The 57,671-nt window shown below is 48.1% G+C and carries 54 protein-coding genes, 3 tRNA genes, 1 other RNA gene, 1 pseudogene and 1 riboswitch (2 of these 60 running past the window's edge); of the genes and pseudogenes, 10 read left to right on the top strand and 49 right to left on the bottom strand.

Annotated features, from left to right (window positions below):
• From ACTOY7_RS02160 to rpiB, 7 genes are all read right to left on the bottom strand, one after another.
• Positions 1 to 86 carry the beginning of a sensor histidine kinase gene (locus ACTOY7_RS02160; RefSeq protein WP_004083254.1) on the bottom strand. 970 nt of this gene lie to the left of the window's left edge, so the window shows 86 of its 1,056 coding nt (coding positions 1-86); the start codon lies at positions 84 to 86; the stop codon falls past the left edge of the window.
• A 133-nt stretch (positions 87 to 219) separates the two neighbouring features.
• Positions 220 to 1,407: a methionine adenosyltransferase gene (gene metK, locus ACTOY7_RS02155; protein WP_482671215.1), complete on the bottom strand. Its 1,188-nt coding sequence runs from the start codon at positions 1,405 to 1,407 to the stop codon at positions 220 to 222.
• Positions 1,408 to 1,514: 107 nt separating this feature from the next.
• Positions 1,515 to 1,614: riboswitch (SAM riboswitch) on the bottom strand.
• Positions 1,615 to 1,836: 222 nt separating this feature from the next.
• Positions 1,837 to 3,129, bottom strand: a complete 1,293-nt coding sequence (gene murA, locus ACTOY7_RS02150) for a UDP-N-acetylglucosamine 1-carboxyvinyltransferase (protein ID WP_125130261.1) — start codon at positions 3,127 to 3,129, stop codon at positions 1,837 to 1,839.
• Between the two features lie 123 nt (positions 3,130 to 3,252).
• Positions 3,253 to 3,756 (bottom strand): shikimate kinase, encoded by a 504-nt coding sequence (locus ACTOY7_RS02145; protein ID WP_160284202.1) that lies wholly within the window; start codon positions 3,754 to 3,756, stop codon positions 3,253 to 3,255.
• A gap of 13 nt (positions 3,757 to 3,769) precedes the next feature.
• On the bottom strand, positions 3,770 to 4,192 hold the full coding sequence (locus ACTOY7_RS02140) for a hypothetical protein (RefSeq protein WP_160284203.1): 423 nt from the start codon (positions 4,190 to 4,192) through the stop codon (positions 3,770 to 3,772).
• Between the two features lie 119 nt (positions 4,193 to 4,311).
• On the bottom strand, positions 4,312 to 5,391 hold the full coding sequence (mtnA, locus tag ACTOY7_RS02135) for an S-methyl-5-thioribose-1-phosphate isomerase (protein WP_004083263.1): 1,080 nt from the start codon (positions 5,389 to 5,391) through the stop codon (positions 4,312 to 4,314).
• An 85-nt stretch (positions 5,392 to 5,476) separates the two neighbouring features.
• Positions 5,477 to 5,926, bottom strand: coding sequence for a ribose 5-phosphate isomerase B (gene rpiB / locus ACTOY7_RS02130; RefSeq protein ID WP_160284204.1), 450 nt, complete (start codon positions 5,924 to 5,926; stop codon positions 5,477 to 5,479).
• A 317-nt stretch (positions 5,927 to 6,243) separates the two neighbouring features.
• On the opposite strand from rpiB, the gene ACTOY7_RS02125 reads away from it, so the two are divergent.
• Positions 6,244 to 7,542 carry a M18 family aminopeptidase gene (locus ACTOY7_RS02125; RefSeq protein WP_394683758.1) on the top strand — a complete coding sequence of 433 codons (1,299 nt, stop codon included), beginning with the start codon at positions 6,244 to 6,246 and terminating at the stop codon, positions 7,540 to 7,542.
• 159 nt (positions 7,543 to 7,701) lie between these two features.
• On the opposite strand, the gene ACTOY7_RS02120 is transcribed toward ACTOY7_RS02125, so the two are convergent.
• From ACTOY7_RS02120 to ACTOY7_RS02085, 8 genes are all read right to left on the bottom strand, one after another.
• On the bottom strand, positions 7,702 to 8,115 hold the full coding sequence (locus tag ACTOY7_RS02120; RefSeq protein ID WP_160282185.1) for a hypothetical protein: 414 nt from the start codon (positions 8,113 to 8,115) through the stop codon (positions 7,702 to 7,704).
• Positions 8,108 to 8,668 (bottom strand): hypothetical protein, encoded by a 561-nt coding sequence (locus ACTOY7_RS02115; protein ID WP_160282184.1) that lies wholly within the window; start codon positions 8,666 to 8,668, stop codon positions 8,108 to 8,110. Before ACTOY7_RS02115 ends, ACTOY7_RS02120 begins: the two co-directional genes overlap by 8 nt.
• Positions 8,658 to 9,290 carry a hypothetical protein gene (locus tag ACTOY7_RS02110; RefSeq protein ID WP_160282183.1) on the bottom strand — a complete coding sequence of 211 codons (633 nt, stop codon included), beginning with the start codon at positions 9,288 to 9,290 and terminating at the stop codon, positions 8,658 to 8,660. The genes ACTOY7_RS02115 and ACTOY7_RS02110 overlap by 11 nt, the downstream gene beginning before the upstream one ends.
• 202 nt (positions 9,291 to 9,492) lie before the next feature.
• Positions 9,493 to 10,686 (bottom strand): elongation factor Tu, encoded by a 1,194-nt coding sequence (gene tuf / locus ACTOY7_RS02105; protein ID WP_004083276.1) that lies wholly within the window; start codon positions 10,684 to 10,686, stop codon positions 9,493 to 9,495.
• A 126-nt stretch (positions 10,687 to 10,812) separates the two neighbouring features.
• Complete coding sequence (fusA, locus tag ACTOY7_RS02100; RefSeq protein ID WP_004083277.1) at positions 10,813 to 12,930, bottom strand: elongation factor G; 2,118 nt, start codon at positions 12,928 to 12,930, stop codon at positions 10,813 to 10,815.
• A 28-nt stretch (positions 12,931 to 12,958) separates the two neighbouring features.
• A complete protein-coding gene (gene rpsG, locus ACTOY7_RS02095) occupies positions 12,959 to 13,429 on the bottom strand; it encodes a 30S ribosomal protein S7 (RefSeq protein WP_004083279.1) in 471 nt (156 codons plus the stop codon).
• 285 nt (positions 13,430 to 13,714) lie between these two features.
• Positions 13,715 to 14,137, bottom strand: a complete 423-nt coding sequence (gene rpsL, locus ACTOY7_RS02090) for a 30S ribosomal protein S12 (RefSeq protein WP_004083280.1) — start codon at positions 14,135 to 14,137, stop codon at positions 13,715 to 13,717.
• Between the two features lie 234 nt (positions 14,138 to 14,371).
• Positions 14,372 to 15,400, bottom strand: a complete 1,029-nt coding sequence (locus ACTOY7_RS02085) for an acyltransferase family protein (protein WP_482671999.1) — start codon at positions 15,398 to 15,400, stop codon at positions 14,372 to 14,374.
• A 475-nt stretch (positions 15,401 to 15,875) separates the two neighbouring features.
• Between ACTOY7_RS02085 and ACTOY7_RS02080 the strand changes: the two genes are divergently transcribed.
• From ACTOY7_RS02080 to ACTOY7_RS02065, 4 genes are all read left to right on the top strand, one after another.
• Positions 15,876 to 16,460 carry a xanthine phosphoribosyltransferase gene (locus ACTOY7_RS02080; protein WP_305136993.1) on the top strand — a complete coding sequence of 195 codons (585 nt, stop codon included), beginning with the start codon at positions 15,876 to 15,878 and terminating at the stop codon, positions 16,458 to 16,460.
• 139 nt (positions 16,461 to 16,599) lie between these two features.
• On the top strand, positions 16,600 to 16,767 hold the full coding sequence (locus tag ACTOY7_RS02075) for a hypothetical protein (RefSeq protein ID WP_004083285.1): 168 nt from the start codon (positions 16,600 to 16,602) through the stop codon (positions 16,765 to 16,767).
• Positions 16,768 to 16,867: 100 nt separating this feature from the next.
• The gene (locus ACTOY7_RS02070; RefSeq protein WP_482671940.1) at positions 16,868 to 17,176 is read left to right on the top strand and encodes a BlaI/MecI/CopY family transcriptional regulator; all 309 of its coding nucleotides are present in this window, start codon (positions 16,868 to 16,870) and stop codon (positions 17,174 to 17,176) included.
• On the top strand, positions 17,088 to 17,834 hold the full coding sequence (locus ACTOY7_RS02065) for a M56 family metallopeptidase (protein ID WP_482671941.1): 747 nt from the start codon (positions 17,088 to 17,090) through the stop codon (positions 17,832 to 17,834). Before ACTOY7_RS02070 ends, ACTOY7_RS02065 begins: the two co-directional genes overlap by 89 nt.
• A gap of 433 nt (positions 17,835 to 18,267) precedes the next feature.
• Here ACTOY7_RS02065 and ACTOY7_RS02060 read toward each other — a convergent pair whose 3' ends face one another.
• Together ACTOY7_RS02060 and ACTOY7_RS02055 are read right to left on the bottom strand one after the other, a co-directional pair.
• Entirely contained in the window at positions 18,268 to 18,495 is a 228-nt protein-coding gene (locus ACTOY7_RS02060) for a hypothetical protein (protein ID WP_160282177.1), read from the bottom strand.
• Positions 18,492 to 20,510, bottom strand: a complete 2,019-nt coding sequence (locus tag ACTOY7_RS02055; RefSeq protein ID WP_300884455.1) for a beta-galactosidase — start codon at positions 20,508 to 20,510, stop codon at positions 18,492 to 18,494. Before ACTOY7_RS02055 ends, ACTOY7_RS02060 begins: the two co-directional genes overlap by 4 nt.
• An 829-nt stretch (positions 20,511 to 21,339) precedes the next feature.
• Between ACTOY7_RS02055 and ACTOY7_RS02050 the strand changes: the two genes are divergently transcribed.
• Together ACTOY7_RS02050 and ACTOY7_RS02045 are read left to right on the top strand one after the other, a co-directional pair.
• Positions 21,340 to 22,185 (top strand): AraC family transcriptional regulator, encoded by an 846-nt coding sequence (locus ACTOY7_RS02050; RefSeq protein WP_482671412.1) that lies wholly within the window; start codon positions 21,340 to 21,342, stop codon positions 22,183 to 22,185.
• A 136-nt stretch (positions 22,186 to 22,321) separates the two neighbouring features.
• A tRNA-Ala gene (locus tag ACTOY7_RS02045) sits at positions 22,322 to 22,394 on the top strand.
• A 65-nt stretch (positions 22,395 to 22,459) separates the two neighbouring features.
• On the opposite strand, the gene ACTOY7_RS02040 is transcribed toward ACTOY7_RS02045, so the two are convergent.
• The 13 genes from ACTOY7_RS02040 to ACTOY7_RS01980 all read right to left on the bottom strand — a co-directional run bounded on the left by ACTOY7_RS02040 (position 22,460) and on the right by ACTOY7_RS01980 (position 34,811).
• Positions 22,460 to 22,530: transfer RNA gene (locus tag ACTOY7_RS02040), tRNA-Gly, on the bottom strand.
• Positions 22,531 to 22,602: 72 nt separating this feature from the next.
• Positions 22,603 to 22,686: transfer RNA gene (locus ACTOY7_RS02035), tRNA-Leu, on the bottom strand.
• 137 nt (positions 22,687 to 22,823) lie between these two features.
• Complete coding sequence (locus tag ACTOY7_RS02030; RefSeq protein ID WP_300884453.1) at positions 22,824 to 23,240, bottom strand: zinc ribbon domain-containing protein; 417 nt, start codon at positions 23,238 to 23,240, stop codon at positions 22,824 to 22,826.
• A 440-nt stretch (positions 23,241 to 23,680) separates the two neighbouring features.
• Positions 23,681 to 24,604: a DUF4340 domain-containing protein gene (locus tag ACTOY7_RS02025; RefSeq protein WP_300884452.1), complete on the bottom strand. Its 924-nt coding sequence runs from the start codon at positions 24,602 to 24,604 to the stop codon at positions 23,681 to 23,683.
• 17 nt (positions 24,605 to 24,621) lie between these two features.
• Positions 24,622 to 26,175, bottom strand: coding sequence for a DUF7088 domain-containing protein (locus tag ACTOY7_RS02020; protein WP_482671411.1), 1,554 nt, complete (start codon positions 26,173 to 26,175; stop codon positions 24,622 to 24,624).
• A 12-nt stretch (positions 26,176 to 26,187) separates the two neighbouring features.
• Positions 26,188 to 27,054, bottom strand: coding sequence for an ABC transporter permease subunit (locus tag ACTOY7_RS02015; RefSeq protein WP_004080545.1), 867 nt, complete (start codon positions 27,052 to 27,054; stop codon positions 26,188 to 26,190).
• Positions 27,038 to 28,012, bottom strand: coding sequence for an ABC transporter ATP-binding protein (locus tag ACTOY7_RS02010; protein ID WP_004080543.1), 975 nt, complete (start codon positions 28,010 to 28,012; stop codon positions 27,038 to 27,040). Before ACTOY7_RS02010 ends, ACTOY7_RS02015 begins: the two co-directional genes overlap by 17 nt.
• A 222-nt stretch (positions 28,013 to 28,234) precedes the next feature.
• Positions 28,235 to 29,653, bottom strand: a complete 1,419-nt coding sequence (locus tag ACTOY7_RS02005; protein ID WP_160282168.1) for an ATP-binding protein — start codon at positions 29,651 to 29,653, stop codon at positions 28,235 to 28,237.
• Between the two features lie 197 nt (positions 29,654 to 29,850).
• Positions 29,851 to 31,773, bottom strand: a complete 1,923-nt coding sequence (recQ, locus tag ACTOY7_RS02000; RefSeq protein ID WP_482671410.1) for a DNA helicase RecQ — start codon at positions 31,771 to 31,773, stop codon at positions 29,851 to 29,853.
• A 16-nt stretch (positions 31,774 to 31,789) separates the two neighbouring features.
• The gene (locus ACTOY7_RS01995; RefSeq protein ID WP_285825346.1) at positions 31,790 to 32,005 is read right to left on the bottom strand and encodes a GxxExxY protein; all 216 of its coding nucleotides are present in this window, start codon (positions 32,003 to 32,005) and stop codon (positions 31,790 to 31,792) included.
• Between the two features lie 248 nt (positions 32,006 to 32,253).
• Positions 32,254 to 32,676 carry a hypothetical protein gene (locus ACTOY7_RS01990; RefSeq protein ID WP_482671409.1) on the bottom strand — a complete coding sequence of 141 codons (423 nt, stop codon included), beginning with the start codon at positions 32,674 to 32,676 and terminating at the stop codon, positions 32,254 to 32,256.
• Between the two features lie 113 nt (positions 32,677 to 32,789).
• A complete protein-coding gene (locus tag ACTOY7_RS01985; RefSeq protein WP_482671408.1) occupies positions 32,790 to 34,112 on the bottom strand; it encodes a sensor histidine kinase in 1,323 nt (440 codons plus the stop codon).
• Positions 34,113 to 34,811, bottom strand: coding sequence for a LytR/AlgR family response regulator transcription factor (locus ACTOY7_RS01980; RefSeq protein ID WP_285825340.1), 699 nt, complete (start codon positions 34,809 to 34,811; stop codon positions 34,113 to 34,115).
• A 256-nt stretch (positions 34,812 to 35,067) separates the two neighbouring features.
• On the opposite strand from ACTOY7_RS01980, the gene ACTOY7_RS01975 reads away from it, so the two are divergent.
• Positions 35,068 to 36,348, top strand: coding sequence for an AAA family ATPase (locus tag ACTOY7_RS01975; protein WP_482671407.1), 1,281 nt, complete (start codon positions 35,068 to 35,070; stop codon positions 36,346 to 36,348).
• Positions 36,349 to 36,557: 209 nt separating this feature from the next.
• Here ACTOY7_RS01975 and ACTOY7_RS01970 read toward each other — a convergent pair whose 3' ends face one another.
• From ACTOY7_RS01970 to ACTOY7_RS01885, 18 genes and pseudogenes are all read right to left on the bottom strand, one after another.
• Positions 36,558 to 37,964, bottom strand: coding sequence for an ATP-binding protein (locus ACTOY7_RS01970; RefSeq protein WP_482671406.1), 1,407 nt, complete (start codon positions 37,962 to 37,964; stop codon positions 36,558 to 36,560).
• Between the two features lie 159 nt (positions 37,965 to 38,123).
• Positions 38,124 to 39,821 (bottom strand): AAA family ATPase, encoded by a 1,698-nt coding sequence (locus ACTOY7_RS01965; protein WP_482671998.1) that lies wholly within the window; start codon positions 39,819 to 39,821, stop codon positions 38,124 to 38,126.
• A gap of 392 nt (positions 39,822 to 40,213) precedes the next feature.
• Positions 40,214 to 40,468, bottom strand: a pseudogene (locus ACTOY7_RS01960) (PD-(D/E)XK nuclease domain-containing protein); the annotation flags it as partial.
• 19 nt (positions 40,469 to 40,487) lie between these two features.
• Complete coding sequence (locus ACTOY7_RS01955) at positions 40,488 to 40,814, bottom strand: type II toxin-antitoxin system Phd/YefM family antitoxin (RefSeq protein WP_160282153.1); 327 nt, start codon at positions 40,812 to 40,814, stop codon at positions 40,488 to 40,490.
• A gap of 245 nt (positions 40,815 to 41,059) precedes the next feature.
• A complete protein-coding gene (locus tag ACTOY7_RS01950; protein WP_004080529.1) occupies positions 41,060 to 41,719 on the bottom strand; it encodes a V-type ATP synthase subunit D in 660 nt (219 codons plus the stop codon).
• Positions 41,720 to 41,875: 156 nt separating this feature from the next.
• Positions 41,876 to 43,246: a V-type ATP synthase subunit B gene (locus tag ACTOY7_RS01945; RefSeq protein ID WP_004080528.1), complete on the bottom strand. Its 1,371-nt coding sequence runs from the start codon at positions 43,244 to 43,246 to the stop codon at positions 41,876 to 41,878.
• Positions 43,247 to 45,013 carry a V-type ATP synthase subunit A gene (locus ACTOY7_RS01940; RefSeq protein ID WP_482671997.1) on the bottom strand — a complete coding sequence of 589 codons (1,767 nt, stop codon included), beginning with the start codon at positions 45,011 to 45,013 and terminating at the stop codon, positions 43,247 to 43,249.
• A 23-nt stretch (positions 45,014 to 45,036) separates the two neighbouring features.
• Positions 45,037 to 45,357, bottom strand: a complete 321-nt coding sequence (locus tag ACTOY7_RS01935; RefSeq protein ID WP_004080524.1) for a V-type ATP synthase subunit F — start codon at positions 45,355 to 45,357, stop codon at positions 45,037 to 45,039.
• Positions 45,350 to 46,321, bottom strand: coding sequence for a V0D/AC39 family V-type ATPase subunit (locus ACTOY7_RS01930; RefSeq protein ID WP_160282151.1), 972 nt, complete (start codon positions 46,319 to 46,321; stop codon positions 45,350 to 45,352). The genes ACTOY7_RS01935 and ACTOY7_RS01930 overlap by 8 nt, the downstream gene beginning before the upstream one ends.
• A gap of 96 nt (positions 46,322 to 46,417) precedes the next feature.
• Positions 46,418 to 47,011 carry a V-type ATP synthase subunit E gene (locus ACTOY7_RS01925; RefSeq protein WP_300886054.1) on the bottom strand — a complete coding sequence of 198 codons (594 nt, stop codon included), beginning with the start codon at positions 47,009 to 47,011 and terminating at the stop codon, positions 46,418 to 46,420.
• A 95-nt stretch (positions 47,012 to 47,106) separates the two neighbouring features.
• Positions 47,107 to 47,589, bottom strand: coding sequence for a V-type ATP synthase subunit K (locus tag ACTOY7_RS01920; RefSeq protein WP_004080517.1), 483 nt, complete (start codon positions 47,587 to 47,589; stop codon positions 47,107 to 47,109).
• A 3-nt stretch (positions 47,590 to 47,592) separates the two neighbouring features.
• Entirely contained in the window at positions 47,593 to 49,605 is a 2,013-nt protein-coding gene (locus ACTOY7_RS01915) for a V-type ATP synthase subunit I (protein ID WP_482670355.1), read from the bottom strand.
• Positions 49,606 to 49,869: 264 nt separating this feature from the next.
• Positions 49,870 to 50,178 carry an ATPase gene (locus ACTOY7_RS01910; protein ID WP_394684034.1) on the bottom strand — a complete coding sequence of 103 codons (309 nt, stop codon included), beginning with the start codon at positions 50,176 to 50,178 and terminating at the stop codon, positions 49,870 to 49,872.
• A gap of 274 nt (positions 50,179 to 50,452) precedes the next feature.
• Positions 50,453 to 50,950, bottom strand: a complete 498-nt coding sequence (locus ACTOY7_RS01905) for a tRNA (cytidine(34)-2'-O)-methyltransferase (RefSeq protein WP_300884576.1) — start codon at positions 50,948 to 50,950, stop codon at positions 50,453 to 50,455.
• A 20-nt stretch (positions 50,951 to 50,970) separates the two neighbouring features.
• Positions 50,971 to 52,149, bottom strand: a complete 1,179-nt coding sequence (locus tag ACTOY7_RS01900) for an aminotransferase class I/II-fold pyridoxal phosphate-dependent enzyme (RefSeq protein ID WP_160282146.1) — start codon at positions 52,147 to 52,149, stop codon at positions 50,971 to 50,973.
• Positions 52,149 to 52,649, bottom strand: coding sequence for an Lrp/AsnC family transcriptional regulator (locus tag ACTOY7_RS01895; protein ID WP_160282145.1), 501 nt, complete (start codon positions 52,647 to 52,649; stop codon positions 52,149 to 52,151). The genes ACTOY7_RS01900 and ACTOY7_RS01895 overlap by 1 nt, the downstream gene beginning before the upstream one ends.
• Positions 52,650 to 52,778: 129 nt before the next feature.
• The gene (locus ACTOY7_RS01890; protein ID WP_394684037.1) at positions 52,779 to 53,777 is read right to left on the bottom strand and encodes an AIR synthase related protein; all 999 of its coding nucleotides are present in this window, start codon (positions 53,775 to 53,777) and stop codon (positions 52,779 to 52,781) included.
• 31 nt (positions 53,778 to 53,808) lie between these two features.
• Positions 53,809 to 55,356, bottom strand: coding sequence for a VanW family protein (locus ACTOY7_RS01885; protein WP_482670354.1), 1,548 nt, complete (start codon positions 55,354 to 55,356; stop codon positions 53,809 to 53,811).
• 408 nt (positions 55,357 to 55,764) lie between these two features.
• Between ACTOY7_RS01885 and ffs the strand changes: the two genes are divergently transcribed.
• Positions 55,765 to 56,028, top strand: an RNA gene (gene ffs, locus ACTOY7_RS01880) — signal recognition particle sRNA large type.
• A 41-nt stretch (positions 56,029 to 56,069) separates the two neighbouring features.
• Here the strand turns inward: ffs and tadA are convergent.
• Positions 56,070 to 56,546: a tRNA adenosine(34) deaminase TadA gene (gene tadA / locus ACTOY7_RS01875; protein WP_300884577.1), complete on the bottom strand. Its 477-nt coding sequence runs from the start codon at positions 56,544 to 56,546 to the stop codon at positions 56,070 to 56,072.
• A 247-nt stretch (positions 56,547 to 56,793) separates the two neighbouring features.
• Between tadA and ACTOY7_RS01870 the strand changes: the two genes are divergently transcribed.
• On the top strand, positions 56,794 to 57,671 hold the 5' portion of the coding sequence (locus tag ACTOY7_RS01870) for a DUF6128 domain-containing protein (protein WP_394684009.1). It continues 265 nt past the right edge of the window; 878 of the gene's 1,143 nt are visible here — the first part of the coding sequence; the start codon lies at positions 56,794 to 56,796; its stop codon lies off the right edge, out of view.

Here is a 57,671-nt window from a genome sequence, read left to right as displayed (position 1 = left end):
AACACCCGCCGCGCAACAATGAGAAAGACCGTAGGCAGGATCATCATCGCCATAAATGCAATTATCAGCTTTGTTTTCAGCTTCATCACCTTTGCCGCTCCTTTCCGGGTATCCTCTGTATTCCCTACCCATTACAGTAACACAAAACGGGCCGTCACCGCAAGGTTTTCAGCCCGTTATTTATCAAAACTTAATATGAAGTTCCAAATTGTTTATACTCTACAGATAAGCTTTCAGCGCATCCACCTTATCCAGTCTTTCCCAAGTCAGATCCAGGTCGTTTCTTCCGAAATGTCCGTAAGCGGCTGTCTGCTTGTAGATCGGCCGGCGCAGGTCCAGCATCTTGATGATGCCTGCCGGACGGAAGTCGAAGTTCTCACGCACGATCTCTACCAGACGTTCGTTGGACACATGGCCTGTTCCGAAGGTATCTACCATAATGGAGGTAGGCTGTGCCACGCCGATGGCATAGGAAAGCTGAATCTCGCATTTCTTAGCCAGCCCTGCGGCAACAATGTTCTTAGCCGCATAGCGCGCCGCGTAAGCCGCGGAACGGTCTACCTTGGTGCAGTCTTTTCCGGAAAATGCGCCGCCGCCGTGGCGTGCCATTCCGCCGTAAGTATCTACGATGATCTTTCTTCCGGTCAGCCCGCTGTCGCCGTGAGGTCCGCCGATGACAAAGCGTCCGGTCGGATTAACGAAGAACTTGGTCTTCTCATCCACCATCTCCGCAGGAATAATCGCGTCAAATACATGCTTCTTGATGTCCGCGAAGATCTGCTCCTGGGTCACATCCGAGTCGTGCTGTGTGGAAAGCACCACTGCGTCCAGACGTCTCGGAACTCCTGCGTCGTCATACTCTACCGTCACCTGGGTCTTTCCGTCCGGACGAAGGTAAGTCAGCGTGCCGTCTTTTCTCACTTTCGTAAGCTGCAGTGCCAGCTTATGCGCCATCGCGATGGGATACGGCATATACTCCTCTGTCTCGTCCGACGCATAGCCGAACATCATTCCCTGGTCTCCGGCTCCGATGGCGTCAATATCTTCCTCTGCCGGCGCTGCTGCCTTTGCTTCGAGCGCCTTATCCACGCCGAGAGCAATATCTGCGGACTGCTCGTCGATCACCGTAACCACGCCGCAGGTATCCGCGTCAAATCCGTAATCCGCGCTGGTATATCCGATGTCGCGGATCGTATTGCGCACGATCTTCTGCATATCTACATAGGCATTGGTGGAGATCTCTCCCATAACCATCACCACACCGGTCGTAGTGCATGTCTCGCAGGCAACGCGGCTCATGGGATCCTGCTCCATAAGCGCATCCAGGATGGCATCGGAAATCTGGTCGCACATCTTATCCGGATGTCCCTCTGTAACTGATTCTGATGTAAATAAGTGTCTTTCCATATCGATCCTCTCCTTTTCGGTACTTTCTCTCTTTTGTAGCCTAAGATTCTTATATAGAATAAAAAAACAGCCTACAAAAAGCGGACTGTTTTAGGGTCTAAACAATCCTCTTATTGTTCGATTGCTCGCTCAGGTTGGCACCTTCCGTTTTCACAGGGTTGCCGCAGCTTCACAGATCCTTTGTATCTCCACTGCTCTGAATAAGAGAAAGTCTATTTGTATAAAATTGTATTGTTCCTGTTCCGGAGGCAATCTTACGCCCCCCTGGAACCTAATAAAGACTTTACACCGTATCGCTGTAAATGTCAAGATACAGATGCATAGAAATCACAGAAAATCACTTTGTAAATTCTGGAATACAGAAAACCTGCCGCCGGCATCTTTTCTGCATACCATGGTATCCGAAGCCGGCCTTCACTGCCGGGCGGTTCAGCTCACTTTTAAAACAAACTTCTGGATCTCCTTTTCGCTGGATGCCTTTTCGATGATGCCGCCGATGCCCTGCAGCTTTTCCTCGAAACGCTCGTAACCTCTCTGGATATACTTGATATCATCCACGATGGTCACGCCGTCCGTCGCAAGCCCCGCAATGCAGAGCGCCGCGCCTGCACGCAGATCCGGCGCGCTGATTCTTGTACCGGAAAACTTCTCCACGCCCTCAATGGTGGCGGAATTGCCTTCCACCTTGATGACTGCGCCCATCCTGGCCAGTTCATCCAGATATTTGAACCGGTTTTCAAAAATACTCTCGGTAATCGTACTTGTGCCGTTTGCCAGCGCCAGGACTACGCCGATCTGTGGCTGCATATCCGTCGGATATCCCGGATAGGGCAGCGTCTTGACCTGTGTACTGCGAAGCCTTCCCTTTGCCACCACCCGGACGGCATCGTCAAACTCCTCGATCTCGCAGCCAATGTCTTTCAGCTTGGAAATGGTGGCGTCCAGATGCTTGGGAATGACATTGAGCACCGTCACGTCTCCCTTTGTGGCTGCCGCCGCGAACATGAAGGTTCCCGCCTCAATCTGATCCGGAATGATGGAGTATTCGGACTTGTGCAGAGACTCCACGCCGCGGATCTTGATCACGTCTGTTCCCGCTCCGCGGATGTTGGCCCCCATGCTGTTGAGGAAGTTGGCCACGTCTACGACATGGGGCTCTTTTGCCACGTTCTCCATGATCGTAAGCCCGTCAGCCATTGCCGCCGCCATCATCACGTTGATGGTGGCTCCTACGCTGACCACGTCAAAATACAGATGGGTTCCCCGCATATGCTCGGACTCGGCCACGATCTTGCCGTGCTCGATATCCACGTCCGCGCCCAATGCGCGAAATCCCTTCAGATGCTGGTCGATCGGTCTGCTTCCGATATTGCATCCCCCCGGAAGCGCTACCTCCGCCTTGCTGTACTTTCCAAGCAGGGCGCCAAGCAGATAATAAGATGCCCTGATCTTCTTTATATAATCATACTCAATGTTAAAGTCAGTAATCGTACCCCCGTTGATCTTCACTCTATGCCGGTCAAGCCTCTGCACCGTTGCCCCGATGCCTGAGATCGCTTCCAGCATTACGTTAATATCATTGACATCCGGAAGGTTGTCAATCAATACCGTCTCATCTGTCATAATCGCAGCCGCCAGAATTGCCAGCGCCGCATTCTTTGCTCCGCTGATCTCTACTTCCCCTACCAGCGGGTTCCCACCCTTAATTACATACTGCTCCATTACTGCACCTCGATTATCCGATATTGTTACAATCAATGATTTTCAAAATCTAATATAGTATACCACAAAAATCCAATTTGTAAAATCTTTTTTCTCAGATGCAACATTATAATTATATTTTTGTTAAATTTTTATTACAGAAAGTACTTTACTTATTGTTTCCTCAACAGAAAGCTGATCCTCATCGATCGTAATATCCGCATATTTTTCGAATAATTTTACCCGTTCTTCATAAAGTTCCTGAAAACTCTGGCCTTCCCTCAGTACCACGCCCCGCTGCCGGGGATTGCGGATTCTCCGCCGGATCGTATCATAGGATACCCTCAGATAAATGACGGTTCCAATCTCTTTGAAATGGCGCATCGCCTCATCGCTGTAAACCACGCTTCCTCCCGGGGCAATGACAGAATTTTCCACATGGAGTTCCCGGTTCACCCGGTTCTCGATGGCCAGAAATCCATCCTCGCCGGCCTCCTCAATGATCTCATGAAGAAGCCTGCCCTCCTGCTCCTGGATCAGAAGATCCGTATCTACAAAACGCATACCCAGCCGTTTCGCGGCTACGACGCCAATGGTACTTTTGCCAACGGCAGGCATGCCGATAAATATAATATTGTTCTTTTTCATAAATGAATTCATCCTAATAAAATTTCTGCCGCATCCTCCGGTTCTCGCTCCGTCTCTTGTACAGCTCCTGGTACAGCATTACGTCGATCAGGTCCCGCAGCCAGTCCCGGCGGCAGAACCGCTGAATCTGCTGTCCCTCCACGCCCTTGGGCCCGCCCTCTTCGTCATGCTCGTCAAAGGGGCGTTCCTCTGCCTTCACCCGGTCATAGATCCGTCCGCTCATCAGGCGAAGCTGCAGACGGTCCGGATATTCGTCGTAAATCATGCTGTTTGGGCCCTCGCACCGGTCGCATTCTTCCTCCACATAGGGCAGGACCCGCTTTGCCGTATCCGGGTAGAGGCTGCGCATATACTCGTAATCTCTTCGGTCAAGCCGCTCATCATCATAGATGAAGGGCATCGGGTACACCATATAATAGGGCAGTTTTGTTTCCATACTTCCACTTCCATTTCAGACATTATATCTTTATTGTATGCAGAAGCGGCTCATTTTGGTACACTGCCCTGCCCCTTTCAGCCCCGGCCGGCCATCTATTCGCCGCAAGTCACGCCTGGTCAGGGTGTGACTTGCAGCATCTTTTCAAATGCCTGCCTGTACGGCGGGCGGGCAATCCCTTTTTCCGTGATGATGGCCGTGATCAGGTCGTGGTCTGTCACGTCAAAACAGGGATTATACACCTTCACGGATTCCGGCGCCATGCGGGCCTGATACCACATTTCCGTGATCTCTTCAGGGGCACGCTCTTCAATGGGGATCTCCTCGCCTGTCTCCAGAGTCATGTCGATGGTGGAGGTCGGCGCGCATACATACAGCGGAACGCCGTACTGCTTCGCCACACAGGCCACAACGGAGGTTCCGATCTTATTGGCCGTATCCCCGTTGGCCGCCACCCGGTCGCACCCTACAAATACCGCCTGGACAAGTCCCTTTTTCATAACGGATGCGGACATATTGTCGCAGATCAGCGTCACGTCCATTCCGGCCGCATGCAGCTCCGCCGCCGTCAGACGCGCGCCCTGGAGCAACGGACGTGTCTCATCTGCGAAGATATGGAAATCATATCCCCGTTCCTTCCCCAGATACATGGGTGCCGTAGCCGTCCCGTACTTCACCGTGGCAAGCTGTCCCGCATTGCAGTGGGTCAGCAGGCCGTCCCCGGGCTTTACCAGCTCCAGGGCATACTCTCCGATCTTCCGGCAGACTTCAATGTCCTCATCGTGGATGCGGACGGCTTCTTTTTGCAGAAGCGACCGGATCTTCGCCACACTTTCTGTCAAATGCGTCCGAACCACGTTTTCCATCCGGTCCAGCGCCCAGAACAGGTTGACCGCCGTCGGGCGGGAGGTTGCGAGATACTTTTTAGCCTGCTGAAATTCCCTGTAAAAGACCTGGGTATCCTCCGTATGGATCTTCTCTGCCGCAAGGTAGATTCCGGCCGCGGCCGCCACGCCGATGGCGGGAGCCCCTCTGACCTTCAAAAGGCGGATCGCCTCCCAGATATCCTTGATATCCGTCAGAGACAGCATCTCGATCTTTCCCGGAAGCTGCGTCTGGTCTATGATCACCAGCGCGTGATGCTCCAGATCCAGCGAGACTGTCTCGTAATCCAAAATACTTTTTTCTCTTTTTTCCATTCTTATAACCTTTTCTCTTATATCCTTTTCCGTTTCGGATATCCACCTGGATGCCGTATATGTCCCGCGGATTCCTACTGACTCTTTAGCTGTTTTTCTCCTCAATATCCATGATCATGTTCACCCGGTTGACGTGCCGCTCCACTCCTGAAAATTCTGTACTCATCCAGACGTCCACCATCATCTTCGCCAGCTCTGCCCCCACAACCCTGGCGCCAAATGCCAGAATGTTGCAGTCGTTGTGTTCCCTGGACATCTTAGCTGTAAAGGGCTCGCTGCATACCGCCGCCCGGATGCCTTTTACCTTGTTCGCCGCAAGTGAGATCCCCAGGCCGGTTCCGCAGATCAGAATCCCCCGGTCCACCTCTCCCTTCGCAACTGCGTTTGCCACGATCTCCCCATAAATCGGATAGTCGCAGCTCTCCTCGGAATTGGTTCCATAATCAATGACCTCATGTCCCTTCTGGCTCAAAAATTCTATGATCTCTGCCTTCAGTTCCAATGCCGAATGGTCATTCCCGATTCCTACTATCATACATTCTCCTCCTTATCATTGCACCCAGCCCGCACGGCAGATTGAATGCTTCCTTGCCCGCCCCGCAGGGACATATATTCTGCGGTGCCCTGCGGTATACTTCCGCAGTCTGCGGAACATATTATTTATTGTATCAGATTTCCCGGCCGCTTACAATGGATAAATATAAGAGCCGCCTTTCATTGCAGTCTTCTTTTGTTTGTGATACTATATTTTCAGCCGCAGGCTATGTAAGGCGCCGGAAAGATTTGAAGTCCGGACGCCTCCGCTGTTTCAAACCGGCACAAAGAATAATTTGACAGGAATGGAGAATGATCATGCACACATTAGCGATTGAGATTTCGCAGCTTTTCGAATTTTTAAAAAGCGGCACCTCTGCTTTTCACGTCACCGCTCACAGTAAAAAAGTGCTTACGGAGGCGGGCTTTACAGAGTTAAAGCTAAAAGAGCACTGGCCGCTGGAACGGGGCGGGCGTTATTTCTGCTGCCCCTTCGATACCACGCTTTACGCATTTACCATCGGCCGGGACTGGGATCTGTCCCGCGGTATCCACATCGGAGGAGCGCACACGGACTTTCCGGCCATCAAGGTAAAGCCGAAGCCGGAAATATTTACACAGGGATATATGCAGTTGAACACAGAGCTCTACGGCGGACCCATCTTAAGCACCTTTTTCGACAGATCCCTCTCCCTGGCGGGAAAGGTGGTCACACGTGGTCCCTCTTACGACCGCCCCGTCAGCCACCTGATCGACTTTCAGCGCCCCGTGGCCTGTCTGCCGAACCTGGCCATCCATATGAACCGTACCGCCAACGAGAAGGGCACTCCTGTGGATAACCAGAAGCATCTGCTCCCGATCCTCGGAACCCTGAACGATATGCTGAACAAGGATTCAACCCTGGTGAAGCTGCTGGCAGAAGAGTTGGATGTGAATCCATCCGAGATTCTGGACTACGACCTGTGCCTGTATAATCTGGAGCAGCCGGAGCTGGCAGGCATCACGGAGGAATTTCTCTGCGCTCCCAGGCTTGATGATATCACTTCGGTCTGCGCACTGGTGCACGCTCTGGCAGAAAGCCAAAATCCAGACCGCGTCAATCTGGTCTGTCTTTTTGATCATGAGGAGATCGGCAGTCTCAGCAAGCAGGGCGCAGATTCTTTCCTTCCCAACGTGATCATCGGAAAAATCTGGCAGGCTTTTGGAAAAAGTATGATCGACTGTATGGCTGACCTGTCGGACGGCCTGATGCTCTCCGCAGACGTGGCCCATGCCTATCATCCCAACTATCCGGCAGTACAGGATGTTACCAATTATCCGGTCATCAATCAGGGCTTTGTGTTCAAGTCCGCCAGCAACCAGTCCTATGCCTGGGACTGTGAGGCTCTCGCATCCATGATTGCCCTGTGCGAGGACAGGCAGATCCCTTACCAGCGTTTTGCCAAACATTCCAACACAAAAGGGGGCGGGACGATTGCCTCGATCCTCTCCTCCCACCTGCCTGTTCGTACGATCGATACCGGAGCCGGCATTTTGGCCATGCATTCCAGCCGGGAGATGATGGGCGTTAAAGACCAGATCGCGCTGAGCCGGTTCGCGAAGGCATTCTTCGAGTAGACTGAGCGAAGAATACCCTGGATCATATTGACTGTACCCGATTATAGGAATACTTTTTCTCACAAGAAGGGGCTTTCTGAATTATCAGAAAGCCCCTTAAAATCACTTTTTACTGATTTTTTATATAACACAAAAATCCCCTCATAAACAATAATGAATTCATGCATAATTTTTTATTACTGTCGCCAATTTTGCCAATGTTTTAGCTTGACTTTTTGATAATTGAATTTCTGTTTCTGATTTTTGAAGTAACGCATGATATTCATTTTCCCCATTTATCGGATCAGGAACAACACAAGCCTCAACTGAATCACACTGCGAATCGGTTAGTTGAATAATTGCTTTTAATTCCTCCCCTCGTTCTCTAATTTCTACGTCAGATAATCCATTAGTATACAAAGAATGCAAACGTTCTTCATCTGCTATTATACTACATATTTCTCTGCTACCATCTCTATCAACCGATACACCTTTACTGTCTTTAAATAGTGCCGATGATGGTCTGCCCTCTTTCATAAAAATTGGCTTACTTTTTACTCTACGGTATATTGCGCCCCAGTCTCTTTCAAGCATAAAAATCCACCACCATTTGCTTCATTCTATCAGTTGCAGAAATACCATGCAAATTAAATTCTTGCTCTCCACCAGATGTATCTAAGAAACATTCAATTCTATCTTCATAAATTTCAAATTCCAAATAGTCTCCATTTTCCTTTTCATATTCGAATTGAATTGAACCACATGCGGTAGGGCAAATAAACGGTTCAGAAGCCAACTGCATTACAATCCCTCTACACTTCTCAATCAACTTTGAAGAAAAGGCACTTGCACCGTTATCATTCCAATTATCCTTCAGTTTTTCTATTTCACTCAGTGTCGCATTTGCTTTCACATAATTTTTTTCTAATGAATTAATTTTCGTATATGCCATCGAATATATCTTTTCCAATTGCTCATATTTTTCACTATTATATCCTACAGCACTACTCTTTATTCCTGATTTAAATTCGAATATATTTTCTAGTCTTTCAAAAAGACCATTCATTGCATAAGAGACAATGCTGCTTACCTTATTTGCCCCTACAGTTGGCTGTCTTAACACCGCATTATTTGAATTATAATACATTCAGCATCTTTCCCTTCAACTTTTCTGCACACCTGCTTATTGCTTCCTTACCTAATACTCCTTGCTCGCTCAATTTGCTATCCGGCAAACTGTTTATATCAAATATAATCTTATTCTCATTCTTTGATTCATTAATAATGATATAAGTCCAAACATTATATAAATCAATATTTTCCAACCATGACATATTAACTTCACTAGCACCATTGAACTTATCTATCTTTACATACTCATTTAGTAGATTATGTAGATTATCAAAAGACATTAATTCCGAAACTAATCCGACCCTATCAATAATAACATCACATTCATCAAATGCATTAGTGATTTTATCATTAAACCTAACTAATAATTGTTCCCAATTAAATCTCGATGGAATATTAAAAGAAAAATCTAATCTTAACTTATTAAATGTCAACGATGTATTAACATCATTCCAAACACAACGCGGAACATCGTCAGGTGCATCGTCAGGAATAGGTATTGATTGTGGTTCTGTTTTAAAAACATCTTTCAGCTGATTATACAAGCTACTAATAAGTCCAAATGCTCTAATTTCACTTTTCTCCCTAAAAAAATAAGCCATCTGAACTTTGTAAATATTTACATTTGGGCTTTTCATTTTCTATTCCTTCCTTCTGTATGTTAATATCTAAATTATATCAAATTGGTGGATTTCTTCAATACTTATTTCTAATTTCACAAATTTTAAATTTTTCTTAGCACCGTTTTGGCACCAATCTTCCGCTCTTTTACTATTACAAAATTTCAAAAGGGGCTCCCCGATTTCTCAGAAAGCCCCTTGAAATATCACTTTTTACTGATTACTCAATAATCTTAGCTACTGTACCAGATCCTACTGTACGTCCGCCTTCACGGATAGCGAAACGAAGACCTTCCTCCATAGCTACCGGATGGATCAGCTCTACTGTCATCTCTACGTTATCTCCAGGCATACACATCTCTACGCCCTCCGGCAGATCGCAGACACCTGTAACGTCTGTTGTTCTGAAATAGAACTGCGGTCTGTAGTTGTTGAAGAACGGTGTATGACGTCCACCTTCATCCTTTGTCAGTACGTAAACCTGGCAGGTAAACTTTGTGTGGCACTTTACTGTACCTGGTTTGATCAGAACCTGACCTCTTTCGATCTCTGTTCTCTGTACGCCACGGAGCAATGCGCCGATGTTATCACCTGCGCGAGCCTCGTCAAGCAGCTTACGGAACATCTCGATACCAGTTACAACAGTCTTACGGATATCCTCATGAATACCGATGATCTCTACTTCGTCAGATACGTGAAGTGTTCCACGCTCTACACGGCCTGTAGCAACAGTTCCACGTCCTGTGATGGAGAATACGTCCTCTACAGGCATCAGGAACGGCTTATCTGTATCACGCTCCGGTGTCGGGATCCACTCGTCAACAGCCTTCATAAGCTCCATAACCTTGTCGCCCCATTCGCTGTCCGGATCTTCCAGAGCCTTCAGAGCAGAACCCTGGATAACAGGAGTGTCATCTCCCGGGAACTCATACTCGTCAAGCAGCTCACGGATCTCCATCTCAACCAGTTCAAGCAGCTCTTCGTCGTCAACCATATCACACTTGTTCATGAATACTACGATATACGGAACGTTAACCTGGCGGGAAAGCAGGATATGCTCTCTTGTCTGAGCCATAACTCCGTCTGTAGCAGCTACAACCAGGATCGCGCCGTCCATCTGAGCAGCACCGGTGATCATGTTCTTAACGTAGTCAGCATGTCCCGGGCAGTCAACGTGCGCATAGTGACGGTTGTCTGTCTCATACTCAACGTGAGCGGTAGAGATTGTGATTCCACGCTCTCTCTCTTCCGGAGCCTTATCGATGTTGTCGAAAGCCACCTCTGCGTTACCTTCTACTCTCTTAGCAAGAACCTTTGTGATCGCTGCTGTCAGAGTTGTCTTACCATGGTCAACGTGGCCGATGGTACCAATATTAGCATGTGGTTTTGTTCTTTCAAATTTAGCTTTAGCCATTTTGAATGTCCTCCTTAATAATAGCACCTGTCTATCAGGCATTTTTAGATTGTTTCGGTTTTTTTACTCGGCTATCCTTGATTATATTTCAAACTCATAGGTTTTTCAAGCCTTTTTCAAAAATATTTAATCGTTTTTGTTCGATAATACCTTTTCTGTGACTGACTTCGGAACCGGTTCGTAGCTTTCGAAGAACATGGAGTAGTTTCCACGTCCCTGTGTTCTCGAACGCAGGTCTGTCGCATATCCGAACATCTCCGACAACGGTACGTATGCGCGTACGATCTTGCCGCCGCCCAGGTCATCCATACCTTCGATCCGTCCCCGGCGAGAGTTGATATCTCCGATGATATCTCCCATATATTCTTCCGGCATGGTCACTTCCACCTTCATGATGGGCTCTAACAGGATCGGAGCGCCCTTCTTCATCGCATCCTTGAACGCAAGAGAGCCTGCGATGTGGAATGCCATCTCACTGGAATCGACTTCATGGTAGGAACCGTCGTATACATTCGCATAGATGCCGACTACCGGGAATCCGCCCAGAATACCGGACTTCATCGCTTCCTCGATACCTTCGCCTACCGCCGGGATGTATTCCTTCGGAATCGCGCCGCCGACTACGGAAGACTCGAACTTGTAGATCTCCTCTCCGTTGACGTCCATTGGTTCAAATTTCACCTTACAATGTCCGTACTGTCCACGACCACCGGACTGTTTTGCGTACTTGCTGTCCACTTCCACAGGCTTGGTGATGGATTCCTTGTAAGCAACCTGAGGCGCGCCTACATTGGCCTCTACCTTGAACTCACGCAGCAGTCTGTCTACGATAATCTCCAGATGAAGCTCTCCCATACCTGCAATGATGGTCTGTCCTGTGTCCGGATTGGTGTGTGCGCGGAATGTCGGATCCTCCTCCGCAAGCTTTGCAAGGGATTCTCCCAGTTTGCCCTGAGAAGCCTTGGTCTTCGGCTCGATGGCGAGCTCAATAACCGGCTCCGGAAATTCCATGGACTCCAGGATCACCGGATGCTGGTCGTCACAGATGGTATCACCTGTAGTTGTCAGCTTGAATCCGATGGCTGCCGCGATATCTCCGGAGTACACCTTGTCCAGTTCCTGTCTCTTGTTGGCGTGCATCTGCAGGATACGGCCAACACGTTCCTTCTTGCCCTTCGTCGCGTTCAGTACGTAAGAACCGGAGTTCACGGTACCGGAATACACACGGAAATAAGCTAACTTTCCTACGAACGGGTCTGTCATAATCTTGAATGCCAGTGCGGAAAACGGCTCTTCGTCAGAGGAATGTCTTACGACTTCATTTCCGTCCGGGTCTACGCCCTGAATCGGCGGAATATCTGTCGGCGCCGGCATATATTCAAGAATCGCGTCCAGGAGCTTCTGGACACCTTTATTTCTATAAGCGGTACCGCAGCAAACCGGTACTGCAGTACACTCGCATGTTGCCTTGCGAAGCACTCTCTTCATATCCTCAACGGACGGCTCATTACCTTCCAGGTATTCCATCATGAGGTCGTCGTCCAAATCACAGATCTTCTCTACTAATTCTGAACGGTACAGTTCTGCTTCGTCTTTCATTTCTTCCGGAATCTCTGTAATGGAAATGTCATCGCCCTTTTCATCGTTGTAGATGTAGGCTTCCATCTCCATCAGGTCAATGATTCCCTTAAAATCATCTTCTTTGCCGATAGGCAGCTGAAGACAGATTGCATTCTTGCCGAGTCTGGTTTTGATCTGTTCTACTGCATTGTAGAAGTCTGCTCCAAGAATATCCATCTTGTTGATGAATGCCATTCTTGGTACATTATACGTGTCAGCCTGACGCCATACGTTTTCTGACTGCGGCTCAACACCGCCCTTTGCGCAGAATACGCCGACAGCCCCGTCCAGAACACGAAGTGAACGTTCTACCTCTACGGTAAAGTCAACGTGTCCCGGCGTATCAATGATATTGATACGATGCTCCAGAGCGCCTTCCTTCGGCTTTGTATGATCCTCCAAAGTCCAGTGACAGGTTGTGGCAGCAGAAGTAATCGTGATACCCCTCTCCTGTTCCTGCTCCATCCAGTCCATGGTCGCAGTTCCTTCGTGAGTATCGCCGATTTTATAGTTCACACCGGTATAGTAAAGAATACGTTCTGTCAGTGTTGTCTTACCCGCATCAATGTGAGCCATGATACCGATGTTCCTGGTTCTCTCTAATGGGTATTCTCTTCCAGCCAAAATCTTCTCCTCCTATATTTATGCAACTTTAAAATCTGTAATGTGCAAACGCCTTGTTTGCCTCTGCCATCTTATGCATATCTTCTTTTCTTTTTACAGATGCGCCTGTGTTGTTGGACGCATCCAGAATCTCGTTCGCAAGCCTTTCTTCCATGGTCTTCTCACCTCTCTTGCGTGAGAACATGGTCAGCCAGCGAAGAGCAAGCGCCTGCCTTCTGTCCGCCCGAACTTCGATCGGTACCTGGTATGTCGCACCGCCGATACGTCTTGCTTTTACTTCCAGTACAGGCATGATGTTGTTCATTGCTTCCTCGAACACATCGATAGCCGGCTTGTCAGCCTTAGCCTCAACTCTTTCAAATGCTCCGTATACAATCTTCTGAGCTACACCCTTCTTACCATCCAGCATGATGTTGTTGATAAGCTTGGTAACAACCTTATTGTTGTATATTGGGTCCGCTAATACATCTCTTTTTTGAGTATGTCCTTTACGTGGCACGGTCCTTCCCTCCTTAATCATTATTTTCCGGACAACCGGAGATTAAATCATCGGTACTCACATGTGTCTCTCTATGGAAATCGCATAGCATGTGCTCGTGGCTTAAGGAACCAATCTATGCCCGGGAATGCCGGGCTGTTTAATCCGCAACCTACGATTAGTCATAGTTCTGTTTGTGATACGATTTAACTTTGTAGTTTTTGGGTTGTTCTTCACTGCTTCGCATCGAAGAACAAAAGTTCTCACTAAGTTCATAACACATTTCATGCGTTATTCACTAAGTGATCACTTTTTTGCGTCTTTTGGTCTCTTTGCGCCGTACTTGGAACGTGCCTGTCTTCTCTTGGCAACTCCCGCGGTATCAAGCGTACCTCTGATGATGTGGTATCTTGTACCAGGCAGGTCCTTTACTCTTCCTCCGCGGATCATAACTACGCTATGCTCCTGCAGGTTGTGTCCTTCACCCGGAATGTAGCTTGTTACTTCGATTCCATTAGACAGACGTACTCTGGCGATCTTCCTCAGAGCAGAATTCGGCTTCTTCGGTGTCGCTGTCTTAACTGCTGTACACACACCTCTCTTCTGCGGTGCAGATGCGTCTGTCGCGCGCTTCTTCAGAGAATTGTATCCCTTCTGAAGTGCAGGTGCTGTAGATTTCTTCTCAGAAGTCTGACGTCCTTTTCTAACTAACTGGTTAAATGTTGGCATTTTTTCACCTCCTATGATTCTTTCGTTTTCCCCGCGCTGATATGGACTTTTGCAGCAGGCGGGAATGGTTGCAGATAATTTTCATTATCTATGGTAAATCCGTACACAAAAATGAATGCATCTTCATGCACGCTAGACTAGTTTATTACGTTTTTTTCAGAAAGTCAAGGACTTTTGGATAAAAATGTGGTATTCGTGGTTACTGCGAATAGGCTCTTCAAGATTTCCATTGATTTATTTCTTACAAAGTCCGGATTTTCTTTCAAAATAACGGTATGACAGGGCTGACACAGCAATCAAAACCAAAAAGTAAAGTATAAAATTCCAGCTTGAATCCATATAAAAAGGCAGAAACTTTTTTTCGATCATAACATAAGTCCTGACAACCGGAATATGCCACAGATAGATTGAAAAGCTGCATTTTCCAATTGCCTGTAAAAGCGGGAACGCCAGCGCCTTTACTATAAATCTTCCATACACCGCTATAAAAATCATATTTGCGCACAGACATGAAACAATCCAGTTCAGATTTACAGGGATTGCTTCCAGGCCAAACAGAAATACGGAGAACATAATTACGCAAAAAATCAGCAAATTTACAGCAGCCGAAATTTCTTTTTTTACTGGGCTGCTCATTATGACTTCCGCAAGGAGCACCCCGAGAAAGAAGTTCATGTATCCTTCGCCGCAGGTACGGTAATTGAAAGGCAGATCCCAGTCCTTTGTCACTAAAAGCATCCCCCATAATAAAAGAAACGCACACATCGGGAAATACAGTTTTGGAAAGCGGGATGAAGCCTTCGCTGCAGCGTAATACAAAATATATAGCAGAATCAGTACACATAAAAACCATGTTGGGAAATTATACGGCATTTCCCTGCCGTCAAACCAACCGTTGGCAACCATCAAAAAAGTAACAATCAGTTTTTTGGCAGCCGGTTTTGTTCCGCTTAAAATCAGAAGGAGCACAGCGAAAAGATTTGTCAAAAAATACAAGGGATATATTTTCCGAATGCGCTTCTCCATAAATGCGCGAAAAGTGCTTTCCTGCTGTATGATTTTATTTTTATAATGGTATGCGGTAAGCAATCCGCTCAGCATAAAAAACATGCTGTTTCCAAAGTATCCGCCATATTTGTACACCGGGTCCAGCCATTTTATCCCACCCCACCTCAACGGCTCATTGACATGATATATGACGATTCCAATGCAAAAAATTGCTCTCAATCCATCCAGTCCGGCAAACCGCTTTTTATGCTCCATCTGCATTCATCTCCTGTAAGCCCAAAATGCCGCAGAAAACCTTCCGGTCAACTGTCAGAATTTCAAACACATTTTCATATAATACGCATCTGTTCCTGACAGGTGGCCGCTTCTGCCGCTTTCATTGTAGGATACCTTTCCGCGCCTGTCAAGCGTACCTCCATCTGACACAGCAACAGGCCATGAACAATCATCAAACCATGGTTACAGGTCACACCTTGACCAGGCGTGCCCTGTAACTCAGGCCGTCATTTTAAATTGCCTGCGGCAATGGACGGCCTGAATCCCAGCTTTTATGTGCATCCTCCTGACCAATCAGCGTAGTGATTGGTCAGTGTATGACATGTAACAAACCATGTCACTTTTATGAAAAAAACTGATAGATGTCTGGTCATCAATATTAAAGTATGATAAACTTATTAATAAACCCAATAATTATTACGTGCGGAAAACAGATTTGGAAAGGAGACAAAAGATGAACTTTTTAGAAGAGAGGATTTTAAGCGACGGCATTGTAAAAGAGGGAAATGTCTTGAAGGTAGACAGCTTTCTGAATCATCAGATGGATATCGGACTGTTCGATCAGATGGGGGCGGAATTTAAAAGGCGTTTTGCGGACACGCCTGTCACAAAGATTCTGACCATCGAGGCTTCCGGCATCGGAATCGCCTGTCTGGCCGCGCGGCATTTCCAGGTTCCGGTCATATTCGCGAAAAAGTCAAAGAGCATCAATCTGGAAGGCGATATGTATGTGGCAGAGGTGGAATCCTTTACCCATAAATGCAAAAACAACGTGATCGTAGCGCAGAAATTTTTAAATCCGCAGGACCATATCCTGATTATTGATGATTTTCTGGCAAACGGATGCGCGCTGCAGGGTCTGATCCAGATCGTCCAGATGGCAGGGGCTGCGGTATCCGGAATCGGCATCGCTGTCGAAAAGGGCTTCCAGCCGGGCGGACAGATCATACGGAATCTTGGCTTCCAGCTGGAATCTCTGGCTATCGTGGAAAGCATGGATGCAGAGACCGGTGTCATCACCTTCCGGGAACAGGCATAGACACTGCGCCGTCCCTGGCCGGATAGCGCCTACAATGCCGGATGCCGCGGCTTTGGAACATTAAAATACGACTTATGACAGTTCAGAAACGAAACTCATCAGGCATACATAGTATTTAACAGAAGCGAGGCGAATGTATATGGAAAAAAATAAAGAAATGATCCAGAAGCTGAAAGATGTAAAAAGTATCATGGTTTCCAGGGAACTGCGCGGCGACGATTGGGATGAAATGCAGGCGGCTGTCTCAAAGCTGGAGGAAGTTGTTTCTTATATTAATGACTGCAGCGGAAAAGGAATCGAATTTTAGGGAACTGCCCAGGCAGTTCCTTTTTTTAATTTTATTCTCTTGACAAACGCAGACTATTGGTGCAGTCTATAAGCAGACTATTGCAATAGTATGAAAGCAGGTGGACAAAGGCGCCGTCAGACGAACAGATCCCGGATTTCTCTGCACCGCATTGATCGGGCAGGAAAGCGCAAGGCAGTCTGCACTGACGGAATTTTTGGATAAGTTTTACCAAGGCTCTGTGGGACTTTTGTTTGCCTCCCTTTTGGCCCAGGAGAACTTATCGCCGGAGGAAACTGCTTTTCCGCTTTTTTTCGCCCCGCCTCCCGGAATGGCTCTGGATGCTGGTCGGCATACGGCTCCTTCTTCCTCAGGGCATCGGCATTCCCATCCTGTCTGTCCGGCATTTATATGCCCCATATCCATGTGATCCTTTCGCCGCCCCTCTGTCAGGCGGGGCTGTATGGGTACGCTGGGGCGGAGCCGGCGCCGTGCTTTTGATCCTTCTGGCAAATGCCCTCTGCTTTTACGGCAGGATGAGGCAAAAAGAGGATCTGCAAAATGATGCCGTCAGCGGTTGGATACAGGCGCATTCCCGGGGGCCGCGTTTCCGCGTCTATACCTCGGCGATGGCCGCCTCACCGATGGTATATGGACTGTTCTCTCCGAAAATCGTCCTGCCTGCGCAGCAGTACAGCGAAACGCAGTACCGATATATTCTGCTGCACGAGTGGATGCATATCCGACGGAAGGATCTGTGGAAAAAAGCATTGATGCTGGCGGTTGCAGTGCTGCACTGGTACAATCCGGCATGCTGGCTGATGCTGCTGCTTTTCAATCAGGATATCGAGCTAGCCTGCGATGCGGACGTGCTCCGCGCATCGGGGAAGGCGGAACATGCCGGATATGCGCATGTTCTGCTGGACTGCTATTGCCGCATGAACCCGTCTGCCGTTTTGGAAACCGGCTTTTTAAGCGGAATGCTTCAGGAAAGGATTGGTGCAATTATGAATCAGAAAAAAATATCTATAAAAGCAAAATGCGGTGTTGTTTTTCTTTTCGCGGCGCTGTTTCTCGCGTCGTTCTGAAAAGTCTCTGTCCAGACAGAAGTATCGGAAAGCATACCGATATTGATAGGAAAAACAGCTCCGGAGGCGGAGGAGATCCTGCTGGAGGAAGGGTATGCCTGGAAAGTCGAAAAAGCCAGATATATGATTCATTAGTCCGGAACCGGCTGAAAGGCAGACTGTCAATCTTGCCGGTCTGCTTTCAGCCGCAAAGAACTGCAGGCATACGTCATTTTAAGTTATTTTGGATTTCCTATAGAGATATTCCGCAAACCATTTTGTCAGGGTTATGTGCCAGCGTTACCAGAACCCCCGGCAGCCCACAGCCAGATACGGCCTGTCAAAATTTTCTGTCAGCCGGATTCCCAAAAAGCGTGCGGAGCCGATGGCGATATGTGTATATCCCGAAAAGTCACAATATATCTGCACGGAAAATACCACAGCGATGTAAAGCTCATCTTCTGCCTCCTTGATCCCCGTATAATACCAGAAACGCAATGATACAGAAGCCGCAGGAAATATCCGCAAAGCCAATTTCAAACCAGAGTGCCGCGAAAAGCAGCACCGGCAGCGCTAAAGCTGAGAGAATCAGGCAGCAGACTTTCTCTTTCCGCAGTCCGTACATGCCTGTGATCCCAACTGCAGCCGAGCAGGTCAGAAACATCCCGGTTCCGCCCATCACATTTTTTTCCTTATCTCTTCAAAAATCATCAGGTCCCAGTCGCCGATCACAGCCTCTTCCCCCTCCCGAAATGTTTTTCCGGTCAGCAGATCCTTCACCTCTTCCCAGATACATCTGATGTTTTGTTCCTCCTCACTGTAGTTCAAAACATAGTACAGACGCCTTCCATACTGGTTTTTCCCCTGCCGTACAATAATCGGCCATTGATACTCCATCGTCCTTCCCCAGATTCCCGCATCCTCTGCCGCCCTCTTTAATATCTGCTTGAGTACCGCTTTTTCCGTATAGCATCCAATGTAATAGGCGGCGCCTTCTCCATATGCATTCCTTGTGATCCCCGCATATTTTCCCCAGTATTTATGCTCATAGTCCGCAAGGCTTTGGGCACCCTCAGGCTTCAAAAGTTCTGCAAAGTATTTGACCCGGCATTCCATCAGCTTTGTTTTTCCCGGTTCCGTAAACTGGTTATAGCTCATACCGAAGCAGGCGCGCAGCCTGTGAGGCTGTTTATCCGCATAGACGCTGGAATACTCGTCTGCCACAAATGATTTAAACGTACTGACCAAAACTCCTCCGTTTCTTACAAATCCGTCCAGCTTCTCCAGAAGACCTTCGGGTGCACAGTACAGCGCCGGCGTCACAATCATCTTATACCGTGCGGGATCCAGGCCATTGACATCGACCACATCACACTCGATATTCATCTCGTACAAGCTGTCATACACCCAGCGCACCACATCATTGTAGCTGAGATCCCGGTCAATGGGAAACCATTGGAAGGCTGTCATAGAACAGTTGTCCACGAGAAGCGCCGTCTTGTTGTCCTTTTCCAGATGGATCAGATGCTTCCCAATCTCCTTCCATTCCTGCCCGATCCTGCACGCCTCATCATAGGCCGGGTTTTCTTCCAAATCATGACTGAGCAGCCCCTTCCAATATGTCTCAAATCCATTATGTATCGAATGCCAGTTCCAGTACGAGATGCCGTCCGCTCCGCCCGCCAGATGACTGTATGCCTGCAGGCGCAGCTGTCCTGGATATGGTGTCCAATATTTAAACGCCTGTGCCTGGCATTCCAGAACCAGATAATTTTCATGCTTTAGGCTCCGGGTGGAATCACCGCCAAACGCGATCTCGGCTCCGGTCAGATCGTCCTGGGTCGGATGATAGATATCTGTCCCCAGCCTGGTAAGGTATTTTGCCGCCTCATAATGATTGATTCCGGGCTGAACACCATATGAATAGCCATCTTGGGCGATATCAGCTCCAAATTTCTTCCATTCAAAGTCAAGGTTGTGTGTGATAAACTGGTCCTCCCTTTTGTATTTCCGGACGATATCCGACTGCCAGCCAAGGTAGTCCGCAGCAACCTTCCTCTGAAATCTCTGGAATTCTCCATCCAGTCCTCCATTTATACAGCCTGTGATATCCGGGAACTGATCCCAGTCACAGATGGAATTGCTCCAGTAAGGCAGACAGAACGCCTTGTTCAAACGCTCTGTTGTCTGAAATTTTCCCTTCAAATATTCCCTGAATAAACGCTGTATTTCTTTTCCTTTATTATCATAGTGTTTTGTTTCATTATCTATCTGAAATCCGATCACCATCCCATGCCGGGCCGTATGGGAAACAAGCACCTCAATTATACGCTCCGCATGGAACCGGAAGGTTGGATTCAGCAGGTCAAAGATCTGCCGGTGTCCGTATTTTTCCTGTCCTTTGGAATTCACTACCAGCACATCCGGATCCTTCTGTGCCAGCCAGGACGGAACGGCATAAGTCGGCGTCCCCACGATCACAGACATCTCCCACTTCTGCGCTTCTTCCAGTATCCTGTCAATGAATGTAAAATCAAACTCCCCGTCCCTCGGTTCCAGTGTGCTCCATGTAGATTCCGCCACCCGAATCGTGTTTATCCCAGCTTTCTTCATCATGGAAAAATCTGCTTCCATCCTGTCATATGGCATATATTCCGGATAGTATGCCGCTCCAAACATCAGTTGATCTGTTTTCATTCTACCATTCTCCTTCATCAGTTTCCAATATCATCATAGCAATATTATCCTATTTCTTTTTGCTTTTATATTACCATTCTCAGATTTTTAGTACATTTTTCAGCAAAATATGATACAATACGTTATAATTAATAAGGAAAGCATCTGATTCATCGAACAAAAAAAGCAGGGGAAAACCTGCTTTGAATCTGATGATTTCCAATTGTACCAGATTGCGGAAATATTTTCTGACAATTCATTATGTAATTGCAATGTTTCGAGAAACAATTCTTTGAATTGACAGAAAATTTTTCGATAATACTACGTTAGAGATAGTGTAACATAATAGGATAACGTACGCAAGCCATTGCGAAGCAATTTGGTACAATGAAATGCAAACAGATCCATATTTTCCCTAACCCATACTTATCTTGTTTTGTAAGCCGTGCTGACATAACATGACGGCAGAAAGGAGGAGCCCATGAACCGACACTATCTAATGGAACACATTTCCCGCCGCCTGCATACACTGGTACGCTTCTATACCGCGGCCTGGGAGCCGGTCGAGACATTCTGTGCCCGCGCAGATCTTCAAGATGACCATCTTGGGACAGTGATCGCAAACTGGTTTTGCTCCCGGGAGGCTTCTTACAATATTCCCAAAAATATCCCAGTTTTTTTATCCTTAAATCAACAGGCCGTATATGCCAGGATTCCTGCAGGCAGCGGACTTTTTTTACTGGGTCCTGTCTCCTTTTCCATCCCTGTGGAGATCCGGCGGCAGGATACGGTTCCTGCATTCAGCAGCGCTTTTAGAGCTTTGATTCCGGTCTGTGATTTTCATGAATTTATGGCGGATGTTCTGCTTATTGCGAACCTTTTCCGTTCTAAATGTATTGATGAAGAAGCCATCCTTCTTGAAAACTGTATCAATCCGCAGGTCAGGCAAGATCTCGAGATAAGATATATGGAGCATACATTTGAAAATCAGGAAATTGGAAAACTGCATAATCCTTATGACCAGGAAATAAGGGAATTTTCCAGTATCGCAAAGGGAGATCTCGAAGGGCTCCGAAACAGCCTTTCCGAGGACTATCCTGGCGAGGTTGGCACGCTGGCCAGAACCCCGCTTCGGCAGATGAAAAACCGTGGGATTGTAGTGGTCGCCCTTGCCAGCCGCGCAGCCATGAAGGGCGGAATCCTACCAGAAGTGGCATATTCCCTTTCTGATTCCTATATTCAGAAAATCGAAGACTGTGACGATATTCCTACAATCCTCCACCTGTTTCATTCTGCGGAATACCGCTATGCACAGATGGTTTTTGACCATAATGAAAGAAAATCCTCACAAAAAGTAACCGGGCCGAACGGATACGCCGAGAAATGCAAAACTTATATTTTTTCGCATCTTCATGAGAAAATCCATGTATGGGAGATCGCAAAGGAACTGAATATAAACGCAAATTACCTGTCAGAAATATTTCACAAACACGAAGGTATGACCGTTACAGATTATGTTCACACGCAAAAAATAAAACTGGCGCAAAATCTACTGGTTTATTCAAGATATACTTACAGTGAAATCGCCTCCTACCTCGGCTACTCATCGCAAAGCCATTTGGGAAGACGGTTTAAGCAGCATACCGGAGTGACAATGTACCAATATCGAAATAAATATGGCACAGGTTCTTTTTGATTTTTTCCTTTTCGCCGCGCGTCCCTCCCATTTCTTTATTTTTGTTCTATATTTTTTTCAAAAATTTGTAATCTTTTCTTTCATTTTGGGATAAGATGTGCTATAATAGCAAAGTCAGTAAGAAATAATCTTGACTGGGGTATTAGCGCAGTTGGGAGCGCGCAACATTCGCATTGTTGAGGCCAGGGGTTCGAATCCCCTATACTCCATGACAAAAAGCATAGCATGAACGGGTATGTTCAGCTATGCTTTTTTATAATTAGGGAAACAAAAAAGCGGGTGATGGGAATCGAACCCACGTATCCAGCTTGGAAGGCTGGTGTTCTACCATTGAACTACACCCGCATAATCTATCTATTCAGTTTAACATCAAATACCGGAATCCTTAATATGTGGACTCCGGTAATCTTCACCGAATGCGGAAGAAGAGACTTGAACTCTCACAGGATAAACTCCCACTAGAACCTGAATCTAGCGCGTCTGCCATTCCGCCACTTCCGCTCGACAAATGACAGTATATCATATACCCTGATATTTGTAAACCCCTATTTTAAAATTTTTTCAAATTTTTCGTTACTATGAATAGTAACAATTTTTCGTATTTTTGTAAATTCATGTAAATAAGAATACGGCAAATTTCAGCTTTTCTTAATAAAGGTCGCACTGCACTTCGGGCATCTCACCTCAATCTTTCCTTTTCCCCTCGGAATCCGGATCTTCTGCTTACACTGCGGACATCTGTAGATGTGGTAGACTTTTTTCTGCCGCAGCATGGAAATCTGCTTCCGGAAAAATCTGCGGATCCCGCTGGTGCGGACAAGGAATGCCTGATTCTGGGCATAACACTTTGTCACATTCTTTGAGATCAGCCGATAATAGCAGTAGATGATGACTGACCAGCCGATCAGAAAGCAGACCAGACCGGTATTCATCCCTGTGAATGCTGATGAGACCAAGATCATAATCAGACCTGCTGCCATAAGAAACTTTGTAAGCGCATCTGCCCCATAGGCTCCGTATCTTCCCTGCATAAAATGTATGATTTTTTCTTTCATTGCCAGCCCGCCTTTTTATTTTCTCCTCTGAAAAATCCATCTAGTACAATGTTGCATTAATTTTTGAAGTAATAAGCGTTCGATGTTCATGTCAGTACAAGGCGGAGGAAGGAGGCGATGCCGGTAGCATCGTTGACTGACTCCAACGCAGTAATGGCATGGACAGCGAGCACTTATTACTCAATTATTAACGCAACATTGTACTAGTACAGTATTGCGTAATTAACGGTGAATTCTGCACCATTATATACGCAATGCTGTACTAGCCAAAAGCCTCCGCAAGAAAATCGAGCTTTTGACCTTTGGATTCTCAGTTTGTATGACTGCTATTTTCCACTGTTTTTCCGTAATTGTCAATAAATTTACTATAAAATCTTATAAAATCTCTGTAGCAGTTACTGTAAGGCCCTTGACCAACGTTAAAACAACTGCCGTCATTTTTACTCTGTCCCTTCCGGCTCCTCTACATTCAGGATGTTATCACACACATCCACAGAGATCAGGTACACGATCCGGGAATCATTCAGCATGACATATCGGTTCCCTTCCCCGTCCTCGCTGCCGATATACAGCGTCAGGGCTTGTTCTTCCTCATCCTTTGTATAGACTGCCTCTACAGTAGTCCGGGAAGCTTCGTCTAGGCCAAAGCCCTTCAGGTCTTTATCCTCTACAGAGTAATCTGCCGCGGAGCCCAATGTGACTGCGCCGAGACCGCCTGCCACGGCAGCAATATTTTTCGCGTCATCCTCATTTTCCGAATCATATGTGATCGTCTCACCGCCGCGCGTGATCACTTCCTTTTTCAGATTGCCGCTTCCGATATTCGGATAGTCGTCCAGCTGCGCCATTTCCTCCAGTGTATGCTGCAGCGTTCCAGTTACGGTGCTGCTGACGGTGTAGATCTTCTCCGTCGTTTTGTTCAGAAGATAATAGGCCTCATCCACCGCGTTTCCAATACTCAGCTCCGTTTCCTTTCCGTCCATGTCCGTCAGCTTCACCGTATAGGCGGGGGTATCCAGACCGTAAGCTTCCAGATCATCGCCATCTTTCAGCTCCCGCAGAGCTTCCAGTTTTCCAAAGGATGAGACAATTTGTTCCGGGTAGGTCTGGGCCAGCGGGAAATCCGGGTCCTGCTGATAGATCCAGGTGTCCTTCTTCTTTTCAAACGTGAACTCGCCGCTTTCTGTTTTATAGCTGACCGAACCCACTTCGCTGATATCTGTTGCATAGATTCTTGCCGCTTCCTCCTCGGCTTCCTGCTTTTCTTCCTGCTTCTGGTTATGATTTTTCATCAGGAAAAGTATCACCAGAAGCAGGGGCAGGATCAAAAGAAGACACAGCAAACGTTTCTTTTTTTTCTCCATAGATCCCTCCTGCTGTTTTACGCTTTTCTCCGTTTAAACCATACGGTGAATCCGCCCGCCAGGATCACCAGCGGGATTCCGAAGATCGCGAACAGGCTCAGAAGTCCCACATGCTGGATCGTATTGTACTGTACTGCCAGGCTCTTCGGCTCAATGGAAAGATTTTCCACCCCGTCAAAGTTTGCGGTCACAGCGTTCATAAATAGCGCCGTATTTTCCAGAGTCGTAAACGTCTCCGTAAGCTGGGAATCAATTATGTTAGCCGTGGAAATCACGGTCAGGCGGCTCTCCTTTGTATCCTCGGCATCACCGCTGTCATTCCCTGTATCGGTATCTCCCGCATCCGTGCCGGCATTCTCCGTATCGGTATCTCCCGCATCCGTGCCGGCATTTTCTGTGTCTCCGTCAGTATTTTCTGCAGGCTCACCTTCATTTTCACTGTCCGAATGACTGCTGCTTACGGTCTCCGTGGCCACGGCTCCCAGGGTATAGGTTCCCTCCGTCTGTGTATCCTCAGTCACGGCCGCACCGGAATTGCTGGTGGTCATAAAGGAGGTGGTGGAGATCGTATCCCGCGCCGGATCTGTCAGGTTCAGCCCATGGGCATTGATCAGCAGAACCATTTCTGATGCCAGGCCCTTGGCCATGTCTCCGCTCACACTCAGCATAGGGAAGATATAAAATGCATTTCCCTGATAGCAGCGCTGCGGGTCTGCGATATAGCCGTCCGCGGCCTCCATGCCATATTCCTTCATCACTGCCGACAGATTCGGCAGGTCTTTGCTGTTTGTATCTCCCAGCAGAAGCATCATCTTGCCGCCTCCTGCCAGATAATTGAGCACTGCGTCCCTCTCATCCTCCGTCAGGTCATTGGCGGGAGCATTCATCAGAAGCAGGTCACAGTCCTTTGGAATATCCGGGTTCATCAGGAGGTTCCACTCCGACACCGTATAATTGTTCTTATCCATCAGCTCGGTGATGTTCGCGGGAAGCATACTCTCCCCATGCCCTGCCGTGCGGTAGATCTGCTTTTCGGCCTCGCTGGTCACATAATTGACCGCACTGGTAAGCTGGCCTTCCCCGTCAAATTCGTTTTCCGAAATACTGCCCGTATAATAATAGGAAGAATAATCCACCACCACGATTTTATCAAATGTCACTGTCGTGTTTCTTCCTGTCTTTTCACAGGACACCACGATCGAATTTTCCGATGCGTCGTAATCCTGCAGCGCGGAAGGATGCAGCACCGGGTCGATCCATTCCACAGAAATATTTTTGGAAAGGGAGGCATATTTGCTCAGAAATGTCCGAATCCGTTCATCTGCCTCTTCCTTCACGGCCAGCACCGTAAACTTGACCTCTGTATCCAGGTCTTTCAGGAAATTCCTGCTTGCATCGGTAATCTCGTAAATCTTCGAACTGCTCACATCGATATTGCGGTATTTTTCCGGAAGCTGACCAAAGATCAGATTGACCACAACCACGATCGCAACCACCACTGCCGTCAATCCCACGCTGTATATCCCATGCGCTGTTCCTGTCGTATGAAATAATTTTTTCATTTTTTCCACGGTCTGTTCCTCCTAACTCCAACGTCTTTTCTGGATCGTCTGCACGGTCAGGAATATAAAAACCGTGATCACAGACAGATACAGGACAATTCCGCTCAGGTCCACGATATGATTCTGCGTGATCCCCGTAAATACATCTGCAAACGCAAGTTTTCCAAGCAGATTGGACAGCAGATTTTCAAACAGGCCGGGCTTCACAAAGTACGCAGTGACGCACCCGATCACGCATACCGCTTCCAGGATGGCGCTCAAAACCCAGTTCAGCGTCATTTGCCAGATATAAAGGATGATGACGCTCAAAATGAGCAAAAGCCCTGCCATACAGCCGGACGCCGAAGACGGCAGGAAGCTGACGATCCCGTTCCACAGATACAAAAGCAGCAGCACCCCAAATGTACTGACAAAGGCGATGATCTGGCTCTCCGTCAGTGTTGACAGAAACATGCCGATGGCGAGGTACACACAGCCCAGCAGGAAGAATACTCCGATGGAAATGTAATCGACTTTCAGGTAAGCCGTCCCGTTCATTTTGATGATCAGCGGAAACAGGCAGAAGATCAGGTTCGGTACCGCAACCACTGTCGCCATCGCGAAATATTTTCCTAAAACCACTTTCGTCAGGCTGACCGGTGCTGTCAAAAGTAGCTGGTCCGTCTTATTCTTCCGTTCCTCTGAGAAGCTCCGCATGGTGATCAGCGGGATTCCCACGATAAAGACGATCAGGGAACCGGATAATGTATAGGAAAAGTACGGATATCCCGCGGTCAGGTTGTACGCCGTAAAATAAATTCCTGTAAACAGTACCAGAAACGCGACAAATACGCAGCCGATCATGGACTGAAAATAGGAACGCAGTTCTCGTTTATAAATCGCCAGCATCTGCGGTCGCCTCCTCTCCCTGTGTCAATTCCATAAATACTTCTTCCAGGCTTGCTTTGGATGCCTTCAGCATCAGGAGCGGGCAGCCGGCCTCTGCAAACGCAAGAAATATGGCTTCGCGGATGTCCTGATCTTCACCGGACGCCGCTGTTCCTGTCTCGATCCTGGCGTATGTCGTGGCTTCCTCTGTCCGTTCGAGTTCTATTTTGTCAATCCCCGAAATGCTCCGAAGGATCTTCCTGACTCTCTCCGGCTCTGCTTTCGTCTCGATCTCCAGGCTATTCTGCCCTGCCATCAGATGTTCCAGATTCTCAGGCGTATCGCTGGCAACCAGCTTTCCCCTGGAAATGATCATGATATAGTCGCAGACCTCCCGTACCTCCGCCAGGATATGGGAACTGAGGATCACCGTATGCTCCTTTGCCAGTTCCCGGATCAGCTCCCGGATTTCGATGATCTGCTTCGGGTCCAGCCCCACCGTCGGTTCATCCAGAATGATGATATCCGGGAAGCCCAGGATCGCCTGGGCCAGCCCCACCCTTTGGCGATATCCTTTTGACAGGTTCTTGATCAGACGGAACTGAACATCATTGAGCTTCGTAATGTCCATGACCTTCTGGACGGAAGCTTCCCGCTCTTTCTTCGGGATCTCCTTCAACTCTGCCGCAAATTCCAGGTATTCCAGTACAGTCATATCCATGTACAGGGGTGGAAGCTCCGGCAGATACCCGATGTGTTTCTTGGCTTCCTCGGGTTCCTTTAGGATATCATGCCCATCGATGACAACCGCGCCTTCTGTTGCCCCCAGATAGCCGGTCATGATGTTCATAGTGGTTGATTTTCCGGCGCCGTTCGGCCCCAAAAAGCCGTAGATTCTCCCTGGTTCGAGCTGAAAATCCAAGTGATCTACGGCAAGATGCGTTCCATATTTTTTCACTAAATTCTTTACCTCAATCAAATCCTTACCTCCCTGGCATTGATATAGTATCTGTTCTGAACAGCTACATAATATGTACTATGTGTTCTAAATGCAAAAGAACCGCATAAAAATAACCTGTTCATGCTTCCTCATCTGTTCAGGTTACTTTTGTACGGTTACTAAGGTAACAAATGTTTGTGAAATTTTTGTGTATGAAGTGTGAGAATGTTGTTTACTTACAGTGCCGGATCTGGTGTGCTTCTACGTATTTTCTATACAGTACATCTCCTGGAGGGTTATTTTTTTCACAAGGGACGGATCTGTATTTTCCCGAACCCATTCTGAAAAACCGCTCTTCGAAAACAGAAGATATTGTACAATCATATATTCCCTGGAAATCAGGCCGTTTCTATCCATCAGGTCTTCATATACTTTTTTATCAACAGGCTCATTCTTAAATTTACATTCTCCCAGCACTGCTTTTTTTGACATCTTGTCAAGTCCGACAATGTCTATATCCGTCTGCATACGTTTTCCGGGATTTGTTCCCCACCATTTTCCAACTGTCGTCACATAGCAGTTCAAACGGCCCATAATCCCTGAATGCAATGTATAGAACCTGCACATTTCTTCAAATACATTTCCCATATATTCGGCAATTCTGGGTTTTACCGCGTTTTGATAATAGAGCTCGCCTTTGTCCAGCTCAATGGCGCCTATGCCGTTCGGAACATATTTATACCAGAATCGAAACATATTGTCCTTCAGGTTATATTGAACCTTCTTTTTATTTTTTTCATCTGTAGCCGCGGTCTCCCTGACCACAATGCCGGTTGTGATCAGGTTAGACAGCGCGTGTGAAACCGCCGTCTGGGCGATATGTGTCTTGTCCGAGATCTCATTCAGCCTGTTTGCGCCTGAGGAAATTGCTTCTATTATGTCGCTGTAGCTGCTGACATTTCGAAATTCCTGCGTAAGTAAGTTATTCGTCTCTTCATAAAGATATCCGGATTTTGTAAAAAACTGAGTAATTATATTTTCATCCAGGCTTTTCGAATCATCGAAAAGGGAGAGATATTTTGCCACGCCTCCTGTCACGCCATAACAGATAGCCTGTTCTTCTCTGGAATAGCCGGGTACAAATTCCGCGGCATCCAGATACTGAAATGGTTCCAGTTTGATCTGGGATGTCCTTCTGCCGAAGAGGGGACTTTTCTCGCTCAACACCTCGTTTTCCATAAAGCTCACCGAAGACCCGCAGAGAATCAGGTCCATCTGTCCGTTCAGCCATTGATTGTCTATATAATTCTGCAGAACGGACAGGATACTGCCGTCTGCTTCCGCCAGATAGGGAAATTCGTCTATCACAATAATCGTTCTTTCCTCCTGGCACGAATCACCGATAAAGGAAAACAGAGCGTCCATATTTTCAAAGGCCAGCGCGCCCACAGCCGGCGCCAGAACTTCCAATGCCTGTTTTCCCAAAAGCTCCAGATTCCTGTGGATGCCCGCCCGGGTTGCTGTAAAAAAGACCGCTTTTTTTTCTTTGATAAACTCTTTTATCAAGGTAGACTTCCCGATTCTTCTCCGTCCATAAATCACAGTCATTTGAAATCCGGGGGTATTGTACAGCTTTTCCAGTGCATCCAGCTCATTTTTTCGACCAATAAATTTTTCCATGGCAGATTCCCCTTTTATTGAAATACGCTTTATTGAAACATATTTCATTGAAGTATGTTTCAATAAAATTTATATCAACAAAATATCATTGATCCTGCGATCTGTCAAGCATATTTCAGCCATTGTCATTGAATCGGCGTTATTATTCACGGGTATTTCACCCACATGCGCAATAACAGCCAGCAAAGCTGCCTGCCTTACATTTTCTCAGCATAAGCACGGACAATCTCCATGAATCTCTCCCCGTACTTGTCATATTTCACTTTTCCGATGCCGTTGATCTCCAGCATGGCATCTTTGGTCGTCGGAAGAAATGTGCTCAATTCCTTTAAAGTCTTATCTGAAAAAATAATATACGGCGGTACGTGTTCTTTCTGGGCAAGCTCGTAGCGATATTTTCGAAGCTGTTCGAACAGGTCCGGATATTTGGCGTCTGCAACCGCTTTTTTCTTCTTTTCCTGCCCTTTGGACGCTGTCCGTTCCTGCTCTTTCGGAAGCTTTAAGATGATCCGGAAAGCCGGATCCGTCACTCTGCCATCCGAGCCGAAGCTTTCCTGGCTTGTCCATTCTTCCGGATTTTCCGCCTTGTTCTCCTGCTGCTCCCAGTACGCCAGCAGTTCCCGCCCGCTCTTTGTCATTTTCAGCACCGGATAATCGCTGGTCGTGAGAAACAGGTATTCTTTCAGCAGCAGGTCATTTAAAATCTGACGGAGCCTGACAAGTGTCCGGTCTTTCAGGCTTCCATATTCCGGGTTCTGGTTCAGCCGGAATTGGCGCACCTTTGCCGTGTCCGAGCCGTGCACCCCGTCCAGGACGGCATTGATCCCGTAGCGTTCATGGCTGGTCAGCACCATGCGGATGATATGGCATGCCTCCTCCGTTACATCCATATCTTCAAATTCTGTCCGGCAGTTTTCGCAGTTGCCGCAGTAATTTCCGCCATACTCTCCAAAATAACGCAGGATATATTCCCGCAGGCATTCGTTGGTAAAGCAATAGAACGTCATCTTTCGAAGCCGATCCAGATCCCGCTCTTTGATCAGCTCCCGCTCCTCATCATCCAGCTCGCTGTTCTCCGCCTGTGCCCCGATGAGAAATTCATTGATCCGCACATCCTGTCCGGAGTAATACAAAAAGCATTCCGCCGGCTCGCCGTCCCGTCCCGCGCGCCCGGCTTCCTGATAGTAGCTTTCAATATCCTTGGGCATATTGTAGTGAATGACATAGCGCACATTGGATTTGTCGATCCCCATGCCGAATGCGTTGGTGGCTACCATCACCGGACTGCGGTCGTAGATGAAGTCTTCCTGGTTCTGCTTCCGCTCCGCATCGGTGAGACCTGCGTGATAGCGTGTGACCGGGTAGCCCGCCCTTCTTAATTCCATCTCTACTTCTTCCACGATTTTTCGGGTATTGCAGTAAATGATTCCGCTTTTCTCCCTGTTTTTGGACAAATAGTCGAGAAGCTGGGCCTTCTTGTCCTTTGGTTTTTTTACCGCGAAGTAGAGATTTTTCCGGTCGTATCCGGTGACTACCACCGTCGGGTCATTGAGCCCCAGAATACAGAGAATATCTTCCTTGACCTGCTTCGTGGCCGTAGCTGTATAAGCGGCGATCACAGGACGTTTCGGCAGCATGCTGATAAATTCCACGATTTTTAGATAGCTGGGCCGGAAATCCTGCCCCCATTGGGAAATACAGTGGGCCTCGTCCACCGCTGTCATGGAGATGTCCACCTCCTGCACCAGAGACTGGAAAGAATCCGTCATCAGCCGTTCGGGAGCCACGTAGATGATCTTGTACTGACCCCGGCGCGCGTTTTCCATGGCTTTGCGGTACTGGCCTTCGGTCAGCGAGCTATTGATATAGGCCGCATGGACGCCTGCCTGGTTCAGGGCAGCTACCTGATCTTTCATCAAAGAAATGAGGGGCGATACCACAATGGTAATCCCCTCAAACATAAGCGCCGGAACCTGGAAACAGATTGATTTTCCCGCCCCCGTCGGCATAATCCCCAGGACGTCCCTGCCGGAAAGGGCGCTGTCAACCAAAGTTTCCTGCCCTTCTCGGAAAGTATCATAGCCGAAGATATTTTTTAAGATTTCGTATTTTTTATCCATTCTATTTTCCTTTTCATTAAACGACCGCTTCTATGAGTATCTTGTCCCGATGCGGAACTTCCTTTACCCCGATCTCCTTCTTTTTGTTGAAATTAAAAGTCAGAATATACCCTTTATCCAGATGGTGATGCTTGAGGTATTCAAACACTTGCTCCTCATCTTGCTGATGCCTTGCAAGCCCACGCCAAATCTTCGTCTCTACAATGAATTGCTCTCCGCAATAATCTACAATCAGATTTCATCAAGCTTTGGATGGATATCGACCATGTAATGCTGTCCTGGCTTGCAGTCGCCATTCACATTAAAAAACCTGCCCATCACATCACCATGCCTTTCGGATTCTCTGATATCTGTTTTTTAATACTACCACGCTGTATGGAAAATAGCAAGTGAATGCATGGATGTCTTATAACTCTTTCTTGATAAAGGAAAAAGCTGTCCCCCATTTCGGTATGACAGCTTCATAAGATGGACGCTCAACTACTCCTCTTCCTCCAAAGGCTCATAAAAATTCGGCAGTGTCCTCCGTGTATCCGCACGGAGTTCCAATCTGTCCATCCGCTTTTCTTCCAATTTTTTGCTCTCCTGCAATGTCTTTGCCGCATCGCTTAACTGTGCCTGTTCAACTGCAGTTCCATCCTCCCTCTTACTCACCCTGAGCTGGCCTGTGATTTCTTCCAGCTTCTTTTCCAGCAGTTCAATTTGTTCTTCCGATGCCCCGCTGTCTCCGGATGTTCCTTTCATAAGGAGCAGTGCGTTTTGAATCGACTGTTTTTCTGCCTCCAGGGTTTTCTGCTGCTTTTCCGCCGTTTTCTTCGCTGCCGGATTCAAGCGATCTGACACTCTGTCGTTTTTCATCATTTTCAATGGATTTACATAATTGGGCCTTACATTGTTTACCATAAGCTTCACCTCCGCTTTTATTGAATACCCACCTCCGAACAGTATGGATATTTTTATGTTCATTCCGTATATCGGACACATCTCCCACCATAAAAGCGGTTTTCCGCCAACGGTCACCCTGCTTTCGTAAACGGCGCAAGACACAGCAGCACCGTCAGCCGGAATGTTTCACCGTCGTTCTCAATCTCCATCGTCCCCTCATACTTTTCTGCGGTGCGCCTGATATTGTTCAGCCCGGTTCCATACTCCAATCGGCCTTGTGCCTGCACCATCGTATTGACTACCTCGATGATCAGGAAATGATGCCGTCTCCGAACCATGACCGAGATCTCCGGCTGTCTTCCTGTAACCTTTCTGCAGGCATGTACCGCATTGTCCAGCGCGTTTGCCAGAATCATGCACAGATCCATATCCTCCGCACCGCAATCCGGCGGAATCTGTACATCGTGTTTCACTTCAATGCCGCTTGACACGGCGAAGCTGATCTTTTCCTGCAAAAGGATATCCAGGATCGGATTGCCTGTTTCAATCCCGATGAGCAGTCTGTCCGAAGAGCCATGCAGCTTGTCAAAATATATTTCTGCCTCCTCATATCTTTTTTCCCGAATCAGCCCGGATAACACCAGAAAATGATTGTTGATATCATGCTGGAACGTGCGGTACTGCTCATTCCTTTTTTTCGCTTCCTCCAGGTATGTATACTGCTTTCGGATCTGATCCTCCAGCCTTTTCTGTTCCGTTTCCTGAACGGACAGCGCCAGAATCCTGCTCACCAGCCTCAGAATGATAAAGAAGATTACGCAGGCTCCCAGAATCCATATCATTGCCCACAGGCTCTGCCGTTTCTCCCAAAATGAACTTTTCCTGACAGCCGGTTCCATCCACATGTCCAGCCCAAGCCCGCTGCGGATGACCCACACGATAAAGCTGCACGGCAGCAACAATGGATACATATAGGCGGACAGCTTCTGCCTTCCCGTATATGCATAGCTTTTTGATACAAAATGCAGGGTCAGCAGCAATACAGCCGCCAGTCCTCCGGACAGGAGCATCTGCATGAAAACAGCGGTATGCATTTTCATAGAATGCCCTGCCAGCCACCGCATAAAAACAGTCTGAAATCCTTCCATAAAGGTAAACAGCGTCAAAATGATCATTGCCGGAGCGACCGTCTCCGCCCATTTGAGCTTTAGCACAAATCTGGAAAAGCAAAGTATGATCCCCATATGCAGAATCAATCTGAGAACTCCGGAGCTTTGAAAATACATGGCCAAAAATGTAAGTAAGCCGCTGGTCAATACATAGCATACCATATATTTCTTTTCCTGAATCCCGGTAAAACTGCGTATAAAATAAAATTCTGCCAAATAGAGAATACCATTGAGCAGCAGCCACCAGCTATAAAATCCGACAGAAAACATATGCGGGTATTCCAATCAGATCACCTCATTTTTCAAATTGTGCAAAAGCCTTTGCATAAACTCGGCCTGCTTCCGCCGTGATATCAAAACCCGGTTCCCGTTTGAGACCAATGCCGTCCCTTTTTCCTGGCCGACCACGTGGCTCATGTTGATGAGATAGCTTCTATGGCATCGAAAAAAACGCCCGTCCAGCTTTCGCTCCAGCATGTCCAGCGTTCCGGAATATTCGTAATTTCCCTGCGCTGTATGGATACAGACACGATGGTCAAACACCTCGCAGTACAAAATGTCGCGTATCGGAAGGATGTGGGTACTTCCCGATTTTATAAGCGCCATCGTCCTGTCGTCTTCCTGTTTGGATCGGTTCAGCGCCCTGTCCATTGCCTGATACAGACGCTCATCCGTCACCGGCTTGAGCAGATAGTGGACCGCTTCCACCTCGAACGCGTCCACCGCATATTCCCTGTAGGAAGTGATAAAAATAATACGGCTTTTGCTGGAAAGCCGCTTCGCCGTTTCCAGACCGTTTATGCCCGGGAGCATTAAATCCAGGAGAATCAAGTCGAAGGGGCGCTGTTCCTTTAACAAATCCTCACCAGACGTAAAGGTGCGGATCTCGGCAGGATAATGTCTGGTTTTCAGATATGTCTCTGCTTTTTTGCGCAGCTCTTCCAGCAGATAGGTTTCATCTTCACATATGGCGATTAAGAACATTTGTCTTCCCCCTGTTTTGAACTGTTACAAGTATACTATACAGTACAGGTTATTTTCAAGTTCTCGGATTTCCTTTCATTCTTAAATATTTAGTCAAATATCCATGCAAGCATGGCTACCTGGCTCGTTGCATCCCGGGAATGAAGTATTTTCTGCGCAGATATTACCGGCGGTTCTTGAAGGCCAGTCATTTTTTTAGTATAATAGAGCCACAGCAAAAACAACAAAACGTTAGAATTTGCGGAGGTGCTGCAATATGGCAGAGAGGAAAAAGCTTCCCATCGGAGAAGAATTTTTTCGTAATATCAGAACAAAAGGATTTTACTATGTAGATAAAACAAAATTTATTTCGGATCTTTTAAAAAACCGCGGGAGTGTCAACCTGTTTACAAGACCTCGCCGTTTTGGAAAAAGCTTAAATCTCGATATGCTCAAATCCTTTTTTGAGGTTGACGCAGATGCCTCTTTATTTGAAGGATTGAAGATTACCCGGGAAACAGAACTGTGTGCGCAGCATATGGGAAAATATCCTGTGATCGCATTCACCTTGAAGGATGTCAGTGGAGAGTCCTATGATGATGCATTGAAAATCATGTCCCAGGTTCTAAAAAAAGAAGCCCGCAGACATCAATACCTGTTGGAAAGCGACAGACTCACAGAGATTGACAAAAACTCCTTACAGGAACTATATGCAAAGTATCTGGAGGAGGATGTACAGCAGGAAAGCATTGCACTGCTCTCGGAAATGTTGGCGAAGCATTATGGAACAGGCGTCATCATTCTCATAGATGAATACGATGTACCTTTGGATAAAGCATACCAAAACCGCTATTATCCTCAGATGGTCCGGCTGATCCGCTCCTTATTCAGCCAGGCGCTTAAAACAAATGAGCATCTTGAATTTGCTGTTATCACCGGATGCCTGCGCATCGCCAAAGAAAGTATTTTCACAGGGTTGAATAATTTCATGGTGCATTCGATTTCTGATATTGATTTTGCGGAATATTTCGGATTTACAGACTGCGAGGTACGAGATATCTTAAAATATTATGGTGTTGAAAAACGTTTTGAAGACATAAAAGAATGGTATGACGGATATCATTTTGGGCATGTGGACGTATACTGTCCCTGGGATGTACTAAACCAGTGTTACAGACTCTGTGCAAATGCGGATGCAAAGATGGACTCCCATTGGGAAAACAGCAGCAGCAACGCCATTATCCAGGATATGATCGAGGATGCTACGGAGACAACCAAGGCAGAGATTGAGGCATTGATTTCCGGTGAATATGTGGAGAAACTTTTGGTTCCGGAATTGACTTATACAGATCTTGACAGCAGGGATGTCGAGATACGCCAGACATACTTGTGGAGCGTACTTTTTGCCACGGGTTATCTGACAGTTGCCGGGGAGACCGAGGGCGGATATCACAGACTGGCTATTCCGAATCAGGAGGTTCTAGGGATCTATCAGAAAAAAATTCGTTCCTGGTTTAAAGTGAAGGCTATCAGTAATTCCGCTAAATGGAAGGAATGAGGACGATCCATAAGTATGGGATTGCCTGCTATAAAAAAACTTGCAAAGTGGCATATCGTGTTGTCTGAAAAGTCCTTTTGCACTTCGTCATCATCCTATTCATGAAACTGCCAGAAGTTTGCTGGATTTCAGCCTTTACAAGCTTCTGGCAGTTCAGATAATTTACAGCATAATCTGACGTTCTCAATGTCCTCCCGGTAATATCCTTCTTATCCATTATTTCCTAAAAGTTCCTCAAGATCTACAAGCAGCACCTCCTGCTTCTCCTTTGCTTCTTCCAAAACCCGCTCCGTAAATCCCCGCTTGGAGAACAGCATAAAGTAAGATTTTCCCGACTGGCCGCCAAACAGCTCAGATTTTTCCTGTAGTTTTTTCAGCACCTGGTAATCCACCGGTTCATTTGTCCACTTGCATTCACAGAACAGAAATGCATCCATATCCCTTGCAATCAGGTCGATTTCAACCTGTTCGCGGGTTTTGGGATTGCTTCCCCACCAGCGTCCGATCTCTGTAAACAAAATCGGCAGCACGCCCTTACTGTTTTGACGCAGCAGATAGCCGCGGCAGACTTTTTCAAAAATATGCCCCATATAATGGCTGTAATCCGGTTCGATCCGCCGATTCCACACAATCTCCTGAGCGTCTGTCTCCAACAAAGTTCTGTTGCTGGATACATATCGATACCAGAAGCGGAACATAAAATCTGATAGATAGTAAAGCGCTTTTCTCGAAGTCTCTTTTTCTCCAAACGGAACTTCTTTATATACAATTCCCAGTTCCCGGAGTGTACTGATATATTTCAGGCATTTTGCGGATTCCGCCCCTATTTTCACTGCAATTTCATTTGCCCTGGATGCGCCTCCGGCAATGGCTTCTATAATTGCGCAGTACACGCCCGGCTCCTGAACCTCCTGTCTCATAAGCAGGAGCGGTTCCTCATACAGGTAACTTGTTGGTCTTAAAAATGCATCTATAATATTCTCTTTTACGTTCTTACCAGAGCGGATCTGCTGCAGATACAATGGCGTACCGCCGAATGCGCCATACAGCATCAGCTTCTCCTCCTGTGAAAATCCATCCATGAACTTGATACTGTCCAAATAGTCAAAGGGCTTCATATGAAGCTGCGCGGTTCTTCTCCCAAACAGAGGGCTTTTTGCACCGAGCACTTCTTTTTCCATAAATCCCATATAGCTTCCGCACAGGATCAGAAACAGTTTTCCTTTCCGAAGCCTGTGGTCGATCAAATGCTGCAGTGTAGATAAAAGTGACGAATTGATCATCGCCAAATATGGAAATTCATCAATCACCAATACCATAGGTTCCTCCCTCTGTCGTTCCTCTATATAGGACAGAGCCTTTTCCCATGACCGGAATGGTTCCAGAGCAGTTTCACTGTAATGCCGAAAAATCTCCGCAGAAAATTTTTCCAGATTTAATTTTTCATTACTTTGTTCCGCCGAATAAAAAATATGATTCTTTTCCCTGCAGAACTCCTTCAACAGCGTTGTTTTTCCGACACGTCTCCGGCCATAGAGGATAAGGAGCTGAAAATTCTTTTCTGCGTACCTTCGGTTCATTTCCGAAAATTCTTTCTCTCTCCCTATAAACATCATACCACCTCGCAGTATAATTAGTTTTATAACTAACTTCAAAGTAATTTACTTTCGAGTTAATTATATATTTTTTTATATCGGCAGTCAAGACTTTGTTTCGTCTATGATTCCTAATATTCTTTCCTACAATGGGAATTGTGATAGGATGTGATATCGACTCTATTTCATTTTCCCAATCAGAACTTCCTTCCCCCGGAAAGCAAACCCATATTTACGTATACGCTCTGGTGGAAAACCTCTTGCTATAAGCGCCGCCTCATAATTCATATCTTCAATTTGTTTCAACGCCGTATTCACCGTATCTGAAAGGTCTTTTTCCTTTTTTGGCTGAAATACTTTAAACTCGAATATGATTGCGTCATCATTCTGCTGATTCGGTTCCAACATCACATCATATCTTCCAAGCCCGCTTTCCCTGTTGGATGTAAGCATATATCGGTTTGTCAGTTCGACCATAAGTCCCAATACAAATCCATGATAAAATCGTTCCGGATTTTCTTCTGACGGCTTTTTACCGGTATCAAAATAACTAAAGCTATCCATCGCAATCTCATTCATATAAGTATTCATTTCATCCAGATCATCCAATAGCAATGCCTGAATGAAATCATTATAATGGTCATTCTCTGAAAACCAGTCACGGACCATATCTTCAAACATAATCCGCACTTCCTTGTTAGTTAATGCAAGTTTATAATAAAAACGCCTTGTTTCCTCTGAAAAACCTGTTCCGGCAACTTTCAGATATCCACTGGCAAGCAACAGGCTCCACACAGCATTTTTCTTAAAATATAACTGCTTATATACAATCTGCTCCTCAATCGCGGTCGTTATTTCCTCCCCTGAAAGAAGTCTTTCAAAATCTTTTTTTACTTCCTTACTTCCCTCTCTAATCAACGTTCCAACCAGTCCGTTCGAACTGGTATTTGCCCAATATGTGTCAAATTTCTCCGTATCCAGATAATTAATGATTGACCATGGATTATAAATATCCATACACTGTCCAAATGTAAATCCATCATACCAGCTTTTTACATCCTGCTTTTTATCAGACAGGCCAAATTCATCTAACGCCTGAAAAACTTCCTTTTCTGTAAATCCAAAACAATCCGCATATTCTGCTGATGTAGTGGTGACTACTTTCAGATTATTTAAGTCTGAAAAAACGGATTCTTTACTGACCCTCGTGATTCCCGTCATGATTGCCCGCTCATAATAGGGATTTGTCTTAAATGTAGTGTTAAACAGACTTCTAATGAAACATACCATTTCATCCCAATATCCATTCATATACGCTTCCTGCATCGGGGTATCATATTCATCCAGAAGAATAATTGCCTTTCTCCCATAATACCGTGAAAGAAAATCTGACAGTTTATGAATCGTCCATATCGCAGTCGTATCCTCCATTCCATTTGTCACGCTGTGAAAATAGGCTTTCTCATTCTCTGTCAGAATAATTCCTTCAAGTAAAAATGTATGTTTATCGTACAAATCCGCAAGAATTTGGCAAATACATCTTTTTGCCCCTTCCAGATTCGTCTCCTTCACATTCGCAAAGGTAAGGCCTATCACCGGATATGTTCCCTGAATTTCCCTGTAATCTTCTTCCTCCCATATAGAAAGCCCTTCAAATAAATCCCTGCGCCCAGAGTATTTCACTGAAAAAAACTTCTCTGTCATACTCATATTCAGAGTTTTTCCAAACCTTCTGGGACGTGTGATCAACGTCACATCATCATCCGCTTCCCACCATTCTTTTATAAAACAGGTCTTATCCACATAGAAATTATTTTTTATCCTTATTTTTTCAAAATCCTGGCGTCCGATTCCTACTGTTCTCGCCATATAACCCATTTCCACCTTTCCTCCCCGACAGGCTGCATTCAATCATGGTCTGTGAGGCTCAGGCCGTAACCTGACAACATGAATGACAGATTTATCTTTTCCTAAAGATATTCCAACGCCTGCCGGATTTTACATCATCTTTCTGCTTATACTGATTATACCTTATCCATTTTTGAAGTACAATCCTTACTTTGCATCAAAAAAACAGAAAGAATGCAAAAGGTTACTGTTCACACGGCGTCATGCGCTTGCTGCACGGCGTCCGGCCAATAAAGTAACATTTGCCATCATATCCAGCCCCTCGCCGAAGGCGACTTAAAATGGGCTGAATACTGTTACTGGAGCACCCGTAGGGTGTGAACAGTAACTGCAAAAGTATTATGGAACAAGCGTCATCATTCTCATTCCGATTTCTGATATTGATTTTGCGGAATATTTCGGAGCATGACCTTGCACCGCTTTTTATAGCAGGTAATTCCGTATTTCAGGATATTCTCTACCCCATCATCTTCAAGGTCGTCTTCATACTTTGGATATTCGATCTGCTTTAAAGCTTCTTTACATGCCACGTCCAGATTCCCGTCATGGGCATATTTCACTTCTATGATAATTCCCATATCCCCGGTATCCGGTTCTACAAGAATACTCAATTTTCCACTTCATCTGCGCAGCCCCTTATTCAATTTCTACTTCTACATCATCCAAATCTTCTCTTGTGAGTCCCAGTTCCCTTATCATATCATCCTGGGATATTGTCTCCTCTGGATTGCAGCGTGCCATCCTGTTGTCTGCTTCTTCCTGCATAATATAGTCCGAGAGCATTTCCATCAGAGATTCATACTGATTTGGCGACATCAAAACGCATATCGGACGGTTATTTTTCATCACAATCTTCGTACCGCCAGACTCCACCTCCTCAAAAATCCTATTTGCCTCTCCTTTATTAAAACGGGTAATAGGTACAATGGATTTCATAACGCCCATAACAGACAGTTCACTCATAATCTGTCTCTCCCTTCTAAAAATGACTACTTATCTTCTAAAACTATATTATATGGAAATGCATCAAAATGCCAATTTTTATATAGATATTTTTATCGATAAATTTAACTTTCTAAAAGTGCCTCAAGATCTACAAGCAGTACATCCCGCTTCTCCCTTAAATCTGACACCGCACACCTTTTCCGCATCCTTCAGATAAAAAAGGTTCCGAACCGCACCTGCGGTCCGAAACCTTTTTTACTGTTTTATTCCTTCTGCGAATATCCATGTGCCTCTTCGAGCATCATATCCTTCACCTTCATCAGCCGGATCTGGGTACTTCTCTCGTTCTCATCCAGCTTCATGGTAATATACTTGATATTCGTCTCCGTTTCCGGGATGATGACATGTTCCAGCGCGTTTACACGCCTTCTTGTCTTTTCAATCTCCGCCGCCATCAGCTGGCAAGCTTTTTCGCATTCCGCAAGACGGATCATGTCCGGCAGGATGTCTGCCAGGGATTTGACCGCCCCGTCCAGGTCGCTGGAGGTAAATGCGAAACCATAGGAGTAGATGTCATTCTCATCTGCTGTCCTTGTCTTATACTCAAATGTCGGGATGTTTACACTCATGACATTCTGTTCCCCTGCCGCAAGGTTGATCTCCTGCTTGGGGGCCATCAATGCCGTCTTGAGGGCAGCCTCCGACATACCGGCCTTGGCGATTACGAAATTCTTGTTTGCGGAAAGGATTCCCGCTTCCACCCGTTTGCGTACTTCCATGTTTTCGCGTACCAGGTCAAGATACTGGCGCATCAGTTCATCACGCTTGTCTTTTAAGAGCTTGTGACCGCGGATTGCAGTGATCCGTTTCTTTTTCAGACGCGTCAGCTCCATACGGGTAGGATTCACCTGTTTTGCTGCCAAATGTAATCACCTCTCCTTCTTGATTCTTGCTTACTGCCTTATGCTCTGTACAAATTTCTGCGGATGCGTGCGCATGATATTTCAAATATCGGCGGCCTGATTCAGCGCAGTCGGCAATCACAGATTGCATTATATTTACACAAAGCAACCGGGGGGTTAACCCTGATAATACTTATCCAGGAACTTGTCGTCGATACGCTTCAACTCGGTTCTCGGCAGCATGGAGAGTAATTTCCATCCGATATCCAATGTCTCCTGGATATCTCTGTCAGCATTGTATCCCTGGGATACATATTCTGCTTCAAACGCGTCTGCAAACTTCGCATAGAGCAGGTCGATCTCTGTCAGCGCAGCCTCACCCAGGATAACCATCAGTTCCTTGGCATCCTTTCCGCGGGCATACGCGGAGAACAACTGGTTCATGGTATTGGCATGGTCCGCACGGGTCTTGCCTTCACCGATACCTTTGTCCTTCAGACGGGACAGGGACGGCAGTACGTCGATCGGCGGAGCGATACCTTTCCGGTAAAGGTCACGGCTCAGAATGATCTGTCCCTCCGTGATATAACCTGTCAGGTCAGGGATCGGATGGGTCTTGTCATCCTCGGGCATGGTCAGGATCGGGATCATGGTGATACTTCCCTTCTTTCCTGTCTGGCGTCCGGCTCTCTCATACATGGTCGCCAGGTCGGTGTACATATATCCCGGATAACCACGGCGTCCCGGTACTTCCTTACGTGCCGCGGAGACCTCACGCAGGGCGTCCGCGTAGTTGGTGATATCCGTCAGGATAACCAGAACATGCATATCCTTCTCAAATGCCAGATATTCCGCAGCGGTCAGCGCCATCTTCGGCGTTGCGATACGCTCGATGGCCGGGTCATTTGCCAGGTTGATAAAGAGGACGGTACGGTCAATGGCACCTGTCTCCTTAAAACTCTCGATAAAGAAGTTGGACTCCTCGAAGGTAATACCCAACGCAGCAAATACAACGGCAAAGTTTTCATCTGTTCCCAGAACCTTCGCCTGTCTTGCGATCTGCGCCGCCAGGTTAGCATGGGGCAGACCGGAAGCCGAGAAGATCGGCAGCTTCTGTCCGCGGACCAGTGTGTTCAGTCCGTCGATGGCGGAAACACCGGTCTGGATAAACTCCTCCGGATAGCTTCTTGCCGCCGGATTCATGGGCAGACCGTTGATGTCCATGCGGGCATCCGGCAGAATCGCCGGGCCGTCGTCAATGGGATTGCCAAGGCCGTCAAAGACACGTCCCAGCATATCCTCAGATACGCCCAGCTCCATGCTCCGTCCCAGGAAACGAACCTTGCTGTTGGACAGGTTGATACCTGTGGAGCTCTCAAACAACTGTACCAGTGCATCACTTCCGTTGATCTCCAGAACCTTGCACCGGCGGGTTTCCCCGCTTGCAAGCTCGATCTCTCCCAGTTCATCGTAGGTGACATTCTCTACGCCGCGTACCAGCATCAGCGGGCCTGCAACTTCCTGTATAGTTCTATACTCTTTCGGCATTTAGAATTCCTCCTTTCCCAATGAATTGGAAACCTCAACATGAAGTTCTTTGTTTACTTTGTCATATTCTACATCCAGATTGTCTTCTGTCACATATTTGAAACGTCCGATCTGCTCCCGCACCGGAAGGTCTACCAGCTTCTGCAGCGGCGCGCCCTGCCCCAGTGCCTCGACAGACAGGTCATAGTACGAGAGAACCAGATTCATCATCATATGCTGCTTCTTCAGAGAGGTGTAAGTATCTACCTCGTGGAAGGAGTTCTGATGCAGAAAGTCCTCACGGATGGAGCGGGCTGCTTCCATCTTCAGGCGGTCGCCTGCAGACAGCGCGTCCATACCTACCATCTTTACGATCTCTTCCAGCTCTGCTTCTTCCTGGAGCAGGGACATCATCTTCTGGCGGTTTTCTACCCAGTCTTCCGCAACCTGCGTATTAAACCAGTCTCTCATATTATCTACATACAGCGAATAGCTGGTCAGCCAGTTGATCGCCGGGAAATGTCTCTTATATGCCAGCGCGGAATCCAGTCCCCAGAACACCTTGACGATACGCAGTGTCGCCTGGGATACAGGCTCGGAAATATCACCGCCCGGAGGGGATACGGCGCCGATTACGGACAGGGCGCCTTCGCGTCCTTCTTTTCCAAGGGAGACCACGTGTCCCGCACGCTCATAGAACTGTGCCAGACGGCTTCCCAGGTATGCCGGGTAACCTTCCTCACCAGGCATCTCTTCCAGACGTCCGGACATCTCACGGAGCGCCTCCGCCCAACGGGATGTGGAGTCTGCCATCAATGCTACGGAATATCCCATGTCACGGAAATACTCGGCAATGGTGATACCTGTGTAAATGGATGCCTCACGGGCAGCCACAGGCATATCGGACGTATTCGCGATCAGAACGGTTCTTTCCATCAGGGACTGGCCCGTCTTCGGATCCTTCAGTTCCGGGAACTCGTTCAGAACGTCGGTCATCTCATTTCCACGTTCTCCGCATCCGATGTAAACTACGATGTCGGCTTCCGCCCACTTCGCGAGCTGATGCTGGATGACTGTCTTACCGCTTCCGAAAGGTCCCGGTACCGCAGCCACACCGCCCTTTGCGATGGGGAAGAAGGTATCTACAACACGCTGTCCTGTTACCAGCGGCATCTCCGGCGGAAGCTTTTTCTGGTAAGGTCTTCCGCGGCGGACCGGCCACTTCTGCATCATGGTCAGCTCTTTGTCGCCCTGTGCAGTCTCTACAACCGCAACCACGTCTTCTACCGTAAATTCTCCTGCTTTGATCTCTTTGATCCTTCCGGTTGTTCCCACCGGAACCATGATCTTCTGCTCTACGACGATAGTCTCCTGTACGGTACCGATCACATCGCCCGGCTCCACTTCATCCCCAACCTTAACGGTAGGAACAAAGTTCCATTTCAGGTCACGCTTCAGGGAGGGCACTTCCACACCACGCTTCAGATTGTTCCCCGAAACCTTCATAATATCATCCAGCGGCCTCTGGATTCCGTCATAAATGCTGGTGATCAGGCCAGGCCCCAATTCTACGGCCATAGGAACTTCCATAGACTCTACCGGCTCTCCCGGTCCCAGTCCGGACGTCTCCTCATATACCTGAATGGAAGCCTCATCTCCATGCATTTCAATGATTTCGCCAATCAGTCTCTGGTTGCTGACACGAACCACGTCAAACATATTCGCGTCGCGCATACCCGATGCAATAACAAGCGGGCCTGCGACTTTTTTGATTACGCCTCTGCTCATTTGACGAATTACCTCCAATTTCTTTATTCTTCAGAAAACAGAATATCTGATCCGACAGCCTGCTCCACCGTCTTCTTGACGCCTTCCACACCTGCCCCGGTATTCCCGGACACGCCCGGAATCTGAATGATCGCCGGCGTGGTCTGCTCCTGATATTCCGCTATTTCATCTTTAATTTCTGCCGCCACGGCTTCTGTAATATAGATGATTCCATATTTTCCGCCTGCAAGCTGGCGCAGCTTATCCCTGGCTTCTTCGGTGGTCTTTACCGGACAGATGCTAAGACCCAGCGTCGCGAAACCATAGATACTGTCGTAATCGCCGATAACTGCAATCTTATACATACATCTCCCTTACCCTTTCCCGAATCGCCTCATCCGGAAATTCATTCTGCTTTCCGGTCAGGATGATCCGAACTGTCTTGATCTCATTCTCCCTGGCAAGCTGATACGCCACCAGAGGCCCTACTGAAAACGCGTTGTACTTCTGGGGACGGATGGTTTCCATCATCCGGTTGTCGCACCAGCGTTCAAATGCGGACGGAGACTCCTCCAGAGCCTGCGCGCCTTCCGCATAGGCCGTTCCGGACAGGTATTCTCCGATTGCCTCCGGCCCGGACAGAGCCGCCTTGGCAAGCTGATCCGCGCTGACGCTTTCGCATTCCGCCAGGGCACGCTTCATGAAGTCCAGAGACTTCCCGGTCTTCTGGCATCGCACCGCAATCTTGATATCCGCAATGGCAACCGTAGACTCCGCGTAATTGCGGATGATCTCGTCCTTCGCGCTCATGCCTGCCTCATAGATGGCTTCGAGCGCCGCACGGTCTACGATCACGTCGCAGAGCTGGCCGTCCCGTGTATGAAGAAGCGTATCATATGCCTCCTGCGCCACGGCAGCCATGTTGTCCGGAAGACGGCCGAACTCCTTATTCTCCACGATCTCCAGCATCTCCCTTCCGGGGATCGCGCAGTCGTCGTAGAAAATATTCTCCGTCTGAACCTCGGTGCACACTTCCTTGATCGCCGCTTTCAGATTATGGTAGATCTTTGAATAAGAAAGCACGTCGAATACGGACAGATCCGGAGCTATTTCCCGGATCACTTCCCAGGTCTTCTCTTCCTCCCGCTTCAGCATTGCAGAGGCGTCAAGACCGGTCTCATGGTCTCCCCAGCCCTTTTCGCTCAACAGTTCCAGGCACTGCTTTTCACTCTGACAGTTCACAAGCTGGTCAATTACAGAATCCGTCAGCAGGGATGCTTCCAACGAACGTATACGCGCAACCGCGTAAGTATATTCTAAATCATTCAAAATATTCCCTCCTGTGTTATACGAAAAACCTGCCTTAGGCAGACTTTTTCGTATACTATGGTATACAGCTATGCGTAATCCCCGCATAGCTATATTCTATATAAATAACACCTCATGAACTTTATCGGACAAATAATCTCTCTTTGCGTCAAACATTGCCCGGATCGTACAATTCTCTTCCACACCGCCGTATACCAGGATAAAGCCGCCATCCATCTCTTTTGCTTCCGCGGACAGCTTCAGGCTTCCGCCCTTTTTCTGAGCGGCCTTTTCCATCTCGGCTTCAAATCCCTTCGGCATACGCTTCAGATCCTTCGCATTGAAAGAGATGATGCCGTCCCCAGGCTGGGCATATTTTTCGAGCATCCTTGTGATCATCCCGAAATATGCCGCGTCGTCCTGTGCGCACACCTTCTCATATGCGTTCTGGAGCACCTCCGCGATCACTTCCTGCTTTGCCTGGAGGATTGCCTGCTTCCGCTGCATCTCGCCGGATGACTTCACCCGATCCGCGTAAACCGCAACCGCCTCCTGAGATTTTGCCTGCAGCCTTGAAACCTCTGCTTCCGCCTCTGCCTTTGCTTCGCTGAGCATCCGCTCCGCTTTCTCATTGGCTTCCGCAAGCTTCACTTCTGCTGAGTGGTTCGCTTCATCCAGGATCTGACTTTTTATCTTGTCTAATCCACTCATCTATCACACCTCATACTTATCATTTTTTTCTTTCCGCCCGCGCAGCTTCCGGAAAATCCCCTTCCCGGCATGCCGCTGCGGAAGATCAAGCCGAATTATACCTGGATTCCGCTGACTGCCAAAATGGAGATCAGAAGCGCCAGAATCGCATAGGTCTCAACCATGGCCGGGAACAGCATTGCCTTACCGAACTGATCCGGTTTCTTTGCAACGATACCGATGGAAGCTGCCGCTGTCTTGCCCTGGGATTTTCCGGAAATCAGTCCTACGATTCCGATCGGAAGGCATGCTGCCAGGATCAGAAGACCTGTGGACGGAGAAATCTCAACCGCACCGCCGCCGATGATACCGATCTTGGACAGGGTGATGAATCCAACCAGCAGACCGTAGATACCCTGTGTACCGGGCAGAAGCTGCATGATCAGTACCTTAGCGAACTTGCTCGGATCTTCCGATACAACGCCTGACGCTGCCTGACCTGCAATACCAACTCCCAAAGCCGAACCCGCACCTGCAAGAAATACCGCACATGCCGCACCTAAAAGCGCATAAACAATTCCTAAACTTTCTAAAATCATTTCCTAGTCCTCCTTAATATCTGCATATTTTGTATTTTCTTTAAATGGATTGAACATTCTTCCGCCGCCCTCGTAGAACTTACCGAAAAATTCTACATACTGCAGACGGTTTGTGTGAACATACGCGCCCAGCAGGTTGATCGCCAGGTTCAGTGTATGTCCCACGATAAACACAACGATGAATAAAATCACGCCGAAGATGCCGTTGCCGGCCATGCTTCCCATCTGGTTGACAACCTGCGCGATAACGCCTGTTGCAAGTCCCAGGGCAAGAAGCCTGGAATAGGACAGCACGTCGCTGAGCCATCCTGTCACATTGTATAGATCATATGCGCCGAGCGCAATCCTGAGTCCGAAGTTCTTGTTCTCTCTGCCTGACATCAGCAGGATACCAACCACTCCGATGATTGCGAACGCTTTGCCCAGAAAGTTGACAAATTCCGGGAATACGATCTTCGCCCCTGCGACGGAAGCAAAAATGTCTGTCGGCAGGAACATGATGATCAGTCCGATCAGGAACAGGAACCAGAGCACAACATCACAGAAGAAATCCAGATATCTGTTGTCCTTGATGCACATATACCCTTTGATCCCCAACCCGGTAAACAGATGGATCAGACCGAACAGCATGGAGTAGATCAACAGCTTCATCGGGTCGTTCAGCGGAATGAACCAAAGAGCCGGTATCTCCACCTGATTGCCAAAGAATGTCCTGGACACCACATTCACCACATCTCCGAAGTAGCCTCCGAACATGACGCCCCAGAACAGTGTGGACAACCCGCACCAGAAAAACAGCTTCAGTGACTTTTTCATACCTGCTTCCATCCTCGGGAACTTCTTAAGCGCCGCGCCGCACGCAATGGATACGATTGCTCCATATGCCGCATCGGACAGCATCAAACCAAATAAAAATACATAGAATACGGACATAATCGCCGTAGGATCGACCTCTCCCTTTGCCGGGAGGCCGTAGGATTCCAGAATCCCTTCTGCACTCTCTGAAAACGAATTATTCTGAAGAAGCACCGGAGCTTCCTCGTCCTCTTTCAGTTTTTCCACATCGACTACACAGTCATACCTGCCTTCCAGCGCGCTTTTCAGCTTATCCGTATATTTTTCCGGCACATAACCGCTGATAAAAAATGTACGCTCTGACTGGGGCAGAGTTCCCAGCACCTCATACTTGTCTGCGCGGACGCGGTAATAGTCTGCAAGAAGCTTTAAGCTTTCCCGGCTGACTCCCAGGCCGGCCAGCTGCTGCTCGATCTCTTCGATCTTAAGCTCCCGGCTGTTGATCTCTGACTCCATCTCTGACCTTGCCGCGGCAGGTACCTGCTGCAGGATCTGAGACGGCCTTGCAAACCCTCTGCCGCGGAGCGCTTCTTCCACCTGACGCGCTTCCTCTCTCAAACAGAACACCGTCAGGTAAGTCCCTTCCTGACCCGCGGAGACGATATGCGCTTCATACCCCTGGGCCTCCGGCGCCTTCTCCGCGATCGCAGAATAAATCTGCTCCAGACTGCATTCTCCCGGCATGGTTCCGAGAAGCATCTCCGTATGCGTTGTCCCCTCATAGTCCATGGGGACTTCCAGCGGAAGCCATGGTTTCAGGCTTTCAATACTGTTCTCCAGCTTCAGGATCTCGGACTTCTGCTCTGCCCGCTCACGGTCCAGTGACTGGATCTGGTTCGCTGTCCGAAGCAGGGTTTCTTTGTCTCCGATGATCTGTTGGTATCTCTTCTGATCTACCAGTTCTTTCCCGGCGAGAGAAGACAGCATTGATTTTTTCTCCGGTGCGTATATCTGAAGAATATCCAGCGCACGGTCAACAGAGGCTGCTGCTTTTTCAAAGCTGCTTCTGGCATTCGCCGTATCCATCCGCCGGAAATCTTCATCTTCCTCCAGGAATTGGCTGACCTCCATGACGCCCATGCTCTGCAGCTTTTCCAGAATCGCTTTCCGGTTCTTCTTCAATGCGCAGATACTGATTCGCTGCATCTGCAATACCGCCATAATCGAATCCCTCCTTTTTCTTTCCTATTTTTTTGACTTTTCCAGGCGGCCTGTAATCCCTCCTTGAAAAATCATGCTTGATATCATCCGCAGTCACGGATCATATCTGACAGAAATGTCCGACACTTCGCACAAGACCATCTTCCAAGCGCAATTTGTTCACAACAATATGAAAGCCACCAATCCCCCCGGAATTGATGACGCTGTGCGTATCTGCGTACTTGAAAAATATCCCTGCTCCGTGCTGGATGGACACCCTCTGTCTCAAATCAGTTCCGATACCACAAGATTCACCGCCGCTTCGTGCTTCTGCTGGGCAAGCTCCTTGAGCGCCGCCACTTCCTTTCGAATCTCGGACATCGCTGAATCCAAATCCTGTGTACCTTTTTCTTTTGCCTTTTCCATATCGGACTGAGCCTTCTGCTTCATGTTCTGAATCTGTTCTGACTTCATTGCCTCTGCTTTTTTTGCTGCTTCATCCAGAATCTCTCTATACTTGGACTCAGCCTCTCTGACCACTGCTTCTGCCTTCGCTTCGGTCTCTTTAATTGCCTGAATTGTGTTCTCGACCATACCTGACTCACCTTCTTTCTAAGTACACATTTTATATCATACCACAATTCTTGGGATATAGTCTACAATTTTTTCATATTTTTCCAACTATCGTGCAATAATTCTGTTTTCATTTGAACAAACTGCCTAACCCGGACAAGCCGGAACCAAAATTTTGCCAAAATGCGCAAGATTTCGTTGTTAAGCGCCTAAAACACCGTCACTGTCTATCCTATTCACAGTTTCCTGAACTATGCGTAAAATATGTCCGGGCGGCGCGGCTGCCCGGACTTTTTTACGTCTCCCAGTCCAGACGGTGAAGCTGCCCCCGCGTCTCCATTCCGGCAAACCGGTTCTGCCGCAGCGCCTCGTACAGGATGACCGCGGCGGAATTGCCCAGGTTCAGGGAACGGATCCCCCCGATCATGGGAATCCGAACGCAGTCCTCACGGTGACGGGCCAGGATCTCTTCCGGAATCCCGGCGCTTTCTTTTCCAAACATGATATAGCAGTCCGGCTCGTACCGGATCTCCGTATACATCTTTTCCGCTTTTGTGGTCGCCATATAAACCCTGGCCTCCGGATTTTTTTCCAGGAAATCTTCATAGTTGATGTAAGTAATGACATCCAGATCCTTCCAGTAATCCATCCCGGCACGGCGAAGCGACTTTTCATCCAGCCGGAAGCCCAGAGGTTCGATCAGGTGGAGACGGCTTCCCGTCGCCGCGCATGTTCTTCCGATATTTCCGGTATTGGCCGGGATCTCCGGTTCCAGCAATACGATATTCAGCATTTCTTTCCCTCGCTTTATATTCAGATCCCTTCCTGCTCATTGCGGAGTCTCTGGATGAAATGTCCCAGCCTTCCCAGCGCCACCTTCAGGTCTTCCAGGGAATATGCATAGGATATCCTTAAAAATCCTTCCCCGCAATCTCCGAAGGCGCTTCCGGGCACCACGGCCACCCGCTCTTCCTTTAGAAGCCTTGTTGCAAATTCGTCGGAGGACATCTGGAACTCCTCGATACTCGGGAACACATAAAATGCCCCGTAAGGCTCAAAGCATTCCAGTCCCATCCTGGCGAACTCATGCATCAGAAACCGTCTTCTCTGATTATATGCCTTGCGCATCTCCTCCACTTCCTCTTCGCAGCCGCGCAGTCCTTCCACAGCCGCGTACTGGCTGTTGGTGGGTGCGCACATGATCGCGAACTGGTGGAGCTTAATCATCTGCTTCAGGATAGCCTCCGGACCGCAGCAGTATCCGAGACGCCACCCGGTCATTGCGAAGCCTTTGGAAAATCCGTTGATTACGATCGTCCTTTCCCGCATTCCGGGCAGGCTGGCGATGGAGACATGATCTCCCTTGTAGCTGAGCTCTGAATAGATCTCATCGGAAAGGACATAAAGATCGTGCTCTTTGACAAATTCCGCTACCGGCTCCAGGTCTTCCTTTGTCATAATGGAACCGGTCGGATTGTTCGGAAACGGCATCACCAGGATCTTCGTCCGGCCGGTGATCTTTTTTTCCATGTCCTCCACAGTCAGCTTAAATTCGTTTTCATTTTTCAGCTCCACGATCACGGGAACCCCGTCCGCCATGATGGTGCAGGGTACATAGGACACATAGGAGGGTTGGGGAATCAGCACCTCATCACCCGGATCCAGCATGCACCGCAGCGCCACATCGATAGCTTCGCTGCCGCCCACCGTCACCATAGTCTCTTTTTTGGGGTCATAGGATACGTGGATCTTCCGGTCCAGGTAACGGCAGATCTCGTCCCGCAACTCCTGCAGCCCGGCGTTGGAGGTGTAAAAAGTCCTCCCTCTTTCCAGAGAAAAGATGCCTTCCTCCCGAATCCTCCAGGGCGTATCAAAATCCGGTTCCCCGACACCCAGGGAAATGACGTCGTCCATCTCGCTTGCGATGTCGAAAAACTTCCGGATTCCGGACGGCCTGACCTGCGTAATTTTTTTTGCGATAGGGTTTCTCATTATGGAGTCACCACCATCCTTTCGGATTCCGTCTTAGGCACCATGATCGTCCCGAAGTCTTTATATTTTTTCAGGATGAAATAGGTTGCGGTGCTGATCACGGAATCAATGGGAGCCAGCTTTTCGGATACGAAGCGGGACACCTCTTTGAGCGTCTTGCCTTCCAGAGTCACCAGCAGGTCGTAACCGCCGGAGATCAGGTATACCGCATGTACCTCCGGGTAGTTGTAGACGCGCTCCGCGATCCGGTCAAAGCCCTGGTTCCTCTGGGGGGTCACACGCACCTCGATCAGTGCGGTCACCTTCTCTGTGCCGGTCTTGTCCCAGTCGATCAGCGTATGGTATCCGCAGATCACTTTTTCCTTCTCCATCTCCGCAACTTCATTTGCCACTACGGCTTCCTCCAGCCCCAGCAGCACGGACAGCTCTTTTAAATCAATCCGGCTGTTCCTCTCCATATTTTTTAAAATTTCATTTCTCAATGTCAAACGATTTTCCATAGCGTTCCCTTCCAACTATAATTTTTCATATTGCTCTGTTCAGATCAACGGCATAAAAATTGTACTTCCCTGCTGCCGTTCCATTGCATGCCCGATACCAAAGGGCATTCTGTCATAGCCATTTTTTTATTACGATAAACGTTCCGCCCACCACCGCATCAATTCATCCGGGGCCGGACGGTCCAGAAATCTGCTCTCTTCTCCGCTTGTGACCACCCGCGCATTCCCTGCAGTAGTGACCCCAAGCACACTGGCTCGCGCGCCGCCCTCACTGAGAGCCTGCGCAAGCCGTTCCCCGTGTTCTGTGATCATCAGGACACTTCCCGCGGAAGTCATCTGATAGGGGTTCAAATGATAGTATTCGCATAGCTCCACCGTCTCCTGGCGGATACTCATTTTTTTCAGATCCACGTTCAGGCCCACGCCTGCCGCTTCTGCCAGTTCCCAAAGCGTCCCCAGGATGCCGCCGCTTCCGATCTGCTGCATGGCCGTCACGCTGCCGGATGCCATACGGATGGCCTCAAATCGGAAGAGCTCACTGTCCAATTCCCGCATCTGACGCAGGAAGGCAGGAGAAAAACGTCTGCCCAGCTCTTCCAGGCATTCATCCAGGATCCGCAGCATCCCTTCCAGGCCGATATAACCGCACAGCACGATGTCCTGCCGGGGCATCGTATCTACCAGACGCAGCAGCTTCGCTTCCTCTGCCTGCCCCAGGGCCGTCACCTGGATCAGCACCTGCCGGACTGCCGGGCTGACCTCCGCCTGCATGCCTGCAATGGGAATGTGAAATTTCCGGCAAAGCCGATCCATCTGCCGGATCATTTCCTGCAGCAATGCTTCCTCCGCATTTTCCGGAAGTGTGATCGAGACTGAGATTCCCATCGGCACGCCGCCTCTGGCAGCAATGTCATTGACTGCTTTCGCGGCGGCATAGGTTCCAAGGGACGGAGCCTGCCCGAAAACGGAGGCGGAAGCGGTCAGCGGGATCCCTTCCGGAGACCCGCTCATTGCCGTACACGCCTCGGCCTTGGAGGGCTTCAGAAGGAAATCTGCTTCCCAATCGCTGTTCAATTGTCTTTGTACGGACCGGTTCCATACGGTCTGCGAAAGCTTTCCTGGCTTCATGTTCTCCTCCTGATCTCCTTGCTGAATCTCTTTACTGTGTGCCGTCTGTATTCTCTGTGCCGGCCGAGCCGTATAGGATCTCATTCATGGTATTCATGATCGTTTCTTCATTCTGGGTCATAATGGCGCTGTTCATCCTGTCTGTATCAGCCGGGTCATCTGAGAGAACGCCTACGCCGTAGGTCTCCGGCACCGCCATATACTGGCTGTAATTGATCACGTCCCGGCTGACCTCCTGACCATTTTCCGTAACCACCTTCCAGAGCTGGGCCGTGATCTCCGGATGGGCATAGCTCTGAATCGCATAATATCCGATATAGTTTTCCGTTGCTACAAAACGAGTCCCATCCGTATCTTCACTCTCTGTACTATCGCTGATGAATGTCAGAGTACGGTCCGGACTTCTGGTTTCCTTTCCATATATATTGAAGGTCAGATTTCCTTCCGCGAGCACAGCCTGGATGTAGATCGGGGAATCCAGATTATTTTTAAAAACCAGATCCAGCAGGTCATCCGCAATAGCCGCGTCCTTGGATGCTTCCACATAGGACACGAGCATGGAATGAGGATAACGCTCCACGATCTCCAGCTCCGCGAACAGCAGCGCATTATAAAGAGTAGAGGACACCTGGCAGATACCGCCGCCCATCGTCTGCACCACCGTATTGCTCTCATAGGAATCCGCCTCGGCATAACCGTTTTCAATGGTATAGGGCTCCATAGCCTCATTGGCCGACTGTTCCTCCCCCGGACGCAGCAGGATTCCGTTCAGATGATTTGCTCCGGATTCCACGTTTTTCGTCCGGCCTTCCCCGCTCTCTCCATAATATGTAGTGTAGCTTCCCAAAATATCTGTCAGTCCGGCCAGGTCTTCCTCGGTGACAGGAGCATCTTTTTTTTCTATGACCGCCTGAACATTGCCCGGTTTTCCGTCCCAGTCGTCATTTAAAAATCGGGTCAGGTTCTCAATCGTCCGTTCCGTATCCAGGACTTCTCCCTCATGCGACTCAGTCACCTGAATCCCTTCTGGTGCCTGCACGATCGCGGCATTTACCGGAGTTTCTAAAAATGCCTGTGAACGCGTGGAAAGAACCTTGGACGCCTCACGCTCTCCCAGTTCATATTCCAGCGGAATGCGATGCCGCAGTTTTTTCTTCTCCGCTTTTTTGATCAGCTTGTAGGACTGCGTCGTATTTCCCGTCTTGCCAAACTCCACGGCATCGTCCACAGCAGTCTCAAGCTTTGGCGAGGAAAGCCCCAGTTCTTTCAGGGAAGCTTCGAATTCTTCCCCTTCGGAAATCCTTAATGTAACCATCACCGCGCCGCAGTCTGCCACTTCTTTTTGTACTGCTTCCAGCGCTTCCTTGCGGCTCATCCCGGATACATCCGTGTGGCCCACAGAAACGCCGGAAAGGATCTTGCCGTCATCGTGCTTTTTTACGTAGCCGCGCAGAACCGACTGGGTCCCGGCAAACACCACCGCCGCACAGATCAGGACGAATCCCATCAGGCACAGGTCGCGCAATGTCTGACGCCGGATCCGCCTGCGTCTTCTGCGCCGTTTCCTCTTTGTAGTCATCTTTTTTCAATCACCTTTTTCGGTTATACCAGGTAGGGAATTATCATCGTTGCTACCATTGCGACAATCAAAAGTAATATCAAAACTGCCGCGATCTTGCGGAATTTTTTATTATAAAAATTCATGTTCTCGACTCCTGTTTTAAAGCTGTGCCAGAAGGCATCCCATGACGGCCGGTAAGCCGTTTTATTCGGTATCCTTCTTGCTGTTCTGAATAGATACATAAGATTTTAGCATTTTACAGGCCCTTTTTCAACCATTTCGTAAAAGTTCATGTTCATTGTACACGATAGCCCGAAATCCTGTTTTTGTCGATATTACAAAAATTTCCGGCTGTGCGGTTAGAAATTTTTGTTTTCCGCCGCCGAATGCATTGACATTTCCGCAAAAACCATGTAAAATTAAGACTCGTGCAGCCGGGGTGTTAGCGGTACCTTGTACCTGCAATCCGCTATAGCAGGGGTGATATTACGCTGAGGGTGCTGATCTGCAAAGCTGCCCTTGGTAAGTGGCGATGAAGATCCGGGTCTCATGCGACGGGAATCTGTGAACCGTGTCAGGTCGGGAACGAAGCAGCACTAAGCAGAACCTTCCGGGTGTTGTGAGGGTGCCTGGGTCGAGTTAACTGCCAAGGTAACGTTTGTGGAGATGCATTCGAAGCGTAATGCACGTAAAAATATGAATCGCTTATTGGAAAAGCTGCCTTGTAACGGTCAGCTTTTCTTTTTTGCCTTCTGCCGCTCCCGCAGCTCCCGGAAGAACTGCTTCATCATCTCGCTGCATTCCTCACCCAGCACTCCGATCGTCAGGTCCGCCTGATGGTTAAATTCCTTCATGTCCAAGAGGTTCAAGATAGAACCTGCACAGCCGGCCTTGGGGTTCATGCATCCCACGACGACCCGCGGGATCCGCGCCTGCACAATGGCCCCGGAGCACATCTGACAGGGTTCTAAGGTGACGTACATGGTACATTCCTCCAGCCGCCAGTCCTCCATTTTTCTGCATGCCTTTCGAATGGCAGTGAGTTCTGCATGGGCCAGTGTATTTTTATCCACGGTACGGCGGTTATAGCCTCTGCCAATGATCTTATCCCGGTACACGATCACACAGCCGATAGGCACCTCTTCCAATGCGTAGGCCTTCTTCGCCTGGCGGATGGCCTCCCGCATATATTTTTCATCCTTCTTGATATCCGTCCCCTGATGCGAAGCGGGATTCTGGTTCAGCTCTTTATTGAGATTTTTTATATTCTGGTCCATGTGTTTTCCTTTCTGCCGCGCTCCTTACGGTCACACTTGAAACAGCTCTTCTTTTTCCGCCCGGCCTGCCCCTGCCTGTATATTAGCTATTGTTGTCTTGATCTGTTTATCAGGGCAGTTCTTTTTCCCATCCGCGCTGAATACACTATTGGTAGAAATGACAAGACTGGAGGCAAATATGAAACCTGGTATTTTCTATCTTTATGAATATAACAATTCGCAAAAGCTCCGCAACGCCGGTTTTCTGAAAATCACCCGGTATTACCGCTCCTGTACGCTGATGCTCAATGCCCGGGGCATTCCGGTAGCTTATTCGGATACGATAAAACTCTGTGCCTTTTATCTGGAAAATGATCTGACAAACTCTTCTGTCCTTGCGGAAATCACCTGTACGAACCATGCTTTTTCCGCAAGGCTCAATTCCGCAGAATCCCGTTTTCCCGAAGGGCATACGCTGGATACGATCGACGGATTTTTTCTGCCTCTTCCGAACGGGCATATACTTGCCGCAGCCGCCCCCGGTATAGCGGTCGATCCGAAGAAGCTGCTCGCCGCGCCCTCAGATCATGCCGCACCCGAAAAGGAGTCCGGGGATGATTCTCCTTCGAGTGATCATTCCTCTGATACATTCATGGAATTAGAAGCAGAATCGCTTCAAGAATGCGGCACTGAGGCCCCCGCTGAACCTGATCCCATCGACAGCGAACCGGAAAGCTGTGAAAGTACCGCTCCGCCCGAACAGAATGCCTCAGCGGAACAAGAATCCCCAGACGAGCAGGACATTCCCTTTGAACAAGAATGCAGCCCTGAACCGGACAATGAACCTGAATCAGACAATACACTTGAATCAGTCTATGCACCTGAATCGGAATGCTCGCCCGAGCAATGCACTCCTGCCGGGTCATCTTCCTGTGACGGACAAAGCCCGGCCATGGAGCAGCCACCGCACAACGGACAAAATCCGATCGCGGAACAGCCTTCACAAAGCCAGGATTCCTCCGCAAATCCAACCGCTCCCACGCAGACTGTCAAGAAGATCCAGCGTTCGGAGATGTC

Source organism: Schaedlerella sp. (assembly GCF_056796775.1).
Note: the sequence above shows the minus strand (reverse complement) of the source record. Positions and strands in the feature narration are given on the sequence as shown.

Bases quoted from the DNA above. Each gene is read 5' to 3' on its own strand.
- metK (WP_482671215.1), bottom strand. From the start codon at position 1,407: ATGGAAAGACACTTATTTACATCAGAATCAGTTACAGAGGGACATCCG.
- ACTOY7_RS02120 (WP_160282185.1), bottom strand. From the start codon at position 8,115: ATGCTTGAAAGAGACTGGGGCGCAATATACCGTAGAGTAAAAAGTAAG.
- recQ (WP_482671410.1), bottom strand. From the start codon at position 31,773: ATGGATAAAAAATACGAAATCTTAAAAAATATCTTCGGCTATGATACT.
- ACTOY7_RS01885 (WP_482670354.1), bottom strand. From the start codon at position 55,356: ATGACTACAAAGAGGAAACGGCGCAGAAGACGCAGGCGGATCCGGCGT.
- rpiB (WP_160284204.1), bottom strand. From the start codon at position 5,926: ATGATAGTAGGAATCGGGAATGACCATTCGGCATTGGAACTGAAGGCA.
- ACTOY7_RS02140 (WP_160284203.1), bottom strand. From the start codon at position 4,192: ATGGAAACAAAACTGCCCTATTATATGGTGTACCCGATGCCCTTCATC.
- tuf (WP_004083276.1), bottom strand. From the start codon at position 10,686: ATGGCTAAAGCTAAATTTGAAAGAACAAAACCACATGCTAATATTGGT.
- ACTOY7_RS01990 (WP_482671409.1), bottom strand. From the start codon at position 32,676: ATGGTAAACAATGTAAGGCCCAATTATGTAAATCCATTGAAAATGATG.
- ACTOY7_RS01955 (WP_160282153.1), bottom strand. From the start codon at position 40,814: ATGAGTGAACTGTCTGTTATGGGCGTTATGAAATCCATTGTACCTATT.
- ACTOY7_RS02145 (WP_160284202.1), bottom strand. From the start codon at position 3,756: ATGAAAAAGAACAATATTATATTTATCGGCATGCCTGCCGTTGGCAAA.
- ACTOY7_RS01965 (WP_482671998.1), bottom strand. From the start codon at position 39,821: ATGGGTTATATGGCGAGAACAGTAGGAATCGGACGCCAGGATTTTGAA.
- ACTOY7_RS02055 (WP_300884455.1), bottom strand. From the start codon at position 20,510: ATGAAAACAGATCAACTGATGTTTGGAGCGGCATACTATCCGGAATAT.
- ACTOY7_RS02080 (WP_305136993.1), top strand. From the start codon at position 15,876: ATGAACTTTTTAGAAGAGAGGATTTTAAGCGACGGCATTGTAAAAGAG.
- ACTOY7_RS01940 (WP_482671997.1), bottom strand. From the start codon at position 45,013: ATGAGCAGAGGCGTAATCAAAAAAGTCGCAGGCCCGCTTGTTATTGCA.
- ACTOY7_RS02065 (WP_482671941.1), top strand. From the start codon at position 17,088: ATGCTGGTCGGCATACGGCTCCTTCTTCCTCAGGGCATCGGCATTCCC.
- ACTOY7_RS01910 (WP_394684034.1), bottom strand. From the start codon at position 50,178: ATGGTCGAGAACACAATTCAGGCAATTAAAGAGACCGAAGCGAAGGCA.
- ACTOY7_RS02015 (WP_004080545.1), bottom strand. From the start codon at position 27,054: ATGCTGGCGATTTATAAACGAGAACTGCGTTCCTATTTTCAGTCCATG.
- mtnA (WP_004083263.1), bottom strand. From the start codon at position 5,391: ATGGAAAAAAGAGAAAAAAGTATTTTGGATTACGAGACAGTCTCGCTG.
- ACTOY7_RS01935 (WP_004080524.1), bottom strand. From the start codon at position 45,357: ATGTATAAGATTGCAGTTATCGGCGATTACGACAGTATCTATGGTTTC.
- ACTOY7_RS01970 (WP_482671406.1), bottom strand. From the start codon at position 37,964: ATGATGTTTATAGGGAGAGAGAAAGAATTTTCGGAAATGAACCGAAGG.
- ACTOY7_RS01975 (WP_482671407.1), top strand. From the start codon at position 35,068: ATGGCAGAGAGGAAAAAGCTTCCCATCGGAGAAGAATTTTTTCGTAAT.
- ACTOY7_RS02075 (WP_004083285.1), top strand. From the start codon at position 16,600: ATGGAAAAAAATAAAGAAATGATCCAGAAGCTGAAAGATGTAAAAAGT.
- ACTOY7_RS01895 (WP_160282145.1), bottom strand. From the start codon at position 52,649: ATGGAAAATCGTTTGACATTGAGAAATGAAATTTTAAAAAATATGGAG.
- ACTOY7_RS01945 (WP_004080528.1), bottom strand. From the start codon at position 43,246: ATGCCGAAAGAGTATAGAACTATACAGGAAGTTGCAGGCCCGCTGATG.
- ACTOY7_RS02115 (WP_160282184.1), bottom strand. From the start codon at position 8,668: ATGTATTATAATTCAAATAATGCGGTGTTAAGACAGCCAACTGTAGGG.
- ACTOY7_RS01890 (WP_394684037.1), bottom strand. From the start codon at position 53,777: ATGAAGCCAGGAAAGCTTTCGCAGACCGTATGGAACCGGTCCGTACAA.
- rpsL (WP_004083280.1), bottom strand. From the start codon at position 14,137: ATGCCAACATTTAACCAGTTAGTTAGAAAAGGACGTCAGACTTCTGAG.
- ACTOY7_RS01905 (WP_300884576.1), bottom strand. From the start codon at position 50,950: ATGCTGAATATCGTATTGCTGGAACCGGAGATCCCGGCCAATACCGGA.
- ACTOY7_RS01925 (WP_300886054.1), bottom strand. From the start codon at position 47,011: ATGAGTGGATTAGACAAGATAAAAAGTCAGATCCTGGATGAAGCGAAC.
- ACTOY7_RS01915 (WP_482670355.1), bottom strand. From the start codon at position 49,605: ATGGCGGTATTGCAGATGCAGCGAATCAGTATCTGCGCATTGAAGAAG.
- ACTOY7_RS02030 (WP_300884453.1), bottom strand. From the start codon at position 23,240: ATGAAAGAAAAAATCATACATTTTATGCAGGGAAGATACGGAGCCTAT.
- ACTOY7_RS02125 (WP_394683758.1), top strand. From the start codon at position 6,244: ATGCACACATTAGCGATTGAGATTTCGCAGCTTTTCGAATTTTTAAAA.
- ACTOY7_RS01920 (WP_004080517.1), bottom strand. From the start codon at position 47,589: ATGATTTTAGAAAGTTTAGGAATTGTTTATGCGCTTTTAGGTGCGGCA.
- ACTOY7_RS02085 (WP_482671999.1), bottom strand. From the start codon at position 15,400: ATGGAGCATAAAAAGCGGTTTGCCGGACTGGATGGATTGAGAGCAATT.
- ACTOY7_RS01980 (WP_285825340.1), bottom strand. From the start codon at position 34,811: ATGTTCTTAATCGCCATATGTGAAGATGAAACCTATCTGCTGGAAGAG.
- ACTOY7_RS02005 (WP_160282168.1), bottom strand. From the start codon at position 29,653: ATGGAAAAATTTATTGGTCGAAAAAATGAGCTGGATGCACTGGAAAAG.
- murA (WP_125130261.1), bottom strand. From the start codon at position 3,129: ATGGAGCAGTATGTAATTAAGGGTGGGAACCCGCTGGTAGGGGAAGTA.
- ACTOY7_RS02025 (WP_300884452.1), bottom strand. From the start codon at position 24,604: ATGGAGAAAAAAAAGAAACGTTTGCTGTGTCTTCTTTTGATCCTGCCC.
- ACTOY7_RS02110 (WP_160282183.1), bottom strand. From the start codon at position 9,290: ATGAAAAGCCCAAATGTAAATATTTACAAAGTTCAGATGGCTTATTTT.
- ACTOY7_RS02050 (WP_482671412.1), top strand. From the start codon at position 21,340: ATGGCGGATGTTCTGCTTATTGCGAACCTTTTCCGTTCTAAATGTATT.
- ACTOY7_RS01900 (WP_160282146.1), bottom strand. From the start codon at position 52,149: ATGAGAAACCCTATCGCAAAAAAAATTACGCAGGTCAGGCCGTCCGGA.